The organism is Daejeonella sp., assembly GCF_017495225.1.
Lineage (GTDB): Bacteria > Bacteroidota > Bacteroidia > Sphingobacteriales > Sphingobacteriaceae > Daejeonella.
Window position 1 is genome coordinate 1 of record NZ_JAFEIG010000035.1, and the last position, 52,402, is coordinate 52,402.

The 52,402-nt window shown below is 36.0% G+C and carries 37 protein-coding genes and 1 tRNA gene; 16 read left to right on the plus strand and 22 right to left on the minus strand.

The annotated features are described in order from the left end of the window. The first annotated feature begins 302 nt into the window (after window positions 1-302). Complete coding sequence (locus tag QZ136_RS13045; RefSeq protein WP_291404324.1) at window positions 303-884, plus strand: transposase; 582 nt, start codon at window positions 303-305, stop codon at window positions 882-884. 185 nt (window positions 885-1,069) lie between these two features. Here QZ136_RS13045 and QZ136_RS13050 read toward each other — a convergent pair whose 3' ends face one another. The 8 genes from QZ136_RS13050 to QZ136_RS13085 all read right to left on the minus strand — a co-directional run bounded on the left by QZ136_RS13050 (window position 1,070) and on the right by QZ136_RS13085 (window position 8,343). Beyond that, entirely contained in the window at window positions 1,070-1,609 is a 540-nt protein-coding gene (locus tag QZ136_RS13050; RefSeq protein WP_291404326.1) for a YceI family protein, read from the minus strand. Between the two features lie 176 nt (window positions 1,610-1,785). Then, window positions 1,786-2,205: an OsmC family protein gene (locus QZ136_RS13055; protein WP_291404328.1), complete on the minus strand. Its 420-nt coding sequence runs from the start codon at window positions 2,203-2,205 to the stop codon at window positions 1,786-1,788. 30 nt (window positions 2,206-2,235) lie between these two features. Beyond that, the gene (locus QZ136_RS13060; RefSeq protein ID WP_291404330.1) at window positions 2,236-3,486 is read right to left on the minus strand and encodes a GTP-binding protein; all 1,251 of its coding nucleotides are present in this window, start codon (window positions 3,484-3,486) and stop codon (window positions 2,236-2,238) included. A gap of 1 nt (window position 3,487) precedes the next feature. Further along, complete coding sequence (gene cysD / locus QZ136_RS13065; RefSeq protein ID WP_291404332.1) at window positions 3,488-4,393, minus strand: sulfate adenylyltransferase subunit CysD; 906 nt, start codon at window positions 4,391-4,393, stop codon at window positions 3,488-3,490. A 42-nt stretch (window positions 4,394-4,435) separates the two neighbouring features. Further along, the gene (locus tag QZ136_RS13070; protein ID WP_291404334.1) at window positions 4,436-5,134 is read right to left on the minus strand and encodes a phosphoadenylyl-sulfate reductase; all 699 of its coding nucleotides are present in this window, start codon (window positions 5,132-5,134) and stop codon (window positions 4,436-4,438) included. Between the two features lie 5 nt (window positions 5,135-5,139). Then, a complete protein-coding gene (locus tag QZ136_RS13075) occupies window positions 5,140-6,306 on the minus strand; it encodes an aminotransferase class I/II-fold pyridoxal phosphate-dependent enzyme (RefSeq protein ID WP_291404336.1) in 1,167 nt (388 codons plus the stop codon). Window positions 6,307-6,534: 228 nt separating this feature from the next. Continuing rightward, window positions 6,535-6,978: an Rrf2 family transcriptional regulator gene (locus QZ136_RS13080; protein ID WP_291404338.1), complete on the minus strand. Its 444-nt coding sequence runs from the start codon at window positions 6,976-6,978 to the stop codon at window positions 6,535-6,537. Between the two features lie 87 nt (window positions 6,979-7,065). Beyond that, window positions 7,066-8,343, minus strand: a complete 1,278-nt coding sequence (locus tag QZ136_RS13085) for an MFS transporter (protein WP_291404340.1) — start codon at window positions 8,341-8,343, stop codon at window positions 7,066-7,068. Window positions 8,344-8,367: 24 nt separating this feature from the next. Here QZ136_RS13085 and QZ136_RS13090 point away from each other — a divergent pair, with 24 nt between their 5' ends. Continuing rightward, on the plus strand, window positions 8,368-9,597 hold the full coding sequence (locus QZ136_RS13090) for an SGNH/GDSL hydrolase family protein (RefSeq protein ID WP_291404343.1): 1,230 nt from the start codon (window positions 8,368-8,370) through the stop codon (window positions 9,595-9,597). A 32-nt stretch (window positions 9,598-9,629) separates the two neighbouring features. Here QZ136_RS13090 and uvrA read toward each other — a convergent pair whose 3' ends face one another. Beyond that, the gene (uvrA, locus tag QZ136_RS13095) at window positions 9,630-12,431 is read right to left on the minus strand and encodes an excinuclease ABC subunit UvrA (RefSeq protein WP_291404345.1); all 2,802 of its coding nucleotides are present in this window, start codon (window positions 12,429-12,431) and stop codon (window positions 9,630-9,632) included. A 233-nt stretch (window positions 12,432-12,664) separates the two neighbouring features. Here uvrA and QZ136_RS13100 point away from each other — a divergent pair, with 233 nt between their 5' ends. The 4 genes from QZ136_RS13100 (at window position 12,665) to recA (ending at window position 15,486) form a co-directional block, all read left to right on the plus strand. Then, entirely contained in the window at window positions 12,665-13,261 is a 597-nt protein-coding gene (locus QZ136_RS13100; protein WP_291404347.1) for a sigma-70 family RNA polymerase sigma factor, read from the plus strand. A 65-nt stretch (window positions 13,262-13,326) separates the two neighbouring features. Further along, window positions 13,327-13,518, plus strand: coding sequence for a hypothetical protein (locus QZ136_RS13105; protein WP_291404349.1), 192 nt, complete (start codon window positions 13,327-13,329; stop codon window positions 13,516-13,518). Window positions 13,519-13,592: 74 nt separating this feature from the next. Then, complete coding sequence (nth, locus tag QZ136_RS13110) at window positions 13,593-14,372, plus strand: endonuclease III (RefSeq protein ID WP_291404350.1); 780 nt, start codon at window positions 13,593-13,595, stop codon at window positions 14,370-14,372. 103 nt (window positions 14,373-14,475) lie between these two features. Next, a complete protein-coding gene (recA, locus tag QZ136_RS13115; RefSeq protein ID WP_291404352.1) occupies window positions 14,476-15,486 on the plus strand; it encodes a recombinase RecA in 1,011 nt (336 codons plus the stop codon). An 88-nt stretch (window positions 15,487-15,574) separates the two neighbouring features. Here recA and QZ136_RS13120 read toward each other — a convergent pair whose 3' ends face one another. From QZ136_RS13120 to tsaD, 3 genes are all read right to left on the minus strand, one after another. Next, window positions 15,575-16,879, minus strand: a complete 1,305-nt coding sequence (locus tag QZ136_RS13120) for an acetylxylan esterase (protein ID WP_291404354.1) — start codon at window positions 16,877-16,879, stop codon at window positions 15,575-15,577. Between the two features lie 174 nt (window positions 16,880-17,053). Next, on the minus strand, window positions 17,054-17,224 hold the full coding sequence (locus QZ136_RS13125; RefSeq protein ID WP_291404356.1) for a hypothetical protein: 171 nt from the start codon (window positions 17,222-17,224) through the stop codon (window positions 17,054-17,056). Window positions 17,225-17,275: 51 nt separating this feature from the next. After that, complete coding sequence (gene tsaD / locus QZ136_RS13130; protein ID WP_291404358.1) at window positions 17,276-18,274, minus strand: tRNA (adenosine(37)-N6)-threonylcarbamoyltransferase complex transferase subunit TsaD; 999 nt, start codon at window positions 18,272-18,274, stop codon at window positions 17,276-17,278. Between the two features lie 76 nt (window positions 18,275-18,350). Here tsaD and QZ136_RS13135 point away from each other — a divergent pair, with 76 nt between their 5' ends. Continuing rightward, window positions 18,351-22,814, plus strand: a complete 4,464-nt coding sequence (locus QZ136_RS13135; RefSeq protein WP_291404360.1) for a translocation/assembly module TamB domain-containing protein — start codon at window positions 18,351-18,353, stop codon at window positions 22,812-22,814. Window positions 22,815-22,819: 5 nt separating this feature from the next. On the opposite strand, the gene QZ136_RS13140 is transcribed toward QZ136_RS13135, so the two are convergent. From QZ136_RS13140 to QZ136_RS13150, 3 genes are all read right to left on the minus strand, one after another. After that, window positions 22,820-24,028, minus strand: coding sequence for a bifunctional 3,4-dihydroxy-2-butanone-4-phosphate synthase/GTP cyclohydrolase II (locus QZ136_RS13140; protein ID WP_291404395.1), 1,209 nt, complete (start codon window positions 24,026-24,028; stop codon window positions 22,820-22,822). 627 nt (window positions 24,029-24,655) lie between these two features. After that, complete coding sequence (locus QZ136_RS13145; RefSeq protein WP_291404361.1) at window positions 24,656-26,080, minus strand: LptF/LptG family permease; 1,425 nt, start codon at window positions 26,078-26,080, stop codon at window positions 24,656-24,658. 26 nt (window positions 26,081-26,106) lie between these two features. After that, window positions 26,107-26,487 carry an START-like domain-containing protein gene (locus QZ136_RS13150; protein ID WP_291404363.1) on the minus strand — a complete coding sequence of 127 codons (381 nt, stop codon included), beginning with the start codon at window positions 26,485-26,487 and terminating at the stop codon, window positions 26,107-26,109. Window positions 26,488-26,677: 190 nt separating this feature from the next. Here QZ136_RS13150 and QZ136_RS13155 point away from each other — a divergent pair. Beyond that, window positions 26,678-26,751, plus strand: a tRNA-Met gene (locus QZ136_RS13155). A 1,636-nt stretch (window positions 26,752-28,387) separates the two neighbouring features. On the opposite strand, the gene QZ136_RS13160 is transcribed toward QZ136_RS13155, so the two are convergent. Genes QZ136_RS13160 through QZ136_RS13170 form a run of 3 tightly spaced genes read right to left on the minus strand, consistent with a single transcriptional unit; the run spans window position 28,388 to window position 33,852 of the window. Beyond that, window positions 28,388-29,185: a DUF4397 domain-containing protein gene (locus tag QZ136_RS13160; RefSeq protein ID WP_291404366.1), complete on the minus strand. Its 798-nt coding sequence runs from the start codon at window positions 29,183-29,185 to the stop codon at window positions 28,388-28,390. Between the two features lie 21 nt (window positions 29,186-29,206). After that, window positions 29,207-30,757 carry a SusD/RagB family nutrient-binding outer membrane lipoprotein gene (locus tag QZ136_RS13165; protein WP_291404368.1) on the minus strand — a complete coding sequence of 517 codons (1,551 nt, stop codon included), beginning with the start codon at window positions 30,755-30,757 and terminating at the stop codon, window positions 29,207-29,209. 8 nt (window positions 30,758-30,765) lie between these two features. After that, the gene (locus tag QZ136_RS13170) at window positions 30,766-33,852 is read right to left on the minus strand and encodes a SusC/RagA family TonB-linked outer membrane protein (RefSeq protein ID WP_291404370.1); all 3,087 of its coding nucleotides are present in this window, start codon (window positions 33,850-33,852) and stop codon (window positions 30,766-30,768) included. Window positions 33,853-34,202: 350 nt separating this feature from the next. Here QZ136_RS13170 and QZ136_RS13175 point away from each other — a divergent pair, with 350 nt between their 5' ends. From QZ136_RS13175 to QZ136_RS13185, 3 genes are read left to right on the plus strand one after another with little or no spacing between them, the layout of a single operon-like run. Then, complete coding sequence (locus QZ136_RS13175; protein ID WP_291404372.1) at window positions 34,203-34,472, plus strand: hypothetical protein; 270 nt, start codon at window positions 34,203-34,205, stop codon at window positions 34,470-34,472. Continuing rightward, window positions 34,469-34,618: a hypothetical protein gene (locus QZ136_RS13180; RefSeq protein WP_291404374.1), complete on the plus strand. Its 150-nt coding sequence runs from the start codon at window positions 34,469-34,471 to the stop codon at window positions 34,616-34,618. Before QZ136_RS13175 ends, QZ136_RS13180 begins: the two co-directional genes overlap by 4 nt. Window positions 34,619-34,642: 24 nt before the next feature. Then, the gene (locus QZ136_RS13185; RefSeq protein WP_291404376.1) at window positions 34,643-34,813 is read left to right on the plus strand and encodes a hypothetical protein; all 171 of its coding nucleotides are present in this window, start codon (window positions 34,643-34,645) and stop codon (window positions 34,811-34,813) included. 15 nt (window positions 34,814-34,828) lie between these two features. On the opposite strand, the gene QZ136_RS13190 is transcribed toward QZ136_RS13185, so the two are convergent. From QZ136_RS13190 to QZ136_RS13200, 3 genes are all read right to left on the minus strand, one after another. Then, on the minus strand, window positions 34,829-35,029 hold the full coding sequence (locus QZ136_RS13190) for a hypothetical protein (protein WP_291404378.1): 201 nt from the start codon (window positions 35,027-35,029) through the stop codon (window positions 34,829-34,831). A gap of 366 nt (window positions 35,030-35,395) precedes the next feature. Further along, window positions 35,396-36,751, minus strand: a complete 1,356-nt coding sequence (locus QZ136_RS13195; protein ID WP_291404380.1) for a hypothetical protein — start codon at window positions 36,749-36,751, stop codon at window positions 35,396-35,398. 348 nt (window positions 36,752-37,099) lie between these two features. Continuing rightward, window positions 37,100-38,230, minus strand: a complete 1,131-nt coding sequence (locus QZ136_RS13200; RefSeq protein ID WP_291404382.1) for an AraC family transcriptional regulator — start codon at window positions 38,228-38,230, stop codon at window positions 37,100-37,102. 113 nt (window positions 38,231-38,343) lie between these two features. Here QZ136_RS13200 and QZ136_RS13205 point away from each other — a divergent pair, with 113 nt between their 5' ends. From QZ136_RS13205 to QZ136_RS13225, 5 genes are all read left to right on the plus strand, one after another. Further along, on the plus strand, window positions 38,344-39,222 hold the full coding sequence (locus QZ136_RS13205) for a phage tail protein (protein ID WP_291404383.1): 879 nt from the start codon (window positions 38,344-38,346) through the stop codon (window positions 39,220-39,222). 54 nt (window positions 39,223-39,276) lie between these two features. Continuing rightward, complete coding sequence (locus QZ136_RS13210; protein ID WP_291404385.1) at window positions 39,277-47,880, plus strand: LamG-like jellyroll fold domain-containing protein; 8,604 nt, start codon at window positions 39,277-39,279, stop codon at window positions 47,878-47,880. Between the two features lie 53 nt (window positions 47,881-47,933). Continuing rightward, window positions 47,934-48,851: a hypothetical protein gene (locus tag QZ136_RS13215; protein ID WP_291404387.1), complete on the plus strand. Its 918-nt coding sequence runs from the start codon at window positions 47,934-47,936 to the stop codon at window positions 48,849-48,851. Window positions 48,852-49,335: 484 nt separating this feature from the next. Continuing rightward, the gene (locus QZ136_RS13220) at window positions 49,336-50,013 is read left to right on the plus strand and encodes a transposase (protein WP_291404389.1); all 678 of its coding nucleotides are present in this window, start codon (window positions 49,336-49,338) and stop codon (window positions 50,011-50,013) included. Window positions 50,014-50,484: 471 nt separating this feature from the next. Further along, window positions 50,485-51,849 (plus strand): hypothetical protein, encoded by a 1,365-nt coding sequence (locus QZ136_RS13225; RefSeq protein ID WP_291404391.1) that lies wholly within the window; start codon window positions 50,485-50,487, stop codon window positions 51,847-51,849. Window positions 51,850-51,958: 109 nt separating this feature from the next. On the opposite strand, the gene QZ136_RS13230 is transcribed toward QZ136_RS13225, so the two are convergent. Beyond that, window positions 51,959-52,297, minus strand: a complete 339-nt coding sequence (locus tag QZ136_RS13230; RefSeq protein ID WP_291404393.1) for a hypothetical protein — start codon at window positions 52,295-52,297, stop codon at window positions 51,959-51,961. Window positions 52,298-52,402 lie beyond the last annotated feature (105 nt).

Genomic DNA, 52,402 nt, shown 5'->3' on the forward strand with positions numbered 1-52,402 from the left:
TCGAATTAAATATATTTGTTTTTTGAAGAGGACAGGTCGCGACCTGTCCCTACGGAATATTAATTGCAAATAATTTTATTTGATATCTATCGTAATCTAAACCAACAACATATTCGAATTAAATATATTTGTTTTTTGAAGAGGACAGGTCGCGACCTGTCCCTACGGCGCGAATGCATAACCGTTCCCTAAAAAATCTCCTCCGATCCCTAAAAAATCGAATTTTTCTAAAAATGTTTTTTCTACCTTTTCTTACATGCAAATGCACAAATACAAAAAGCATTACATGATTAAAATTTCCAATGATGAGATCTAGAAAAAGTAACAGGAAACAAAATTTCAATTATGCTAGTGAAGGGATTTATTTCATAACATCTTGCTGTAAAGGAAGAGTTCATCATTTTGGAGAAGTGATAAATGATGTGATGGACTTAAACGAATTTGGATTAATTGCTCAAAATCAAATTTTATGGTTAGAAAAACAGTATCCATATATTTCCTTACATAATTCCGTAGTTATGCCTAACCATGTACATATTTTATTTGAAATCGTCGTAGGGACAGGTCGCGACCTGTCCTCCAACACCGCAAAGAGGACAGGTCGCGACCTGTCAACTTCACCCATAAATAGGACAGGTCGCGACCTGTCCCTACCGAAAATAAAATCCGTTTCATCATTAATAGGAGCATTTAAAACCACCACATCAAAATCAATACATTTGGCAGGCAATTACTCTTTTTCGTGGCAAAGGTCATTTCATAATCGAATTGTTAATGATTCCAGAAAATATGATCTCATAAATAAATATATCACAGAAAATCCTAAACTCTGGAATCAAGATATTTTTAATAAGTTCACTAACCCTAATTATAAAGAAAATTAAATTTTCGTTATAGAGAAAGATTAAAAAAAACAATTAGCTTACTTTGACTAAAAACGGTCAAGGCTATTCAGGCATGCACAAACTGACAACTCTTAACTGACAACTCTCAACTGATAACTCTCAACTAATTTTTAACAAAAAAAGCCACCCTTTTCAGAGCAGCTTCATTTGAAATTTTATAGCTATTAAGCCTGTTTTGCAAGCTGAATATTCATACTTAATTTGATATCATCACCCACAACAATTGCTCCGGCTTCGGTGATACCATCCCAAGTTAATCCGAATTCTTTACGACTAATTTTACCTGTAACTTCAAAACCTGCCTTTTTATTTCCGTAAAAATCTGTTGCAACACCACCAAACTCAACGTCTAATTTAACTTGCTTGGTTACATTTTTAACGGTTAAATCGCCAGTTAAAGCGTAATCGTCACCATCCTTCTTAAATGAAGTTGATTTGAAAGAAATTTTTGGGAACTGCTCCGCATCAAAAAAGTCGGCCGACTTTAAATGCACATCTCTTTGCTCCTGATTTGTATCAATGCTGTTTACATCCATTGAAAATTGAATGGAAGCATCCTGAAAATCTGCTGTTGATGTTTCAAGCGCACCTTCAAAAGATTTAAAAGTTCCAGTAACCGTTGAAATAACTAAATGCTTCACCTTAAAGTGAACCTCCGAATGCATTGGGTCAATAAGCCAATTTGTTTTTACTGCTGATTCCATATTTTATATTTTTTAGTTAAATAATTCATTTCAAAATACAAAGATAGAAAAATAGATGTTTAAACATGTAATTTTAAGGTCATATCAGAATTGCTTAAAAACAAGCCTAAACAATAAAAAAGGGGCCTATAGCCCCTTTGAAATATCAAAAAAAATGATTATATTACTAGTTGCCTTTATTTTACGATATCAATCGTATAATTAATTTCTACTCCACCAGCAACAAGCATATCATGCACTGAACAGTATTTTTTAACTGCTAATTCGGCGGCACGTTCAGCTTTGGCGGGATCAATATCCCCCTTGAGGGTAAAAGTCATGTCAATTTTGGTAAACACTGGTGGCAACTCTTCTCTACGCTGCCCTTCCACACTTACAGAAAAATCTTTAAGATCTTGTTTTTGTTTTTTCAAAATAGATACCAAATCCAAGGCGCTACATGAAGCCAAAGCCATCAAAACCATTTCCATGGGTCTAACACCTAAGCCTTCGCCGCCCAGTTCAGGCGAGCCATCAATATGAACTTTTACGCTTGATGAAGGTGCCGATGCTTCAAAGTGCACTGCATCATTTACTCTCTTTAATTCTACTTTCACGATCTTCTATTTTTGCGCAATTTAAAGAATTTACTCAGCATTCGCACGAAACATCAAACTCCCAACAGTAAGATTTGTACGAGGATCAATCAAAATAGCCCCCCCATTCAATTTATTTTCCTGGTATAAATCAAAAGCGAGCGGCTCGGCAGTCCGGATGCTCACTCTCCCAATATCATTCAATTGGAAGCTATCCGCATCTACTTTCTCTAAGGTATTGATATTCACTCTATAAAGAATTTCGCGAATTTTACATTTAGTAAGCTTACTATTATGTTGTAAAAGGTACATGATTGAAGGGTCGAGCACTTTAGTATCCATCCAGCATAAATCGGCCTCAATAGATTGAGAAAGAATAGGTTCATGGGAAGAATTCACCAAAATATCACCCCTACCGATATCAATATTATCCTTTAAATGAATAGTTACAGATGAGCCAACTAACGCCACATCTTGCTCCTGCATATTGATTTCAATCTTGCTAATTTCAGATTTTATGCCCGAAGGAAGCACGGTAATTTTATCGTTAATTCGGAAACTTCCACTTAAAATCCTACCTGCATATCCGCGATAATCGTGCAGCTCATCCGTTTGAGGGCGAATAACCCACTGGACTGGCATTCTTGCTTGCGCAGATTTTTTATCCTCATTTACTTCGATGCTTTCCAAATGACCTAAAAGACTTTCCCCATCATACCAAGGCATGTTTTGGGATCTATTCACAATATTGTCGCCTTTCAAAGCACTAACAGGGATATAAGTCACCTCTTTAAGCTGTAATTTCTGAGCAATTTCGGCATAGGCTTCACGAATAGCATTGAAAGCATTTTCGCTATAATCAAGCATATCCATTTTATTGATACACACCACCACATGTTTTAGCTCTAACAAAGAAACTAGGAAAGAATGCCTAACAGTTTGCTCAACTACCCCATTGCGAGCATCTACCAAAATAATCGCCAAATCGGAGTTAGAAGCACCTGTAACCATGTTACGAGTGTATTGAATATGGCCTGGAGTATCCGCAATTATAAACTTTCGACGCTCCGTCTGAAAATATTTATAGGCTACATCAATGGTAATTCCTTGCTCCCGCTCAGCTTTTAGTCCGTCGGTTAAAATAGCCAAATCAATCGTTCCATCATCATTTTTACGATTCGACTGTTGTAAAGCTTCGAGTTGATCAGCAAGAATAGATTCGCTATCGTATAGCAAGCGACCAATCAAAGTGCTTTTGCCATCATCCACACTACCGGCAGTAAAAAATTTCAGTAAATCCATATTAAAAATAGCCTCCCTTCTTACGATCTTCCATGGCAGCTTCCGACACTTTATCATCCATACGGGCCCCTCTTTCACTAATTTTGGACCGTTTAATCTCTTCGATGATATCATCAATTTGATCCGCATCCGACTCTACAGCGGCTGTGCAGGTCATATCGCCTACCGTTCTAAAACGAACATTTTTACGTTCAATTTTATCTTCCGCATCCATATTCAAACAATCGGCAGCAGCCATTAACTGGCCATTCCTAGTAATCACATCTCTTTGATGTGCAAAATATATTGATGGTAATTCAATTTTCTCTCTACGGATATAATTCCAAACATCTAACTCCGTCCAATTGCTGATTGGGAAAACCCTAACATTTTCACCAGGGTGAATCTTACCATTGAAAATATTCCATAATTCTGGACGCTGACGTTTTGGATCCCATTGACCAAACTCATCGCGAACAGAAAAAATACGTTCTTTCGCCCTTGCCTTTTCCTCATCTCTACGAGCACCACCAATACATGCGTCAAACTTACCTTCAGCAATAGTATCAAGCAATGTAACCGTTTGCAAGGCGTTCCTGCTCGCATTCTTTCCTTTCTGCTCAATAACCTTACCTTGATCAATCGAGTCTTGTACATGGCCTACAATCAATTTTTCGCCTATACGAACAATCATCTCATCCCTAAAGCTGATGGTTTCAGGAAAATTATGCCCTGTATCAATATGTACCAAAGGAAATGGGAATTTACCCGGCCTAAAAGCCTTTTCTGCAAGTCTGACCAATGTAATCGAATCCTTCCCTCCCGAAAAAAGAAGAGCAGGCCTCTCAAACTGTCCGGCAACCTCGCGCAAAATAAAAATCGCTTCGGCCTCCAACTGGTCTAAATACGTAGTGTCTTGTTTATTCATATTTTCATTATTGATGCGAGCGCATCAGATTATCAATTTCACTTAAGAAGAATGTAAGCCACATTCCTTTTTATCCTGATCTTCCCACCACCAACGACCGGCTCTAAAATCTTCACCATCTTTCACTGCGCGAGTACAAGGTGCGCATCCAATGCTCGGGAATCCCTTGTCGTGCAATGGATTATAAGGAATATTATAGATTTTAATATAATCCTTAACCTGCTCCAAGGTCCAGTTAAAAATGGGATGAAATTTATGTAATCCATTTGCGGCATCCCATTCCACAGCATGCATGTCTTCACGGTTAGGCGACTGCTCAGCACGAATACCTGTAATCCACAACGAATTTCCTGCTAAAGCACGTTTGAGAGGTTCAATTTTTCTGATTCCACAGCATTCCTTTCTATTGGCTACCGATTCATAAAAACTAGATGGGCCCTTTTCAGAAACCATTTTTTCAACTTGCTCTGTATGAGGATAATAAGCTTCAATTGCTACGCCATAACGCTCAATTGTACGGTTCCAGACATAGTAAGTCTCTGGAAATAATCGCCCTGTTTCAAGCGTAAAAACTTTAATATCTAATTTATTAGTAAAAATGATGTGAGAAATCACCTGATCTTCCCAGCCAAAACTTGTTGAAAATATAACTTTCCCAGGAAAGCACTCCACCATTTTTCGAAGCGATTCTTCGATGCTTAATCCTGCTATTTCCGCTAATATTTCAACTGATTTATCCATTTTTACTATTTTGATTGATTAAGTGCATTTGTTAAATCATTTAGGATATCATCGATATCCTCTAATCCCACAGAGATACGAATGCTCCCAGGATAGATTCCTATTTGAGCACGTTCTACATCACTTAATTTAGAATGAGTGGTAGATGCTGGATGAGTAACAATCGACCTAGTATCACCTAAATTTGGAGACAAACGAATCATTTGCAGAGCATCCATAAATCGCTTAGCGCGATCAAAACCTCCCTTAACGATAAATGTAACTATCCCACCTCCCTGCTTCATCTGGCGCTTAGCCAATTCATATTGAGGATGCGAAGGTAAAAACGGATAGCGTACAAGTTCAACTTCTGAATGTTGCTCCAATGTTTCGGCCACTTTTAATGCATTTGAACAATGTCTGTCCATGCGTACCGAAAGTGTTTCAAGACTTTTGGAGATCGTCCATGCATTGAATGCCGACATTGCTGGGCCTGTATGCCTGATGAAAAACATAAGTTCCTTCATCAAATCTTTGCGACCAACCACCACTCCTCCTAGCACTCTACCTTGTCCGTCCATGTATTTTGTAGCCGAATGACTCACCAAATCGGCACCAAAATGAATAGGTTTTTGTAAATATGGGGTGGCAAAGCAATTATCAACGTTCAAAATAAAGTTGTGCTTTTTCTTTAGTTGTCCCAACCATTCTAAATCTACCAGCTCTAAACCAGGATTTGATGGCGTTTCTAGGAAAACCATTTTCGTTTCTGGGCGTAGCGCAGCTTCAAATTCCTCAGGCTTGGAGGCATCTACATAAGTAGTTGTGATTCCCCAGCGAGGCAATAAAACTGTAAAAAGTTGATGCGTAGATCCAAAAATGGAACGAAAGGCTACGATATGATCACCACTTCGCAATAAGCCGGCAATTGAAGCAAAAACTGCTGCCATTCCCGTAGAAAAAGCCAATCCTGCTTCAGCACCTTCAAAATCACGAACCTTTTCAATAAATTCGGTCGTGTTTGGGTTAGAATAGCGAGAATAAATATTGCCCTCAATCTCTTCCGCAAACATGGCTCTACCGTGTTCTGCATCATCAAATACAAAGCTAGATGTTAAATATAGAGGTACAGAATGCTCTCTATTTGATGAGCGAGCTACTTGAGTACGAATTAATTTGGATTGTTCTTTCATTTTTATTGAAGATTTTGAGCTAATTAAATAAAATTATCGCAATTAAGCCTAAAATCTTAAATATTGATGTTTCAGCTTCTTTATTTAGCACTATCAAATTAATATTTGATATTAATCATGTTTATTCTTCTCAATATAAAACGAATTGATATTGATGGATAATTAAATGCAATTACAAAAATAGAATAATGTATATAGATTTAGTAGACTTTATTTGAAAAAAAAGGTTTAAACCTTTAAATTATCTAATAAATGTCCTTCACGGCGGATTACATCAGCAATGCTAGTCTCACTTAAAATTTTCAAAGTGGCATTTCTAACTTCCAAAAACACATCACGAACGCCACATGTTGCTTCATTTGAGCATTCTTCACAGCGTTGATAAAAATTGAGACTTACACAAGGCAGAAGTGCTATGGGACCACCGGTAAGGCGTAAAACTTGAACAACAAAAATCTCTGCAGGATCTTTTACTAGTCCGTAGCCACCCCCAGCCCCTTTTTTACTATACAGCAGCCCCGCATTCCTCAGGTCCAACAATATTTGTTCTAGAAATTTTTTAGGAATATGTTCTTCCGAAGCAATTTTTTGGATCTGCATGGGTGCTTCACCAAAATTTTTACCCAAGATAACAAGGGCTTTTATTGCATATCGCGTCTTTTTTGAAAGCATATTCTATTTAGGATATTTCTTAGAACAAATTAACGGAAATTCTTTTTATAAATTAATGAATCGATTTTCGAGGAATTGAAATGCTCATTAAAGGGCATCCTTTAATACTTGTTCTTTTTGTCCTAAATCAGTCCTTTTAAGCAAATTACTGACACGAAGCAATAAAAAAATAGAGACTATAGAAAGGAAAACGATAATGTAGCCAAGGGTATCATAATTTTCTAGCGGACTAAATTTATCTTTTTGTACAACCACTAAGCCTCCAAATGCAGCTGCTAGTCCCCCAGCTATTTGCTGCAATGAAGCATTAATTCCCATAAATGCGCCACGATCTTGTTTTTCGGGAAGTGCTGAACTTAAAGCTACTGCTGGCACCATTCTACTCATAATTCCGATCATAAAACCTAGATTCATAACAATTACAATCCAAAAGGCTACGGGACCAAGATTAGTATAAATAATCACCACCACACTTAGAAAAATGGAGGCGATGCTAAAAATGGTAAACTTATCGAAACGATCACTAAGTTTCCCGATAATGGGCATAATAATTAGGGCAGTAATACCCGAAACCATGTATAAGATAGGCAATTGCTGGGCACTAACATGAAGGTTATTGATGGCAAAAGCACTTCCCCATGGCATCATCATAAATCCGCCAAGCGAAAGAAATGCTGTTGCTAAAAACCCGATTCTATACTTTTTTTGAGATAAAGTATGCCATAAATGGGCAACGGCATTACGTTCAGATTTAATGTGGAGATGTTCCCTTACAGGTTTAAGCTTAATTAATGTGAAAAAGCAAATAGTTATTGCCAAAACAACAATCATAAAAAACGGAGATTGCCAACCCCAATAATTAGCGATATATAAACTGATAGGAATTCCAAGAACCTGGCTAGCGCCAAATCCCATTTGAAGGTAACCGATTACCCTTCCTCTTTTTTCAATGATAAAAAGATCAGTAACAATAGCCATAGATATGGACCCGATTACCCCACCAAATATTCCGGTAAAAATTCTGGCGGCCAAAAGTTGGGGGTAGTTTTGGGCTAAGCCACAAAAAAGTGTTCCAGCGATGAAGCCTAGGTAAAAAAAGATTAATAATTTTTTGCGGTCAAAACGATCTGCAAAACCGGCCGTTAGCAATCCTGAAATCCCCGCACTAAAGGCATAAGCTGAAACAGATAACCCAAATTGAGTAGTGCTTAGTCCCATAGATTTCATCAACATATCCCCCAAAGGAGACATGACCATAAAGTCTAGAACAACGGTAAACTGTGTTAAAGCCAATATAACAACTACAAAAATTTCATAAGCCGAAAGCTTAAAAGTCTTTTGAGTTGATGCAATACTTAGGCCCATGGCATTATTAAAATTTCATAAAATATGGAGCAAGATACGCAAAAAAGGCTTTTTATCTCTCAAAAATCGCTTTCACAAGCAATAATTGATCAGTTCCGCATAATCTGTGCCGAATTAAAAAAATCAACTATATTTAATCAAAACAAAACCATGAATAAAATTCTACTTACTCTTCTTGTAATTTGCCTTAATTGCAACATTTTCGCACAAAATGTGAGCCTTAAGCAGGATAAAATTATTTATTATGGGAAAGAGCATTTTATCATTGAAGGAAGTGGCATCCCTGAACAGGAAAAGGAAAGCCCCTATGATAGGCTACCCCTTGCATCTAAAGAAAAAGTAAGAAAAGCGGTTTGGGATCTATCTAAAAATTCGGCGGGAATTACGATTAGATTTTTTTCTAACTCAAGCCAGATAAAGATTAAATGGGATCTTTTAAATGATACCCGAATGAACCACATGGCTGAAACAGGCATCAAGGGGGTAGATTTATACACACGCGTAAATGGAGAATGGAAATATGTAAATACTGGGAAACCAACTGGGAAAAACAATGAGGCTGGTCTGGTAAGTACCCTTTCGAAAGAAAATCGTGAGTTTAAAGTCTGGCTGCCTCTTTACGATGGTGTGACTAAATTGGAGATTGGAATTGACAGTCTGGCGAGCATAGAAAAGCCTATGGCTAGCAATAAATTGCCTATTGTTTTTTATGGGACAAGCATCACTCAAGGTGGATGTGCATCTCGTACGGGAATGGCCTATACGACAATTATTTCAAGGAAAATGGATGTAGATTGCATCAATTTAGGATTTAGTGGGAATGGGAAAATGGAAAGTGCTGTTGTAGATGTTATTGCTGGCATCAAGGCCTCATTTTACGTAATTGACTGTCTGCCAAACATGACTGTTGCTGAAGTGACTGAGCGTGTTGGGCCCCTTGCACAAAATTTGAGAGCAGGTAATGAAAATACACCCATTGTATTTGTAGAGAACATTGAATACTCTAAAATCTTTTATGAGGAGGCCACTAGAAAATTAATTCAAGATAAAAATGACGCTTTAAAAGCAGAATTTGAGAAACTGCAAAAATTGGGCATGAAAAACATACACTACATCTCTGCTAAAAATGCTATTGGCAATGATAATGAAGCTACTGTTGATGGTGTACACCTAACCGATTTAGGTTATATGCGCATGGCAGATCACTTAATAAAAGAATTCAACAAAAAGAATATACGAATAAAAACTGAATAAAACAAGAAAAAAGCGATTTATTCGCTCTTGAATTATTCAAATCGCTCTTTCAGGAAGTTTCCTGTAAAGGAGTTTTCTACTTTTATTAACTCTTCCGGCACACCTTCAAAAACAACATTACCACCATTATTTCCACCTCCGGGACCGATATCTATGATCCAGTCGGCACATTTGATAACATCCATATTATGTTCAATTACGATAATGGTATTCCCTTGTTCTATGAGAGCATCAAAAGATTTAAGCAATTTCTTGATATCGTGAAAATGAAGTCCCGTAGTTGGTTCATCAAAAATAAAGAGTGTTTTACTGCTATTATTGCCTTTTACTAAGAATGAAGCTAATTTAATCCTTTGCGCTTCACCACCAGAAAGCGTATTTGATGATTGTCCCAAATGAACATAACCTAAGCCCACATCAGCAAGAGGCTTTATTTTGGCTACAATTTTGGCTTCCGAATGGAAAAACTCGAGTGCCTCATCGATGGTCATATCAAGCACTTCAAACACGTTTTTATCCTTATAAGTTACATCCAGCACATGCTGTTTAAAGCGTTTTCCATCACATGCTTCACAAGGAAGGTAGATATCCGCCATAAATTGCATTTCAATTTTCACTTCACCTTCACCCTGACAAACATCACATCTTCCACCCTCCACATTGAATGAAAATGCCGAAGGTTTTAGTCCCGATGCTTTTGCTGCCCCTTGAGAAGCAAATAAATTACGAATTTCATCCCAGGCCTTCACATAAGTAACAGGATTAGAACGTGAAGATCGGCCAATTGGATTTTGATCTACAATTTCTACCTGCTCAATTTTATTAAAATCGCCATCAATAGAATCGTAAGCCCCTGTTTGCTCTCCCGAATAATTGCCAATTGCCTTTTGTACAGCAGGTTGCAAAATACGTTTTACCAAAGAAGTCTTACCCGAACCAGAAACCCCCGAAACTACAGTCAATACATTAAGAGGAAACTTAACATCCACATGTTGAAGATTATTTTCTCTTGCTCCCTTAATTTCGATAAAATCGCTCCATTTTCTACGAGTTGCTGGGATAGCGATAGATTGTTTTCCACTTAAATATTGGCCGGTAAGGCTCTCTTCAGATTTCAATATCTCGGAGAAAGTCCCCGTAAAGACTAAATTACCCCCATGAGTCCCCGCTTCAGGACCGATATCAATAATATGATCTGCAGCTTTCATGATTTCTTCCTCATGTTCAACCACAAGAACGGTATTTCCAACATTACGAAGCGACATCAAGACCTCAATAAGACGCTGGGTATCACGCGGGTGCAATCCAATGCTAGGTTCATCAAGCACATAAACCGATCCCACCAGCGAGCTCCCTAAAGAAGTTGCTAAATTAATACGTTGCGATTCACCACCAGAAAGCGTATTTGACAGCCTATTAAGAGTTAAATAGCTCAATCCCACATCATTTAAGAATTTGATGCGGTTTGTAATTTCCATAAGCAAGCGCTTAGAGATTTTCAATCTTACAGGATCAAGCTCTAGATTTGAGAAAAAATCCAATGCCTTATCAAGTGGCATAAGCACAATATCGGTAATCGAAAGATCCGCAATTTTGACGTTCGAAGCGTCCTGTCGGAGTCGGCTACCAAGGCATTCAGGGCAATTCGTTTTACCACGATATCTAGAAAGCATCACTCGGTATTGTATTTTATAGGTTTGAGCTTCTAACTCCTTAAAAAAATCATCTAACCCGCTGAAATATTGATTACCGGTCCACAGCAACTGCTTCTGCTCTGCTGTAAGCTGATTATAAGCGCGATGGATAGGGAAATCAAATTTCAAGGCATTTTTCACGAGACGATTAAGCCATTCGCCCATTTTTTCGCCCCTCCAAGGAGCAATGGCGCCATCAAAAACAGATTTACTTTTATCAGGAACCACTAGATCCTCATCGATACCCACAATACGGCCATAGCCTTCACATCGTTTACAAGCACCAAAAGGATTATTAAAACTAAAGAAATTGGGGGAAGGTTCTTCGAAGCGTATCCCATCAAGTTCAAAACGATCGCAAAAAAAATGTTTTTGACCGTTTACATCGAGATAGCAATCGCCACGACCTTCAAAAAAAGCTGTTTGTACAGAATCAGCTGTGCGGCTTAAAGTTTCCTCATCATCAGCCACAGAAACCCGATCAATTACAATTTGAATGGCAACATCATTGCCAGAGATAATATTTCCGCTCGATTGATCATCCAAGATATCTTCAATTTTGGATAGTTTATCGTTAATTAAAACACGGGTAAAGCCTTTTTGAAGCAAAACTGCAAGCTCTTCCTTTAGAGAACGGTCGTTATGAGGATGTAAGGGGCACGACACAGTTACTGAAGTACCCTCTTCAAGAGTAGCAATAAAGTTAATTAGGTCGGTAACGGTATCTTTTTTAACCTCCCTACCCGAAATAGGAGAAATAGTTTTCCCAATACGAGAGAACAGTAATTTTAGATAATCGTAAATCTCGGTGGAAGTACCAACTGTTGAACGAGGATTGCTTGTAATTACCTTTTGTTCAATGGCAATAGCGGGAGCAATACCTTTAATATAATCCACATCGGGCTTATTCATTCGGCCCATAAACTGACGGGCATAAGATGATAAACTTTCTACATATCGCCTCTGTCCTTCCGCATAAAGCGTATCAAAGGCTAAAGACGATTTTCCAGAACCAGACATTCCGGTAATGACTACGAGTTTATTTTTAGGAATAGCGACGTCAATATTCTTTAAATTATGAACCCTCGCACCTTTGATAATAATATATTTTTTTGGATCTCTTTCCGCTTCTTTATTCATTGTAGAACTTAACACTGCTTTTAACTCGTATATATTGGTAAACCCGATATTTCGAATTGCAAAAATACGGCTATAAGAGCTTAATATAGAATGATTTTGATTAAAATTTAATTTTGGCAAAATTTTTGCTTAAATCAAGTATTACACTATTTCATTTTACAATTAAAGGAGGAATTCTATCGAATAAACTATACTCAAACAGATTTAATTATCTACATCAACAAGAATTAATTATGAGTAATACTGATATTCGTTCGATAAGTGACCAAGATTTGGTACAGCAATACATTAATGGGCATGAAGCGAGTCTGGAGGAACTTATTCGCAGACATAAATCCAAAATATACACATCAATTTACCATTTAGTAAAGGATTCCTACTTAGCAGAGGATATTTTCCAAGATACATTTATAAAGGTTATCAATACCCTCAAAACTTCAAAGTATAATGAAGAGGGTAAATTTTTGCCCTGGGTGATACGTATTTCGCATAATCTTGTAATAGATCACTTCAGAAAAGAAAAGCGCAAGCCGATGGTAGCCAATGTGGAGGGTTTTGATATTTTCGACGTGATCAAGGTGCATGATGAAAGCACTGAAGATCGTATGATAAGAGAGCAAAACCACAAAGATTTAAGGGTATTAATACATTTACTTCCTTCGGAGCAGAAAGAAGTATTAATTATGCGCCATTTTGGGGAACTAAGTTTCAAAGAAATTTCGGATATCACGGGTGTAAGCATCAACACAGCATTGGGCAGAATGCGCTATGCCTTAAATAATTTAAGGAAAATGATGCAAACAAAGGAATTGGCATTAAAGAATATTTAAAAAATATATTTTCTCGGTAAAACATTCCTATCTTAAATGCGTTTTAATTAAAAATAAGATTGCGTATGATAGAAATTACTACTCCAGAAACGAACTCTTTACAAGAGACAAAATCAGATATTGACCCTAATTTGGAGGAACTTAATGCTGAGGATCAGTCTTTTTATTCATCCATTGTGCCCGATTTAAATGCGATGCTTGAGGATCCTAATCCAGAAATTATCAATAAAATAGTAAATTACTCCAAATCAGTATAAAAATCAGAAAGGCCAAATAAAAATTTGGTCTTTTTTGTGAGAATGTTTGATGTTTAGAGGACTATATTTGTACTGTGTTAAGAAAAGACAGATATAAAGCCTTTGTTGAATATTTCGCTTCCCATCAGCCAGAAGCGGAGACCGAATTACATTATGAGAACCCCTATCAGTTATTGGTAGCAGTAATATTATCAGCACAATGTACCGATAAAAGAATCAATCAAGTTACACCTAAACTATTTGAGCGTTTTCCAACACCCGAGAGTCTGGCTCAATCCAATTCTGAGGAAGTCTTTGGATATATAAGGAGCGTTAGTTACCCTAATAATAAGGCAAAGCATTTGGTTGGGATGGCCGAAAAGCTGGTACATAATTTTGGCAGTGAAGTGCCATCATCAATTGAAGACCTTCAAACTTTACCAGGCGTAGGCCGAAAAACAGCCAATGTAATTGCATCGGTGATATTTAGCGCTCCAGCAATGGCTGTTGATACGCATGTATTTAGAGTTTCTAATCGCATTGGATTAACAAGAAATGCTAAAACACCACTTGCAGTAGAAAAGCAATTGGTAGAATTTCTTCCCAAGGAAAAAATACACATTGCCCATCATTGGCTTATTTTACATGGCAGGTACGTCTGTTTAGCTCGTAGTCCGAAGTGTACAATATGCCCATTATCAAGCATTTGCAAATATTTTGCCCAAAGTCAGACCGAGGGTGCACTAAAAAAAGCGGAGGCTTTAGAATTAAAAAAGAAGCGCGAATTAAAAAAGAAGCAAGCGGCAAAGAAGACGGGCAGTATTTTGAAGAAAATGGCTGCAAAAGAAAAAAACAAGAATAAAATAATCAATTAATCAATATATTGAAAACCGTTTACTAAAAATATTAACACATTTTGATAAAATTTTTAGCATTTATAAAATAAATTTTTATTTTTGAGGACGATAAACTAAAAAAATGAGCAACGCAGATAAATTAAAAGCTTTACAGCTTACGCTGGATAAACTTGAAAAATCATACGGAAAAGGCACCGTTATGAAGTTAGGCGATAATGCAGTGGAGGCGATTGAGTCTATTTCAACCGGTTCCATAAGTCTTGATATTGCATTGGGTATTGGCGGACTACCAAAGGGTCGTGTTATTGAAATTTACGGTCCGGAATCTTCCGGTAAAACTACACTTGCCATCCATGCGATAGCTGAAGCACAGAAAAAAGGTGGTATTGCGGCATTTATTGATGCGGAACATGCTTTTGATAAGTTTTATGCTAGTAAACTGGGTGTTGACATTGAAAACTTATTGATTTCACAACCGGATAATGGTGAACAGGCATTAGAAATTGCTGACAATTTGATACGTTCAGGTGCTATTGACATCATCGTAATCGACTCTGTTGCTGCTTTAGTACCAAAAGCTGAGATTGAGGGTGAGATGGGTGATTCAAAAATGGGTTTACATGCTCGTTTAATGTCGCAAGCCTTACGTAAATTAACGGGCACAATTTCAAAGACTGGATGTTGCTGTATTTTCATCAACCAGTTACGTGATAAGATTGGTGTGATGTTTGGCAGTCCTGAAACAACAACAGGTGGTAATGCCCTTAAATTTTATGCTTCTGTACGTTTAGATATACGTCGTATTTCACAAATTAAAGATACCGACGAAGTTTCAGGAAACAGAGCGAAGGTTAAAGTTGTGAAAAACAAATTGGCTCCACCTTTCCGAATTGCTGAGTTTGACATTATGTTCGGACAAGGGATTTCGAAGGCGGGGGAGATTATCGACCTAGGTGTTGACTTTGAAATTATTAAAAAAGCAGGCTCATGGTTTAGCTATGGCGATACAAAATTAGGTCAGGGGCGTGATGCTGTAAAGCAATTATTGCTCGATAACCCAGATTTGATGGATGAGCTTGAAGCAAAAATCAAGGACACTGTAACAGCTGACAAGCTTGAAGAAAAGGAATAGTCTTTCAAAAATTAAAGGCAATTCTTAAAATATTTTCACTAAGCCCGCATTATTAATGCGGGCTTTTTTTATGCAAAAAGGTAAAAGCTTAATTTACTTTCAACTGCTTATGGAGCCAGCTTTCCATATTTTCACGCTGCTCGGGATAAAGCCAATGACCAGTTTCCTGAGCTATGAACAGTGTTTTTGGTGCTGAAATAACGTTGTAAGCGGCATACATGGATGTAGGCGGACAAGTTTCATCGTTAAATCCCCAGCTATACATTCCTGGCACTTTCAACAATTTGGCAAAATTTACCACATCATAATAGGCGCTAGTTTTAATCTTATCAGCTGTACTAGTTTGCGTAGCATTTCCCTTATTAAATAAATGTGGCCAACCGCCAGCACGACCAATCATAAAACCAGTCAAATCACTTAAGGCTGGATAATAAGCGCCTAAAAACTTAACCCGAGAGTCAAGAGCTGCGGTAATGATGGATAAGGCACCACCCTGACTGCCACCTGTTACACCCAAAGTAGAACCATCGTACTGTGCAAGTGAAGTTAGGAAATCGTTAGCGCGAATGCAGCCCATATAAACCCTTTTATAATAATAACGATCACGGTCGTCGAGATTGGAGGATTGATATCCAGACAATGCACCGGCCGCTAGATTAGCATAAACGTTAGGATCCATGGTTACTGGCACACCATGAATACCAATTTCTAAGGTGATTACACCTTTCTCGGCAGTGGCAACATCCCCATTATAGGGTCTTACACCAGCGCCTGGGACTCTAAGCAATGCTGGATACTTCCCTTCCTTTTTAGGGACACATAGAATTCCGTAGATCCTGCTCCCAAGGCGAAAATTTTGAAAACTAACATGATAAACATTCACTTTTTCTGTGGAGCGTTCAGGCAATAAGGTCATACGTGAATCCATAGGGATTTTGGCCAATTCAGCTTTAGATTCATCCCAAAATTGTGTAAAATCTGAAGGAATAGTTTCTGCAGCAGGTTTAATTTTATCTGGGTTAAAGCCAACAGTAGCCAAACCCTTATAGGTTTTACCATTAACTTCGGCGGATACAGTACAACGATAAAAACCTGGAGTGGTCATAGTACCACCACTGATAGTATGCTGGCCATCCTCAAGTTCAAGAGCACCAGAGACTTCACTAGCCATTCTTTCAGGTCCCAGTTCATATTTTACCTTCACGTTTTTCAGGGGGTTACCATACTGGAGAACTGAGACTTTAAATTTGACTTTTTCACCAATATTGTATTGCCAATTTGCATGATCTGGGGCAATTATAAGCTTTACATTTTGCTCAACAGGCTGAGTATAAGCTTGCAAGGAACAAACAAAAAACAAGATGACAAATACTAAAGATTTGATTTTTTCCATTTAATAAAAGGTTATACAAGAAATAAGGAAAGCAAAAGACAATTAAGTCCTTCCCAATTTCTGTAGGTTAAAAATTATTAAATGTTAAATTCGACAATAAAGGACTTTAAAGCAAATTTATTTTAGAGCACAAAAAGAATTGAGCCAAATTAAATTTAAGAAATTTAGGGTCAATTATTTACCCTTGGTCATAAAGTACATGAACCAAACACCCACAATCACAATAAAAGCGAGAATATATAGACCTATTTTGCCTTTGCGTTTATCTTGACGCATTACCCAAATCAATAAACCTATTAAAGGAATTAAGAAAACTAAATAGAAAATAAGACTTACTGCGCTCATAATATGTATTTGTAAAGCTTCTTTTTATAATTTTAGAGAAGCATAAAAAAATTAAAACTTCATTCGGGCCATTGGAGCAACATCTTGTCCAACAAAATCCTTATTTAGAAATTTATAGTATCCTGCTATTGCAATCATTGCTGCATTATCAGTACAATATTCAAATTTAGGTATAAAAACGTTCCAATTTAACTCTTCTGCTACTTGATTAAGTGAAGTTCTAAGTCCAGAATTAGCCGAAACCCCACCTGCAATAGCAATATTATTAATATCAAATTGTATTGCTGCTTTTTTAAGTTTATTAAGCAAAATAGAAATAATACGTTCTTGAACAGATGCACACACATCTGCTAGATTATTTTGTAAGAAATCGGGATCTTCTTTCACCTTATCTCTCACGAAATACATAATTGATGTTTTTAATCCGCTAAAACTAAAATCAAGCCCGGGAATCTGTGGCTCAGGAAACTTAAATGCAAATTTATTACCCTCCTTAGCATACTTATCGATTAGTGGTCCGCCAGGATAAGGCAGGCCAAGCAATTTAGCTGTTTTATCAAAAGCTTCGCCGGCAGCATCATCTGTTGTTTGTCCCACAACCTCCATATCAAAATAATCCCTTACTAAAACAATTTGTGTATGCCCACCAGAAACAGTTAGGCATATAAATGGGAATGAAGGCTTATTATCAATAAAATGAGCTAAAATATGCGCCTGCATGTGATTTACCTCAATAAGTGGCAGGTTATTTGCTAATGCAAAGGCTTTAGAAAATGAGGTTCCTACAATTAATGAACCTAATAATCCTGGTCCGCGTGTAAAAGCAACCGCATCAATATCATTTTTGTGTATTTTTGCATCAGCAATTGCCTGATGAACGGCAGGAATTATGTTTTGTTGATGAACCCTTGAGGCCAATTCGGGAATTACACCACCATATTTTTGATGGATAGCCTGATTAGCGATAATATTAGAGCAGATTTTACCATCAATACAGATGGATGCTGAAGTATCGTCACAAGAAGACTCAATGCCTAGGATAATTGCCAAAACTATAAATTAAGATTGTTTAAAATTATTTAAATACAAATTTATCAAAAAAGGACTAAAAATAGCATTTTGGGTGATGACAACATTTTTATTGTTGCTCATTGGCTTGTTTATTTCACTACAATTTAAGCCTGTACAAACATATTTGGCAAAAAAAGCAGCTGAAAAGCTTTCACGCGACTGGAAGACCAAGGTTTATGTAGGAGCATTGCACGTTAAATCTTTTAAAGCTGTTGAGCTAGACTCACTGTATGTGGAGGATTTGTCGAAGGATACCCTCCTATTCTCACCGAAGTTTAAGCTAGAGCTGAATTATATTCCATTCGACCTTCAAAAAATTTCTGTCAAATCGGTGCAAATGGATAATGGGAAGTTCTATTTAAAGCAGTTTAAAGATAATAGCACGAACCTTACATTTATTATAAACTATTTTAAGCCTGCAAAAAAAGGAACAGGCAAGAAAGGGAAATCCCTCGATTTGGTTTTAGACAAGATTGTTTTGAACAATATTTCCTTCAAATACAAGAATTACAATAATTTGAATGCAATAAATGGTGTAAACTTTGATGATATCTATTTAAGTAATTTTAGCACAATCATCACTGGCCTTGACACCAAAAATCATCTCGCTAAAATGAGTGTGAAAAACATGACTTTCAGAGAAAAAAGCGGCTTTTATTTAAAAAATCTGACAAGCAATGCAACAATAGACAGCAATCAAATGGAGTTCAAGGATTTAATTCTTGAAACCAAAAACAGTAAAATAAGCGATTATTTCCTGATGAAGTATTCGAGTTTTAAGGACTTCAATAAGTTCAACAGTAAGGTGTTCATGGAGTCAAATTTCAAGAATTCGAAGTTAAATAGTTCGGATATTGCATTTTTCTCACCTAATTTGGCAAAATCTACTGTTCTACTTCAATTCAATGGAAAAGTTTCGGGATATGTCAATAATTTGAAGGCAAAAGACTTAATTATTCAAAGCGGACAAGCAACTTATGTAAAAGGAGATTTTTCGATAAAAGGCCTGCCCAAGATTAAGGAAACCTTAATGGATTTGAATTTTGAGCAGATATCTACCAATAAAAAAGACCTTGATTTCATCATTTCCAGAGCAAGGGGGAATAAAAAGTCGCTCATACCTGAATTTGCAACCAAACTAGGAACCATCAATTACCAAGGTCGTTTTACAGGATTTATCAATGATTTTATATCATTCGGAGAATTTAAAACGAAGCTTGGGCGCTTAGCTAGTGATATCAACATGACATTTGGGAAAGATAATGTTCCAAGCTATGAAGGAACATTGAAAGCAATTGATTTCAACGTGGGCGAATTGGCAGGTTTAACAAAATTAGGAAGAACAAGTCTTAGTGCTAAGATAAGCGGTAAAGGATTTAATATCAACACCTTACAAGAAAACATACAGAGTAAAGTTCAATATTTCGAGTATAATAGTTACCGATACAGCAATATTGATTTGGATGGAAAATTCATCAATAAAATTTTTACGGGATTAGTAAAAGTAAAAGACAGCAATATAGATCTGGATTTTAATGGGAAAATAGACTTAAATCCTAAAAACCCGATATACAATTTCACTGCTTTGATTGGGGCTGCAAACCTTCAAAAATTAAATTTCACGAAGGATACCATTCAGTTGGATGCGGAGTTGGTTACGAATTTTTCTGGGACTAATTTAGACAATATTGAAGGTTTTGTTTCGGCCAACAGAATTCAAATAAGTAATCCCATAAATTCATTTATTGTTGATTCTGTAAATTTAAGAGCAGAAGGCATCGGGACAAACCGTTCATTAAGCATTGGTTCAGACATTTTGGATGCGAGCATTAAAGGGCAGTACGACTTAAAAACATTCCCTTCATACTTTAAATCGGTAATAAGCAAGTATATTCCTTCATCGGGATTAAACTTTATAAAACCTGGGCAGCAAGATTTCACATTTAGCTTAAATATTAAGTATTTCGCCCCTATAAGCATGCTTTTCATTCCGGATTTAAAAATTCCGGAGCAAGCAAGTTTTACAGGAAAGTTTGTCTCAAGCAAAAATATTGCAACCTTAAATGGATACATCAAGTTAATCCAATTCAATAAAATAAAGATCAATGATTTAATTATCGATGAGGGCACAACAGACGAAGCGCTAAACCTATTTATTAGCTCCGAAAGGATTGACATTACTGATAGTTTGTACATCAAGAATGTGAACATTGCCAATATTCTGAGAAATGACAGTCTGAACCTCAACGTAAAACTATCCGACAAAAGTGCGATTAACCAGCTGGATTTGAACTCGTTAGTAGAGTTTAAAGCGGAGGGTGAAGAAAGAATTAAGCTGAGCGTTTTACCATCTGACATTTTGATTAACAACGAAATTTGGAAAATCCAAGAAAAAGTAAGTTTCAGTTTTGATGAAGGTAGAGGGGAGGATGAAGACTTCAATTTATTCCGTCGGACAAAAATTTCGGGATTTGAGTTGTTTAAAGACAATCAAATGCTAACTATAGATGGGATAATTTCCGAAAAACCTGAAGATGAGCTATTTATAGGATTTAACAAATTTAAGCTCGCATCTATAAACCCATTGAGTAAACCATTAGGTATTACTTTGGGGGGAATTTTGAATGGAAAGGCCACTTTATCTTCACTAAAATCGACCCCAAAACTAGAAGCAGGAATAAGAATAGATAGCCTTAATTACAATAATTTAGCGATTGGTGATCTAAACATGACTGCTGGAGTAGATAATTCCACAAATCTGATCAATGTTAAAGTGGATATTGTTGATAAGGGTAGAAAAAATCTAGAAATAGATGGTACTTATAATGCCAACCCTGATCAAAACAGTCTGGATATGAAGGTAATGATGAACAACAATGAAGTTGTTATTTTTCAACCCTTGTTGAAGCACTTGATATCTAATATGAAAGGACAGGTCTCTGCAGATTTAAGCGTTACTGGTAAACTTAATAATCCGCAAATAAATGGTAGCCTCTCTTTGATTAATGCAGGAATGACGGTTAATTACCTGAAAACACCTTATAGGATTAATGATCAAGTTGAGGTGGAGAACAGTGTCATAAAACTAAAAAATCTGAAAATAAAGGACATTAAAAATAATGAGGCCATTGCTAATGGAACGGTTGATATGGCAAATCCTAATAATCCAGAAATCCATATAGACATTAGGGCAAACAAGTTTATGGCCTTGAATACCACATCCAAAGACAATCCGCTTTATTATGGCGTTGCTTATGGAACAGGGCTTTTCAGTTTTAACGGACCAACAAACGATATGCGCATAGATATAAATGCGAAAACTGAGGCTGGAACTGTTTTCAACATCCCACTAAACTCATCTGCCACGGTTAGTAAAAATGATTTTATCACTTTTGTGTCTTCAGATACCAGTTTAAATAAACCAAAGGAAACCTCATTCAAAGGGCTGACGATGGATTTCAATCTGCAGGTAGATGAGAATTCGGAAGTGAATATTTTTACTGATTTGGGTAGATTATCAGGAAGAGGAGAATCGGAATTAAGTTTAAATATTACCTCACTCGGCGATTTTGAGATGTATGGTGATTACCTCATCAGCAGCGGTAAATTTCAGTTTACGGCACAAGATTTCATCAATAAAGTATTTAAGATTAGCGAGGGTGGTTCCATCCGCTGGACGGGCGATCCTGTGGAGGCCACAATCAATTTAAAAGCATTGTATGAGGTAAGAACAGCCATAGCGCCACTTTATTTAGCGGCAGGGCGAGCAAGTGAAGACAATCAAAAGGTTGCTAGTGAGGCGGTAATGAATCTAAGCGGACCATTAATGACTCCCAATATTTCTTTTGATATTAATTTTCCAGCAAATGCTTATATTAAGGATGAGCTTCAATCCTACCTGAGTGATGTAAACAATACCAATCAACAGGCTTTGAGTTTAATTGTAAGACGTTCTTTTGCGGGCAGTGCAGATCAGAGCAATGGCATTGGAGGACTCGCCACATCTACGGTTATTAGTGCAGGATCGGAATTGTTTTTCAATCAGTTAAACACCATACTTTCCCAATCATTAAATTTAAATTTTGTGGATTTAAATATTAGGTCCCTAAATGAGGCTGGAGCATCATTCCGCTTCTTAAAAGACCGTTTAATATTAACTGGTGGATTTACTAACAGACTAAATAGCACGAGTACATTTTCAGATTTTTCGGTGATAGGAGGCAATTCACTTATTGCACGCGATGTAGAGGCAATTTACCTTTTAAAGAAAAATGGCGATTGGGTTCTTCGTGCATCAAATAAATTAAATAATAGGAGTTTTTTAAGTAATCTGTCAACTAGTAACGAATATGTTAGTGCTATTGGCCTAGTTTACCGTAAAGATTTCGACAGTTTCAAGGAGCTCTTGGGTATTTTAGTTGGGGAAAAGCGAAAAGAAGAGCGTAGCAAAGAAAAGAAAAAGGCTCTTCAGGACATTAATGCGATTAAACCAGAAGAGCCAGAAATTAAAAAAGATTAAGCCTGTTAAATATTTTTCATGATGGTATGCCCCATCTTATCGCGCTTAGTTTTTAGATAAAGTTCATTATGGATATTCGATTGGATTTCAATTGGAACATTATCAACAACCTCTAAACCATATCCAATTAATCCGGAGCGTTTTGTTGGATTATTAGACATCAATCTCATTTTTTTGATGCCTAAGCTCCTAAGAATTTGTGCACCAATTCCATAATCGCGTTGATCCATTGGGAATCCCAATTGCAGATTGGCATCTACTGTATCTAGGCCATTTTCTTGAAGGTTATAGGCATGCAGCTTATTAATTAAGCCGATCCCACGACCTTCCTGATTCATATAAATTATTACACCCTTACCCTCTTTTTCGATCATTTCCATGGCTTTGTGAAGTTGGGGTCCGCAATCGCAGCGGCAGGAGCCAAAAATATCGCCTGTGATGCATGAGCTATGTACCCTCACTAAAACAGGCTCATCCTCTTCCCAGCTACCTTTAATTAGGGCCAAATGCTGATCACCAGTAGTAATTTGAGAATAGGCTACCATTTCAAAATCACCCCATTGCGTAGGTAATTTCACAGAAACCTCTTTTTTGATAAGCGATTCTGTTTTTAAGCGATAGGAAATTAAATCCTTAATACTAACTATTTTAAGATTGAATTGCTTGGCGATGATTAAAAGATCGGGTAAGCGAGCCATTTCGCCATCTTCCTTTAGTATTTCTACTAATACACCCGCAGGTTCAAGTCCCGCTAAAGTTGCCAAATCCACTGCTGCTTCGGTATGCCCTGCTCTGCGGAGTACGCCACCTTGTTTGGCGATTAATGGGAAGATATGACCTGGGCGTCCGAGTTCTTCGGGACTAGTTTTAGGGTCGATTAGGGCTAAAATAGTTTTTGAGCGATCAGAGGCTGATATACCGGTAGTACAACCATGACCGATAAGGTCAACCGATACTGTAAAATTAGTCTCGTATGCTGCGGTGTTATTGCCAACCATCAAATCGAGACGGAGGTCTTTACAACGTTCATCTGTTAGAGGCGCGCAGATTAAACCACGGCCATGAGTAGCCATAAAATTTATAATTTCTGGAGTAGCATTAGAAGCTGCTGTTAAGAAATCACCCTCATTTTCTCTGTCCTCATCATCAACAACAATAATAACTTTACCTTCTTTGATATCGTTTATTGCTTCTTCAATCGTGTTAAACATAATTTTGGCCTGTTTTGCAGGTTCTTTCAGATGATAGAAATGTTTAAATCTGAAAAAACGAGCGCTGTAAATAGGGCGCAAATTTACGCATTTTTTTGCATCAAAGATTTCATTTGCCTGTAAATAGGTCAGTGGTTTGCAATTTATTTTTTTAGATGTGAGAGGGGAGATATGAGATTTGAGATGTGAGATTTGAGATTTGAGTAAAAAATGAACGCTAGAGGACTGGTACGGTGACAAGACCAACCGGAGGAGCGATAAATAGTACGTAGTACTTAGTAGGTAGTATTTAGAAATGAGCTAGTTAGAAATGAGTTTTTAAAAAATTCAGGAAAGGCAAGTCCTTCAAGTACCTTAATTTCTTAATGTTTTTAAAATGAACCATTAAGGGATTATTTAGAAAATTCTGCGTCTTTACGAGGCTTTAATTTGTGTGTCTCGCAGAGACGGAAATGCGCAAAGAAATGGGTTCATAAAAAAAGAAAGCGGCAGTTAGGTTGGCTGTTACGGACAACACCGATCAGAGGACCGAATACAATTTACCCTGTGATCCAACTGTAGCCCCATCTCATATCTCATATCTCATATCTCACATCTAATATCTAATATCTAATATCTAATATCTACCCTCTACCCTTCCTTTTTCACAAAAAGCTGTTTAAACCAGCGTTTATAGAAATCGAGGTCGAATAGAGCTGAATCGACGGTTGCTTTATAGGTAAGAAAGACTCCTAGCGGACTTAAAGTAAAGATGGCCATCCACATGCCTAAAAATGGGGTTAGACTCCCCTCTTTGGCAGATTTTTCACCTATAGTTGAGATAATGTGAAAGACGAGGAAAAACATGACCGACATCACAACTGGTAGGCCTAGTCCCCCTTTACGAATAATAGCTCCCAGTGGCGCACCAATAAAAAAGAGCACCAGACAAGAAATTGCTAGTGTGAATTTTCTATTTAGTTCGACTAAGAAACCTCTCATTCGGGCTTCATTATCGTTGATAAACAATTCCTTTCTACTTAGAACCTCTTTGATAGACCCTACCTGCTCTTTAGCAGTTTGTAAAGACGCAATCTTCTTATCGGTAGGGATTAGGTCCAATACATTTTTATATTTTTTCAAGAATACTGTAGGAGCTTTGGGATTAAGGGAATCTGTGCGGTAGGTACGCGCAAGCATACTAAGATCGCGGTAGGTTGATCTCAAATTACTATCCCCTTTCATGGCAAAAGAATCTTTATAAAATTTAAGCTGCTTTATGTTAAGCATGGCATAATTCGATTTAAATAGATCTTCGTCTGTACGTTTTAACTGAAAACCAGACAAATCGAAACGTTGTTCAGTTTCCTTAAACTGGGTCCGCATGAGTCTTTGCCTAGGATTATAGGTCCCACTGGTGCCTGCTGTCTCCTCATAGCGTTTCCCATCTTTCAGCTTTAAAACTAAGAGTTGATTATCATCTGTGATAAACATCTGACCTTGTTTGGCCATCAATACATTGACATTCCCATTGATTGTATTTCGTTCATAAATGAGCACATCGTGTAAAGTTTGATCGGGATCTTTTTTCTTTACACGGATAGCATAACCTGGGATACTATTATTAAAAATACCCTCTTTGATTAGGAAGGCAGCTTTTTGATTACGAACATCATATAAAAGGGAGCCCATTTTTAAATTGGCAACGGGAAGCATATAATCCGAAAAGAGGAAGGCGGCTATGCTCAGCATGCTTACACCAACAATTAGGGGCATCATGGCCCTTTGCAGGGAAATTCCAGCCGATTTAATGGCTACTAGCTCATAGTTCTCGCCAAGGCTTCCGAAAGTCATGATGGAAGAAAGAAGTATAGCTAGAGGTAATGCCATAGCCACATTGGTTGCTGAGGCATACATCAGCAATTCCAATATTACGTACCACTCAAAGCCCTTTCCTATTAGATCATCGATGTATTTAAATAAAAATAACATCAATAAAACGAACATGACAATGAAAAAGGTAACGATAAAAGGCCTTATAAAGGCCTTAAATACTAACAAGTGTACTTTCTTCACATTGCAAAAATAGAGAAAATTTATCTCTATGCTCCTAAAACACTAATCAAATATTGAATTTGATTATCCCAAATGAGTTTACGATCTTGGATTGCATCTTCAGTAGCGAAATCTGTAATTGCTAGGGCCACATCATTGGTAAGCTCATCTTGAACGATTTCCATTTCAAAGTAGCAGTGTGGTTCATCATCAAGCCATTTAAATTTGACCAATTTATTTTCTTTGATTGAAAGTAATTTCGCTTTTTGCTCTTCACCATCCCAGGTAAAGGTGTACACTTGGTCTCTATAAGTTACATCATCAGCAAACCATTGCGACAGACCATTGGGTTCATTTAAAAAACCAAACAATATTTTGGGAGATGATTTAATCTCATACTCTACGTTAAACTTTATCTTTTCAGCCATTTCTTTATTATTTATATCGCTTGGCGATTTTTTTTCATCTTTTTTCTAAAGAAAAGTAAATTACTCTATATTTGCAACAGTTTTACGAAGCTTGTTATTATAAATCTTCATAAAGAATCTTTTTTCTTTAGATTTTTTTGATTTTCTCTAAGATAAATCATTACAAAGAGTAAAATATAACCATACCCTTGGCGGGGTAGCTCAGATGGTTAGAGCGCAGGATTCATAACCCTGAGGTCGGCAGTTCGATCCTGCTCCCCGCTACACTGATAATCAAGACTTTACGAGAAATCGTAGAGTCTTTTTTGTTTGTGTCACCCTGATGCGTCAGCCTGTGATTAGTATTGGGGGTATTTTTGCTCCAAATACTTTAACTGTCATAGCCGCTTGTTCTACCGCAGAGAGCACTTTTGGGTCTAAGTAAAATTCTTCTAACACTTCCATTGTTGAGTGAGATGTGAGAACACCTGTTTAAATCCCCATCGGCTGATTAATCAATTAATATATGTTTTACGGAGATTTTTGAAACTATCTAGCTCGTTTTCATTTATCAATTCTATTTCTATCGCTAGTTTTTTGTTTATTTTATTCTTCCACATTCGAAAAAACAATTAATTATAGTCTTTAAATCTTCCCAAATTATTTGGGATGCAGCAACTAAACCGGAACCTTAGCTAATGTTTAAGCCCAGACCAATAATTATAGGTCTATTCAAAATGATAAACTATAAATCTGACAAAAATCCGCAACTATTTTTTATGGTGATCGAGGCAAGGATAGAATAATGTAATTGTAAAGCATCTTAAAAGCAATAAATAAAAATATTGATAGTATTGGCCATAATTATACTAATTCAGCAGTAACGAATATGATGAGAAATTTGATGCTGCAGAATTGCCCCTTTCGTGAATGGTAATCAGTTTTTTTTTGCAGCGGCAGAATATTTATATCTAAACATATTACAATGAACCTACTCCCAAAATCAGAAATCTCTTTCGAGCTAACAGAAGAAGAATTAATTAAAACGAAGCGTAGACCGAAAAGTGAATATAGCCAGTGGTTACAATTTAAGTAGGCAGTACATAAGATTGATACGCTGTTGAGTACCGAGAAATACATCGTAATTAGAAAACATTAAGAGTTCTGGATCTACTGGCCTGTTTGTGAATTGTGATTGGCTTTAAATTCGACATTTAAAGGGGGGATAATATTATATATCCATTGTACCGTCATCTCGACAAAAGGAGAGAGCTGTTACTGTAAATAATCAGTAATCCAACAGATTAAGGTTCGCTGAGCAACCGTGATTCTCGTCGCTGTGTTGCGTTCGAAAAGACGGTTTTTTGAATTAGATTTCTCCTCCTTAACGAAGTATGTGAACAGGTACACTCACTCGAAAGAACGATAGCAGTATAAAAAAATATTGAAAAATTTAGGCAGAAAACGTGTTTCGGATATTTTTTGAAAAAAAGATTCGTTTACAGTCTATTCCCATTTACATCTTCTAATGCTTTTAGAATAGTAAATTCGGTATAATTTTGATCTCTATTTAGCAATTGCATTAATTACTGAATCAATTAATTTTCTTGACCAGGCACAAACCAAAGCGTTGCATTAGCTAAATGTCGATATTTTCTTAAAAATTTAATTTTAACTCTTTCTGCTATTAATGGAAAGCTCGCCATAGTGCATTGATAGGCTAAAAAAGTATAACATAAAAAGATAAAAACAATTGGCTCTGTTTTAACTGGCTATACAATGTTTGATCGTGCAATTGGTTATTCCTGTAAGAGCATTCGCAAAGGTTGGAGTGACGAAGATGATGAGCATCATTTAATTAAAACAAAAAGCCCCAAGTTGTTTTACAACTTGGGGCTTAATTTATCACAATTAACTATTCTTAATAAAACGTAGTATAGAAAGTTGCAGAGAAAGGAAATGAAGTATTTCCCAATATTCCTCTAGTATAAACTGTATAAGCTCTCCCTTTTGGAAAAGTTAACGTTGTACCTGCCGTAATTTGAGGAACACCAGTAGTAGAATTATTGAAAAATAATTTAACTGAAGCAGTGCTCCCACCTACACCAGCTGTACCAGGTATCTCAACAAACTCTGAAGCAGTACCAAAAGCTACATTAGAAATTAATTTAGTTCCTGTAGCAGAATCTTTCACTAAGTCATAGCTTGGCCCACCGTTATAAAAGTTAACCAAACGAACAAAAACTTTTGAAGTATCTAAAGCAGGTGATTTATCTTCCAACACCAATATTGATGGAATAGTTTTATCCACACCATAAGTGCCACCAGTAATAACGGTATAGTATTTACCAGGAGCTGTAGTAATTAGCTTGTCTAATACTTTCAAGCCTGGATCTACAGTAGCTTTAGGCAAAGTTTTAGCTGTTAACTGATGGTTCCCTGGGGAAGTTACCGCATAGCCTAAATCTGGAAATAGCCCATTGTAAGCAAAACCTGCTGTTTCTAAGCCAGTTGATGATAAAGCAGATGTAAACTTAGGTCCATCCATATAGTAATTAATTACAGGGCTAGACGGTGTTAAATTTAAAATCTTGACATAAGAATACTTCGGATCACCAGGTGCTACCTTTTCATATTCGGTAGTTTCTACTAGCGTTCCTTTTTCGCAAGCTGTAAATAGCGTTGCACAAGCCGCGATTATATATAATAATTTTTTCATGTTTATTTAATTTTATAAAGATTAAGGCTCAGTAAACCACATTTTATAGGTATGATAATCAACTTTATCAGCACCAATTTTCTTAAGTGCATCTACATTCCAAAGGTATTCTGAATTGTATCTTGGACGCGTACGTTGTGCTGGCTTACCACCATTATCTGCAAAGAAAGATGTTGGAAAGAAAAATGCATTTACATAAGGATTATTGCCTTTTGAATCTCCAACATTGTAATTGTATTTACGTAAATCGTTCCAAGTTTCTACAAAACCATAACCGTAAAGCGCTAAATATTTTTGCAACATAATGTCTGCTAACGTTAATGAAGCAGCAGTTTTTTTCACTGCGTCACTTGCCAAATAGGCAGCTTTTGCGGCTGGTGTAATTGCCGGACCTACCGAGCTTACAAAATCTATACTTGCACCAATACCAGCTTGATAAGCAGTTAATGCTAAATCAGGATTTCCTGATCTAAAAGCAGCCTCTGCCTTAATGAATTGCATCTCAGCGAAGGTCATTATTGGAAACCCTGCATTGTCTTTAAAAATGTATTTACCTTGTCCAGCACCCGGATTTGCACTCGCTAAAGAGCCCCAAGGATTAGGAATTTGATTTTTTAAAGCAACAGTACCTGGATCAGAAGAGCCTGGATTGGTTCCTCTGAACGTCCCATCAACAGATGCGGTTATCATATTATTTCTACGTGGGTCGATTACACTTCCCGGTGTACCTGTTAGGTAAGTTCCATCTAATAAACCAACAATTAACCTAGTTTGACGGTATGAACCTAAATTAGCTCTTAATGGGCCAAAAAAGTTACCATTTACAGCAGTTGTTCCATCATTAGGGACAATAAAGTTATCTGCATTACTTGCTAAGGCTTTATCTACATATTCGATTACTTTAGTTGGGTTATAGCTAGCTTTATTAATTAGGTTATTGGCATTTCTAGCCAATAAACCGTAATTAAATTTAATCCATTTACTCGCATCACCTTTGTAAGCTAAATCATACGCAAGCATTTTACCTTGAGATCCTTTACCGTCGGTTCTTTGGAAGTTTTTAATAGACTCATTAGCTAACCTTACTACTTCGGCATAAACCTCTTCCTGCGAATCGTAGTCAAATACAAAACGATTTGGTTCGAAAGCTTGTTTTAAGATTATTTCACCATGGTAATCTGTAGCCACTTGCCAGCCCCAAGCTCTAAGACTTTGTGCTAAACCAACATAGTTCCATTCTTCTCTTTTCTGGCTATCTTCTATAATCAAGGATAAATTTGCACCCAAACCATAATAAGTTGTTCTCCAAATTTCACCTAAGCCATCACTACCTACAAGCCAACCATGCGTTTCACCAACATTTACATTACCGCCAAAATACTGTATGGTACCACCTAAATATCTTGCATCAAACTGTATCCCACGTTCCATTTGCGCAAATAGTGGTGGTGTTAGTGTTTTACTTTCTGGATTTTGCGGCGTAGCCGGGTCAGTATTTACATCGAAATACTTTTTACATCCAGAAAATGTAATTGCAACCGCAATTAAAACTAAATATATTTTTTTCATCATTTTAATAATTAAAATCCAACATTAACACCAAACGAAAACGTTCTTGGCAATCCGAAAGAGCCAAAATCTATACCAGTACCACCAGTACCACCAGAAGCAGCACTTAAGCCATTAACCGATGGATCTACACCTTTATAATTAGAGATTAACAATAAATCTGTTCCAGTAGCAAATACGCCAGCGCTTTTAAACACTTTGCTTGCACCAAATAAGGTTTTAGGTAAATTATATCTTAAAGTAACCTCTTTTAATCTAACCCAATTGATATCTCTTTCAATGAAATCATTTACATTATAAAAAGTAGAATAATAAGAAGTTGTGATATAAGGAATTACCACTACATTATTTGGCGTAGGGGTATCAGTATTCTCTAATCCATCTCTCATTACCCCTTTTATAATACGTGGTTGTTCACGATCTAAACTTAGTTTAGACATTCCACGAGCATATAAATAAGCTTCTGTAGCATTATAAATATCGCCACCTTTACGAATATCCATTAAGAAACTTAAGTTAAAGTTTTTTAATGTGAAACTGTTGTTAATACCTAATCCAAAATCTGGAGCAGCATCACCCATTGGTGTAAAATTAGTATCCTTAATTGGCATACCATTTACTGGGTTAATTAAAGTCTCACCTTTATTATTTCTTAAATAATCTGTTCCTGCTAGTGCCGAAACCGAATTGCCTGCAAAATATTGCTTTCTAACATTATCAGCTAACCAACTATCAGAAACGTAGAAAGTAGTTTGACCTCCAGGTAAAGATTTGATTTCTCCTCGTTGTCTGCTTAAATTAGCTTGAATATCCCAAGAAAAATTCTTCTTTAAAATTGGAGTTCCTTTAACGGTTAATTCAAAGCCTCTATTTTCAATTACACCACTGTTAATGTAAGCTAAAATCGAACCTGTTGCATAACTTAAACGCGGTGCAGTAATTTGTCCATCACTTTTAGTATTGAAATAAGAGAAACTCGTTGATAATCTATCTCTCAAGAATACTAAATCCATACCTAAGTCTATAGTAGTAGTAAATTCTGCCCTTAAATCTGGATTACCTAATGTTACATCGTTTGCGAAACCACCACCTGTTGTAGTTTGTGCAATTAACTTAGTTTTCTTAATGTAAGCAGTTCTGGCATCTTTACCACCTTGACCCCAAGATGCTCTAAATTTACCTTCTGTTAACCAACTTAATTTTTTAAACATTGGTAATTCTGTAAATACAAAACTTAATGCAGTTGCTGGATAAAAGAAACTAACATCACCAGGGCTTAAAGTAGACGAATAATCTTGACGACCTGTTAATGTTAGATATAGCATATCAGCATAGCCTAATTCTGCTTGTCCGAATGCACCCATTTTACGTTTGTAAATATCTGTAAATTGTACTCTTTGCGTAGTTGGATCTGTATTGTTTAAACTGAAAAATCCAGATTGATAAAATCTAGTACCAAATTGAGCAGTAGTTTGATCTCTATCATCACTTACGTCATAACCAACAGTTAATCTAGGTGAGAATTTTCCGAAAGTTTTCTTAGCAGTTACAATTAAATTACCATTGTAAAGTATTTTGTTTTCAGAAAAGGTATTCATACCTCCTCCTACATAGGAACTACCAGAACCAGTGGCTCCAAAAGATTGAGCATCATACCCACTTAAACCTTGCATGGTATAAATATCCATACCCGCTTTTAAGCCAATATTTAACCATTTTAAAGGTTTGTAATCAATACCATAATTACCAATTACACGAGAAACTTTATCAGAGTTAGGGTTGTTTTCCATTGCCCAAAGTGGGTTATCTAACTCTGCACTATTAGAACCTGTAATCGTTCTTCTACCACCAGTTTCAGTATATCTGTTTCTAATGTCATCAATTACAGGCCAAGTTAACACACTTAGCATTGGACTTGAAGCTCCTTTAAATGTTTTATTAGTGTTAGAAGAAATAACATTAAAAGATGCATTCATACTCACCTTATCACTAATTTTAGATACACCAGTTAATTTCGCATTGATGCTTTTAAAATCTGTCCCATCAATTACACCATTTTGATCAGTATAGCTAACGCTACTTCTTACAGAAAGCGCATCAGTACCACCAGCAACTGATACGTTGTGTCTTTGTGTGAAACCAGTTTTATAAAAAGCACCTAAGTTGTCATAACGTTGAAATCTATCTGGATATTTAGCGCCAAAATATGTTCTAGTACGAACTTCTTCGTCAAAAATACCTCCAGCACCACCACCATATACAGTTTGTACCTCAGGAAAGCGGTAAGCATTGTCTAATTTAAATACATTATTATATGCTACAGTAGCTTTACCAGCTTTAGCTCTTTTAGTGGTAATTACAACCGCACCAGAAGCACCTTGAGTACCATATAAAGCTGCAGCTTCTGGTCCTTTTAGAATTGTCAACGATTCAATATCTTCAGGATTAATATCCATTCCTCTATTACCATAATCATTTTGACGGTTGTAAGTACCTTGACCAACTAAATTATACTCACTAAAAGTATTGTTAGAAATAGGTAAACCATCAATTACAAATAAAGGCTGATTATCTCCATCTAATGAAACAGCACCACGAATGATGATGGAAGATGAAGCTCCAGGAGTACCATTTGTAGGTGTAATGGTTACACCAGCTACACGACCTTGTAAAGCATTGATAAAGTTTTCTCTCTGACTACCCGCAATATCGGCACCAGAGGTAGTTTGAGCCTCATATCCTAGAGATCTCTTAGATCGTTCTATACCTTGAGCCGTAACTACGACCTCACTTAAAGACTGTGCATTTTCTGTAAGTGCAACATTAATCACAGCAAGCGTACCTACAGTCACCTCTTTAGTATTCATTCCTAAGAATATGAATTGAAGAACATCCCCCTTGTTAGCTTTAATTGCATACATACCGCCTATGTCCACTTGAGTAGCAATAGTTGTTCCTTTAATTTTGACAGTAGTTCCTGGAATGGGCAATCCATCTTCTGCCGATGTTACCTTGCCGGTAACTGCAATTTGCTGCGCCATAACTTGTATAGCTAACAAAAATGTGCCCAAAAATAGCATGAGTAATTTTTTTTTCATAAACGCCAGTTTGGTTAAAAATTTAAGTTTTGTTTTGTTAATATTTGGTTTTGTTAATTAAGCAAGAATACGCAAAATAAAAATTAAAAATGATAAATGTTTTTCAGGCTCAAAAGAAATTCATCAACTTTATTCTTAAATATTTTGGATTTATTTTACAAAAACCCGTAAAAAACCCACATTTTAATTTTATAACTTAATATTTAAAATTGCGGTATAAATGTTAAAGAAAGACATGACTTTGTGATGCGACAAATCAACCTACACAATAAGGGAGCTTACCTCTGATTTAGTTCAATTACTAAATGATTCTGAAGATACGATTAGACGCGATTTACTGGAGATGTCTGATGATAACCTATTATTTAAGGTACATGGCGGTGCATTATCCAAATCATACCTTTCTACTTTTGATGACAGTACAGTTTATGCCAATAAAGCTAAAATTAAAATTGCAAAAAACTATCCCTTTAATTAAGGATGGAATGGTTATTTTAACTGGGGCTGGAACTACAATCATAGAATTTGTTAAACAACTACCTGAAAATTTGCAATCTACATTTTTTACCATTAGTCCTTTAGTAGCCGTTGAACTTTCTAAGTACCCTATGATTGATTGAAACTAATTGATGGTTTATTCTCTAAAAACTCTCAAATTACTCATAGCGGTCATGTCATTAATCAACTTTCTGGAATAAATGCAGACTTATGTTTGTTTGGGACAAGTGCGCTATATGCTAAAGATGGCTTAACAGAAAAAGATTAGGAAATTAATCAGTTAAAAAAGAAAATGTTAAACTCTACTAAAAAATCTGCCGTATTTTGTATCTCTGAGAAGCTTAACATCTCTTTAGGACTAAAAGTTGCAGCATTAGAAAACATAAATTTATTTGTCACAGAATTAGAACCTGCAAAAGAAATGTTATTACAATATCAAATTAAAGGATTAAAAATAATTTAATAATAAATATGTGAGTCAAGTTAATAGTGGTAAATAGATATTAAATGTAAAATGATGTAACTTTTTAAAAATACCACAACCTTTACCGCTCCGTTCGCTACACCATACCACTTTAATGGCAAGATTAAAACTATAAGAAGAAAGGAGGTTCGAAAAACTTCCAGTTACAGTTTTTAAAAATCCAAAATAGGCATCAATAAGTGTTTCCCATCGCATTGCTAATAATATTAAATTAATTGATGGCGATTATTAGGAATTTGAAATATAACACACTATTAAAAATTTACTTTATAAGTTATATTTAATAATATATATTGTTGTTATACTAAGCTTAAAAAAACATTTACGTTAAATCGTGAGTGGTTTTTTTGTGAGGTTTTCGGTAGAGACACACGGCCGTTTGAAATTACATTATTCAATAATTAATTGGGTAAATTAATGTGAATGGTACTTCGGAGACACACCACCCTGTGTAATTACAAAAACATAATCAATTAAAAATCAGGCCATTTTATTCATCAAAATCCATATCAACATTCATTTCGGGTTTGAAAACGGTAGGCAGTAATTTATCAAAGAATTTTAAAGCAAGGTAATCAATGCTTGTTTCACCTCGTCTTTTAAACGATATAAAGTAAGACGCTTATCCTCTTCAAACTGGAAACGTTCTATGGCATCATGAACCTGGAAATATAAAAGCAGCTTCATGTTAAGATTGTTTAAAAACTTGGTGCGTATTCGTCGTTGGTTTTCTGGCGTTTTTGTTTCTAATTTCAAAATTTCATTAATCTGCAGTACAGAAATAAACTTCGCAGCTTGTTCCCCCGCTTCTGCTTCAATTAATTTCTTAAGTAACATATGCTCTAAGAGCCCAAAATGATGCCCGTTTTTAACAATAGTAGCCGAATGTTGTTGAGGTTTTTTAAAGCGGAAATAAGCCACTGCTCCCAAACCAATCAGACTCAAGCCTGCAACGAGGTAGCCATAAAGTGTATAATTGACATCATCATAAAATTTACCAATATACTTAGCTTCTTTGAGCAATGCCTTTTTCGACAATTTTACCTGTGTCTTTTGATTCTCCCAATAACTAAAAATAGAATCACCTACGGTATAAAAACTTTTTAAGTGAAAGTATTTAGGGTTAGCTACAACTGAAACTTCATTTTTTATAGGATCAATGATATACATTTTATCAGGTAGCATTTGAATAAAATGTGCGCCATCCCAATACACAATTCTAACGGATTTGAAAGGCAGTAAAGAATTTATTTCTCCAAGTTCTGTCCATTTAAGGGATTTAAAATCAAAAGCATAAAGCCTATCACTAATAACTCTATTGAATTTTTTTAAACCTAACTCTATTTCTGAAGCGCCTGAATAAAAGGTATCATTTTGTTTAGCATAACCTTGGTATCCTTCCGAAAATGACTCTGGTCCAAAATTTTCTGTCCGAATGTTTTGCCATTCTTGATTCGTTTGATCATAATAAGTCAAAACCCTACTATAGCTCCAAAATCCATATCCACCAAAATTATATAAGGTATCATTTCTCACAAATTGTGGGGCATTAAAATTATAACCCTTAGAATAAGTTTTGTCTAAACGAGTTAGCAGTTTTTTAGCTTGATCAAATTGGTACACCTTCCCTGTGCCAGCTACTGTAAATAAAATACTGTCGAGTTTACTTGAATAAAAAAACTGGCTCGAAAATTTCTGCGGTAAATCTTCTATTACATTGGAATCAATAGTAAAAGTCCCAATAACATTCCATATTCCAGCTTGTTCCTCGCGAAAATAGGTTTTACTATCTACATCAATTCGATCTCTCGAATGTGTTTTGGGATTCATCCATTCGAAATAACGGTTTTGCGCTTTCGCAGAGTCAAAAAACAATAAAAATATGCTGACAGTGAATATTGCGTAAATACATTTCATAGATGAATATTCATAAAAATTAAAATTATGAAATTATCTTAAAAAATTTAATGAAAATGTGTAATAACACGTTAGACACACGATTAAATAATAATGTTTTTGGACTTTAAATATTCCTTGTAGGTTTAAATATCAACATCCATTGTGTTTGTTTACACAAGACACACGGCCGTGTGTCTCCTTGATAATAAATAATTAACCTGAATCACGGTGAGGAGACACACGGCCGTGTGTCTCTACGATATTAAATAATTGATCTGAATGATGGTGAGGAGACACACGACGGTGTGTCTACGATATTATATAATTGAGCTGAATGACGGTATAGAGACACACGGCCGTGTGTCTCTAAGCGGTGTATTTACCACTATCCGCATTAGCAAGCACATAATCACTCACCGAAACCCCCATAAATTTCTTGAAATTCTTAGAGAAGGTAAATCGAGAATTAAATAAACATTTATTCCCCAGTGAGTCTATGGTGAACTTATCAAGGTATCCCTCATTTATGAGTGAAACTGCATAATTGATCTTTACCAAATTACTAAAATCATTCATTGAATAATGACAGTAATATTTGAAAATAAAATCTACATGGCTCCTCGGTATTTTAAGTTCTTTAGATATAAAATTTGGCGTAAGCGTATTTTTTGAAAGAATAGAATTTGACTTTTGGAGTTTTTTAATATTTAGAATAATGCCATCTATTTTAGTCGCAAGATTATTATTTAACACAGTATCTCGTTCTTCTACTGACTTTAAAGGCTTAATGCTCCATATTAAAAACTCCTGGGCTTCATTGAGCTGAATGTTTTTCAACAAACTCTGTTCCCCGAAAATGATGACAGGATTTTTAAAAATATAGACTAGTGCAACTAACCAAAGCAAAGATGAATAACGATAAAAATCATTGAGATTCATTCCCGAATCAGCGCCACTAAATAAGAAATAATTAGAAAATGCCACCAATAAAAATGTAATAAAAAACATCAGGATTGTCCATGTTCTAATTGTTTTATAGCTTGTTTTTTCAAGTAGAGATCGTTTCTTTATTTTTACTAATCCGAGAACCAAATATAAAACTGCAGTAAAGTAAGCAATAGAAAATATCAGAAAAAAATAATAGCTAACAGTATATTGGATAGAAAAAACATCAATTAAAACAAGTATGGCTGGAAGAATAAAATGGACTAATTCTTTTTTAAGATTAACACTTGATTTTATAAGTCTGCGGAAAAATAAATAATAAACTGGTACAATAAAGAAGGCAGCAATAAGCTTGATTTTTAAAGGACTATAGGTTACATCTAGAAGGCCTAGAACTTCCATTCCATTGAGGAAACGCTGCAATCCAGCAAGAAATAATATGATAATTAGGTACACATTTATTTTCCGATCAGAATTCTGATTAAACAGCATCAACAACACCACAAAGAGGCTTAAAAAACCGACCAATAAAGATAGGATGCTCAAAAACATGTGTCAAATAGTGGAAATATGTATCGAATATACGAATAAAATTGCGCTTATTTTTTAATAATGTACCTATGTACTCTAATACATCTCTACATCTAAACTTTAATTTGAAAAACATGAAAAAATTACTACTTTTTTTAATGGTTGCTTTAGGGCTTTTAAGCAATTTAAGCGTTCATGCACAAACCACTGTTTTATCTTCAGGTATGTCTATTCAAGGCATTGCCCGTGATATCAACAATGAAGCTTTAGCTAATATCGACCAATTAGATATGGCCTTTACAGTTTATTATTTAACAAGCAGCACTCCTACCACCATATTAACCAGAACAGCAACGGTAAAAACAGATAATTTCGGAGTATTTTCTTATGTTCTGACTATAGATCAGGCACAGTACAATCTCATAAGTACTAAATCTGCATACTTAAAAGTTTCACAGGGAAGTGTTGTGTTTTCTGATGAGAAATTACAAGCCGTTCCTTATGCTATATATGCACAAAATGGAGTACCAACAGGGTCAATAATGCCTTATATAGGCACTACTGCACCAGCCGGGTGGTTGATGTGTGATGGTACTGCAATCCCCTCTGGAACATTTAGTGATGATTTGAAAGCTTTATTAGGTACGACTACCACTCCTGACCTAAGAGCTATGTTTTTACGTGGTGCTGGCACAGGAAACTCAAAAACAGGACCTACTGTAAAGCAAGTACAACAGGATTCTTTTAAAACGCATTTTCATGGGGTAAATATTAACACAAATGCCGATGGAGGCCATTCTCATACAACTACTTTTTATAATGATGATTATAATAATAGTGGAAATGGAACTCCCAGTGGCACAGGCTTAATACGTGATGGAGGAGCTGGTTATACAAGACCAACAAGTGCAGTAGGAGATCATAGCCATAATGTCAATGGAAATTCGGCCTCTACTGGGGATACAGAAACCCGCCCTATTAACTATGGTGTAAACTATATCATAAAGTTATAATCGAAAAATATTTATTGCCCAATACCTTTTTCATCCTACCCAAGCCCCAATACAATGAAAAACATTCTTGTACTATGCCTTTTATTTTTAGGCTGTTATAGCACGTTAATTGCCCAAGAAAAATCAGGCGTTAAATCTGCAATCGGTGCCGCATCCTCTAAAAAAGAGAATTTGGGGCTTACCCTTACCAAACCAGTAAATGGAGTAAGTAAAACTTTTACCATCTCTAGTATGAGTATGCAGGTAGGAATGCCCTACATGGGATTAAAAAGAGGAAGTACAGACGCAAGTGCATCTACACAGAATTATATCAAGGATTTGGGTTTCCCCTGGGGGATACGGTATCTATACAATACCTTTTCGGAGGATGCATTTACCGTTTCCAAAGGTTATTATAGTGATAGAATTGAGATAAACTGGGATATAAAAAAGAATCAAAATAAAATAATAAGTCTTACGGTTTACCGTACTGAAGACATTAGTAGCGAAAAGCCTAACTGGGGAAAAGCGTTAAAAACATTAGCTGGAGATGTGGGAACTTTTTCTGATACCAATGTAGAGGGTGGAAAACTATATCGTTATAAAATTTTTGCTAAAGGAGTTGAGGCAGATGGCATAGAACTCCTTTATTCGAACTTTATTACTGGAATTGGCTATAGAAATCCAACAGGTGTAATCACTGGAAATATAGCCTATACGGGGGGTAATCCGGTTAAAGATGTGTTAATTACCGCTAACCCAACAGGAAGTTCATTACGTTTTGGAAGCTCCTTAAAAGTACCTGCTGGCGGTTATATTTCAGTCCCTAAATTAAATAAAAGTCTTAAAGACTCCATAACTTTACAAGCATGGGTAAGACCAGAGAATCAATTATCTTCTTGGAATGATCAATTGGTTATTTACAAGTTAGAAAATGATGCAAGTCAGCCATTAACTTATTCATTAGCCACCGGCATGCAAAATGAAAGATATATTCAAATGTTATTGGGTAATGAATATGTAACTGTTTTTGGGTATTATCCAAATGGCGAAATCGATAATAAGGGAGATGATATTTTAGTCCCTATTGAGAACATGGGTACATCATTCACCCATTTTAGTGTGGTAATAAGGGATAACAGACCTGCTGAATTTTATATTAATGGGCGCTTAATTAATGCTGCTTACCGAGATAAAATGACTAGCATACAGGCCAAAAAAGGCCTGCCACCCGTTAGAGTGGATATTACTAGCGGAACTGTTAGGCTAAATACATCTACTTCTGGACAATCTCTAAACTGGTCGAATTTCAAAATGGGTGGAAGAACCACTGCTTTTTTAGATGAATTTAGGGTGTGGGAGACAGCTTTAAGTCCCGCACAAATTCAACGCGATTTTCGTCGTTATTTGAAGGGAAATGAAGCATATTTGAACACCTACATAAAAGCTAACGAAAAAACAGGTGATTTTGCCTACGATTTAGCGCATACTGGCTTCAACTTTCACGGCAATAATGCTAAATTGAGTAATTCGCCCATAGTACCTACTTGGGCTAATAATGAAGACGATATCAATAACATCCCTACCAGTAGTCAATTGGGGATTTTGGGTGTAACGGATGAATTTGGAAATTATGTAATTGCATCTGTTCCCTATAGTGGTAATGGCGATTCTTTTACCATTGTTCCCTCTTTAGGAAAGCATGAATTTAATCCGAAGCAGGAATTGGCATTTTTGGGTTCAGGATCTACGGTGGTTAATAATGTAGATTTTATAGACAAATCTTCTTTTGTTTTTAAAGGACTTGTAGTTTATGATAGCAGAGGGGTTTTCCCACAAACATCTGATGCGCCAATAACTGGTGATATCAAAGAAAATGAGGCTTATAATGCCTATACTGTAGGCAATCTTAAATATCAAAAAGGCGAGTATTGGGCTGAGAAAAATGCTGCAGGCACGATTCTTAGTCTGCGAAGATATGCCCCCATACCTGTACCAGGAGTTTCAGTAAACATAGATAATGTACCAGCAATTGATGCCAATAATGTTCCTATTGTTACCGATATTAATGGAAGGTTTACGATAGAAGTACCTATTGGACAACATGCTATAAGCATCGGTAAAAGTGGTCATACCTTTGATTTGGAAGGCCGATATCCTGCTCGAATTAGATCGATAGTCAATAGGGACACAACCTATACCAATACCTATCAAGACTTTTTTGAAGATCGCGATGAGCCCATCACATTTATTGACACGACCAAAGTGATAGTTATTGGGCGTGTTGTTGGTGGTAACAAGCAGTCTGAACAGACACTTGGTTTTGGATATGACGGGACAAAAAAACATGAATACAGAGATGGAGGTGATGTTGAAAGAGAAGTTATTTACACCTCCGACAATAACATTGGTAAAGCAAGAATAACCCTTGGTCACATGCCTACTGGAGCCACAAGTGTTACACCCGAATACAAAACCAGTTTTGAAACAAATAATCAAACAGGAGAATATCGTGTCAAATTATTACCTCTAAATTATACTTTGTCTCAAAATGATTTAACATTTATTAGCGGAATAAGACCCGACAATAAACCGCTACTAAGTGAAGATAGAGCAATCAATTTTAGCACGATTAAACCCTTGCAATATCCAACATTTACTCAAGGAAGCACCACAATTACAGGCAATCCCTACCAGGAGATTCTTAAATTCACACATTTAGCTACACCAATTTATAGGGTACTAAGCCAAAGCTCAGATTCGCAAATAACTGCAGATGGACAAACATATACCATAGCAGAAGATCAAGAGACGCCAATCTATAGCCAATTTGGTCTATATACCATTGAAATACAAGGCCAAGAACGTTATGCTAATTACGACAATAGTATTACCAATCCTGTAATTAGCACTGTTCCTGTAGAAGGAGGTGAAATTATTGCAACTAATAATTTAGCTTTAGAAAATAGTGTGAAAACAGAGGTTTCGTCAGAAGACCCAAGCATCCTAATTTATTCTTTTAAAGGCGGAATACCGAATACTGATGCCAATGCGGGATATAAACGAACAATTGATTTAAAATATAGAGCCAATGGAATTGAAACTCAATTAGAAAATTATAATTCTGAGGGGATTTTATTGGGAGGTGCTGCAGATGGCACACAAACTTTCGTAACTGCTGGCCCTGAAATACCTGATTTTGTTTTGCGTGACCCTCCTGGTTCAGAGAGCTCTGCAAGCATTGAAAAAGGAAGTTCATTTAGCTTTACCAAAGAAAGTTCATTGAGTGCGAACAATAATACGGAGGCAAATGTTGCTCTCTCAATTGGTACAACCATAACCGTTGTTGCAGTGGTTGTTAAAGAATCAGAAATCACAAATGATATAAGCCAAGGCATTAGCATGTCTCAATCGTCAAGCGATGGAAAAAGCGTAACCAATACTTATACTTTTAATCAAACCATTTCTACAAGTGACGACCCAGATTGGATTGGCAGTGATGCCGATTTATATATCGGAACCTCTGCAAATCAGTTTTATGGAACCTATAACAATTTGGTTGCATCAACAACGAGTAATAGCTCCCAGCCAATTAAAGTGGTACGCCCAAGTGGATCAAACGTATCAAATGTTTATCCAATAGTTAATCAAGCCTTGTATTTTAGTGATGCTCCAGAAAAAACATTATTTGTTTATTCCCAACGCAACATATTAGAAGAGCTAATTCCTAAGTATTTGGAATTTATCAGACAAATAGATGCAGGAACATTAATAGAAAATAGAGATGGCGTACTCTCAAGAAACGCTTATCAATCATCAGTTAACCTCTGGAGAAAGGTAATTTTAAATAATGAACTGTCGAAATATCAAGCTCTTAATGACAGAGATAAGCTTAAATCATCCTTAGATTCAATTATTGAAAGTCTTAAGGACCCCAAAACCAATACCTTGTCAAACTCAGCCAAAGAACTTAAGAATTTATTGAATGCTACTTTTTCTGAAAATATATCCTTTGATGCTGGCGTGGGAGAATTTACAAAAGGCAATCAGATAGAACGTTTAACTGCTAATTCCATCACCTATACCGTAGATGTTAACAGCACTATTGGTTATAAATATGGGACCAAAGAAAATCAAACAGGTATTGAAATAAATGGTACTACAAGCATTGGAACTGGCTTGGAATCGTCGGAGGAAGACTCAAGCGATGAAACAACAAATATTTCTTATACACTTAAAGATAGCGATACAGGCAATTTACTAAGCGTGGATGTTATTAATGCTTTTGATGGCAATGGTCCGATTTTTATCACCAAAGGTGGCGAAACTTCTTGCCCTAATGAAGGAGCTGAGCTCTCTAATTTCTACAACCCAACTCACCCAAATGCAACTAATCCACAAGCATTAATTGAAAATCTTGAAGATAATCAACGTGTACCCCTATCCATCGCAACAAGCGCATTAGAAAGACCCGAAATAACCGTGACAGCTGCTGATGTTTCAGGTATTTTCGAAGGCAGAAATGCCGAATTTGTACTCAGACTACGAAATACAAGTAATATTAATAAAGACGCAACATTCAAACTTAGCGTGGATCAAAGCACTAATCCTGATAATGCCTTGATCAATATTGAGCCCAATGGAACCCTAATTAATGTGCCAGCAGGGCAAACAGTTTTGTACACCATGACCTTAAAAAAGGTAAAACAAGATCAGTTTGATTATGAAAACATTCGTGTGGTACTTGAGTCAACTTGTGATGGGAATGCAGTAGACGACGTATTGGTATCTGCTAGTTTCGTGCCTGCGTGCTCTCCAGTTACAATTATGACTCCATCAAACAATTGGTTGCTCAATAGAAATACGGCCGACCTTGATAGTCTTAAAACTAAACCTGTTAACATCAAATTGGGTGGCTTTAATGCTAATTTCGCCAATTTTGAGAAAATAAATTTAGAATATCGATTAAAAGGTACGCCAAACTGGACTGGATTAAAAACATATTTTAAGAATCAGCAGGATTTTGATGCTGCACGAAGAGGCGGAAATAATGATATTGAGCTAATTAATGGCACTGAATTAAACTATGCTTGGGACATTGCTGCTAAAGGTTTGGCTAATGGAGTTTATGAACTGAGAGCTCGTTCAAGTTGTTATAACCAAACAGCTTACGAATCGGAAATAGTAGAAGGTAAGGTAGATCTTACATCTCCTGTGCTTTTTGGAACACCAACACCAACAAGCGGCATCTTAAATTTAGGAGACGATATTAAATTGCGATTTAATGAACCCGTTAAAACCAATAGCACCGTAAGCAGATTTGAATTTAAAGTACAAAAAAACCAATTGCCGGTAAATCATGAAGTCTCGCTAGCGTTTAACGGCTCAACCAATACCGCAACTATAGCTAAGCCAGCTATCTCTACCGGTGATTTCACCATTGAGTTCTGGTTAAAGAATACTAGTCCAGCAGGTACTTCAACCCTACTTAGCCAAGCTAACGGAATTAAAATTGAACTGATAGATAATGATTTAAGCTATACTATTGGCGGACAAAATATCAGGACAACAATAGCAAATGATACCACATTTAATTACTATGCTCTTTCTTATGATGCGACAGCCAAAAGACTAAGCATTTTTGAAAATAGCTCCGAAAGGCGGAGCATAACAACCCCAACTTTGAATTTCACCAATGAAAACCCAATCATAATCGGTGGAAATACCTTCAAGGGAAATCTGCATGATTTGAGATTTTGGCGAAAATATATTACCAGAGAACAAGCCGTTATAAATATGAATACCCTGTTTAATGGCAATGAATTAGGTCTGAAGGGATTCTGGCCAATGAATGAAGGTAACGGAATTGTTGCACATGATTTAGCAAGATTTAAACATCTAGCTCTAGCAGGCACCAATTGGGATATTTTCCCCAAAGGTACTGCCTACAACTTTGACGGCACCAATTATTTAAAACTCGATTCTGTATCTAGAGTAATTATCTCCAAAGAAATGGATGCGACAGTTTCCTTCTGGATGAAAAGTGGCCAAACTAATACAGGAACCTTATTATCAAATGGTTTTGATAGCAATTACGATTTGACAGAAGGGAATGGATACCGTAATAAATGGTCAATCAATTTAAATTCTGCTGGAAGTATTGAGCTAAAAGCTGAAACAAGAACGTTTTCTTTTGGTAGCAGCAGAGTAAACGACGATAGTTGGCATCATATTGCCATGAGTTTGTCTAGAAATGGTTCCGTTAGAATGTATATAGATGGGAATGAAACCGCTTCATACCCAAGTACTGATCTCGGAGGATTTAGTGGCACTGTTATTAATATAGGTGCACAATTAACTAAAACTGAAGCAAACACTTTCCCATTAACCAATAATTTCAACGGACAAATAGACGAACTTTGTATTTGGAATATGGCCAGAAGTGGCGCACAAATTAAGTCGGACCGCTATTTTGAAGTAGATTTTAGTAGCACAGGCTTACTTCTTTACTCAAACTTCAACAAACCTGAAGTAAGCATCACTGATGGGCCAAAATACTATTATCCAAAAAATGCATTTGAAAAAATAAGCACCTATGCTAAACTAAATAAGCCAATTTCCTATACGGATATCACACCTGGTATTAAACCTTTCAGACCTACAGAATCTCTTGTTGTTGAGGCAGTTATAAATGTAGATGAGATAATATTATTACCTCAAATTACCGATTGGGCAAGTGTAGAAGGCAAAGTTGCTGATATCGTTGTGGCTAACCTAAATGATATGGCAGATAATAGGCAATTATCTCCAATTACTTGGCAAGCTTTCATCAACAAAAACCCAACAAAATGGTTCGTAGATGGGCATGACGATATTGTTAACCTGATGAAGAGATCAAATGAGAATTTAACTTTTGAAATCACGCTAATTAACCAAGGCGGACTACCACAACCTTATTCTATTGATGTGCCTACCTGGTTAACACTCTCTTCAAGATCAGGTACTATCGCACCAAATACAAGCCTTATCTTGAAAGCAACAGTTGATAATAATTTGGCAATAGGAAATTACAATGCCATTTTATCGCTAAGCACCAATTATAACTATAATAATAAAATTCAGCTGGATTTGAGAGTATTAGAGAAAGAGCCTATCTTAAACCTAGACCCGAGTAAGTTTAGCGAATCCATGAACGTAATCGCCAAAATCAAGCTAAATGGTTTATTTACTGACGATATTTATGATAAAGTAGTAGCAATCGTTAATGGTGAAGTTCGTGGAATGGCCAACCTTATGTTCGATCAAAGTTTTAACGAATACTTTGTGTTTTTAACCATTTACAGCAATTCCATTGGCACAGAAAATGTGATGTTTTATATTTGGGATGCCTCAGATGGTAAATTAAAAGAGGCTACGCTAAATGGTAATTTCAGTATTCCATTTGTGCAAGACGATATTATTGGCACTTATACCACTCCAGCCACATTCGTAAATACCGCAGTAACTGGGCAGCAAATCTCCTTCAATCAAGGTTGGACTTGGACCTCCTTTAATGTTACTGATGTTAGATTTGGCAATTTGAATGCCCTTACAAAAACGCTTTCTTTAAATACATCAGATTTAATACAATCCAATTCACCTGCCCGATTTGATGCCTATCAATACAATGCACTCGATACTGCCAGCAATGGTTGGTTTGGAAGCATTTCTGATAATGGCGGCATTTCTACCAATAAAATGTATAAAATCAAATTATCAAAAGAGCAAAAACTAAATATCAAGGGTGTACCGGTCGACCTAAACACGTGGTCTATCAATTTAAATCAAAATTGGAATTGGCTTCCATACGTAGTCTCAAAAAATATCCCTATTGGAGATGCTTTAGCAAACTACAAAGCAAGTGATGGCGACCTCATTAAATCGCAATCAGAATTCGCAATTTACAGTCCTACAGTTGGATGGAAAGGCTCATTAAGCTACCTAAAAGTTGGCGAAGGCTATATGGTGAAAACAAATACCGCTCAAAGCTTTAGCTATCCAGAGTATCTAAACCGATTAAATGCAAAAACAACTGCTTCTAAAGGGCTCTTTAAAGACGATATAAAAATCAGCAATTTAAAGGATGAAAAAATTGCACGTCCAAATGATTTCGCCAAATTTCCAAGTACCATGAGTGCCATTGTGAAAATTCCTCAAGGATACCAAGATCTAGCTTTTTACAATGAATCAGGGCAGTTAAGAGGGATCAGCAAAACACAAAACATACAAGGTGAAGAGCTCGCTTTCATTACTATTTTCGGTGATAAATCTGAAAACCTCATCGCACATATAGGCTTTGGAAGTGGTGCCAAAATCACCAATAAAATGATAAACTTTGCACCAGATGCCATCTTGGGAAGCATTTTAAATCCAATTGTGATTGAATTCCCAGAAGATGAGGTTAGTGTTTTCCCGAATCCTTTCGACAAAGATTTCGAAATTATTTTCAAGGGCTATGATGTGGGAGATGCCACCATTACAGTTTACAGCATGTTCCGTCAAAAAATATCTGAAAGCACCTTCAAGGTGATGGATGAAGATAGGCGTGTAAAAATACAAACTGATGTGCTTCCTGGAGTTTACATCTTACAAATCCAGTTTGGAGATAAGCTAATCACTAAAAAATTAATAAAAAATTAATGCTCATTTATTCAATTTTAAAAATGACGATTAAAGATAAAACCGCTTTTTACATGAAAAAAATCGCAGTCTCTTTTATACTCTTAGTGATTTCGGCCCAAAGCTCATTTGCACAAAGCCCCAATTGGAATGTAAATGAAAATGATTATCAATACACCATGACTTTTATAGCCAAATTAAATGTAGATGGCAAACAATTAATTAATAGCAAGGATAAAGTGGCGGCATTTGTTGGGAATGTTTGCCGTGGTGTAAGCGGCATTACCTATGTTGCTAGCAAGAAGAATTATTATGCCTACCTCACCGTATTTTCTAATAAGCAAGGAGAAAGCATTACATTCAAATTATATGATAGTGCCAATAATAAAACCGTTTCGGTAAGCAAACCGATCATATTTGTGATGAATGAACACAAAGGTGATCTGTTCCAATCCTATAGCATTGCTGAACCTTCACTCAATAGTGCTGCCGAAATACTATCCTTTGGTTTTATGAACACCCCGAGTTTATCATCAATTATTAGCAATGGTTTAGTCAAGGTAAATATTTCAGAGAGCTATTCATTGTCAAACCTTAAACCCGTTTTCACCCTTAGTAAAGGAGCTAGTCTTTTTGAAAATAGAATCATTCTGAATTCGGGCGATCTATTCAAAAATTTTGTAAGTCCAGTCAGTTACGAGGTGCTATCCGAAGATGAATCAACTCTAAAGAATTATAAAGTTGAGGTAAGTAAGTCGGCAGACCCCACCCTATTTTACAAGAAAGATGCCGTTTGCTATGCCCCCGGAGCCATAAAAGTGATGTCAAAACGCGAGGGAAGCGAGGTGCAAATCACGAGCAATGGAAAAACAATAGCGAGCAAAAAAATTATTAATGGGGAAGCATTATTCTCCAATTTGAGTGCCGGCTCCTACATTGCTACAATTGGTAGCGAATGGAAGTTGATCAATATTTTAATGAAAGAAAAATAATTAAAACAGACTGAACATGAATTACAAATTCAAATTATTTATCGGTTTAATAATTCTATTTTTGTTTTTGGGATGCAAAAAGAAATCAACCTGCAAAGATGTAGTCCAAGGTGATTTTGAACTCGTAGAGACACACGGCCGTGTGTCTCCTCTTCCCACCATCAATAAAATGAAATCGTAGAGACACACGGCCGTGTGTCTCCTCCCCCCATCGATAAAATGATGATTTATGAGACACACGACCGTGTGTCTCTACCGAACCAAATAAATGATAAATTTATGAGACACACGACCGTGTGTCTCTACCAAACCCGAACCAAATAAATGATAAATTTATGAGACACACGACCGTGTGTCTCTACCGAACCAAATAAATAACCATATTAGAGACACACGACCGTGTGTCTCTACCGCATTTAATTTCCATTTTCGATAATTTATTTTATTTATATTTAATAAAATAAATCAAAGGATTAAATAGAAATTGAATAAATTCAAAAATAAATATAGAATAGCATCACACCGAAAACCTGATTGGGACTATTCGGCAGATGCTTTTTATTTTTTGACCCTTGTTACACAAAACAGGGAATGTAATCTAGCAGAAATTATAAATATCGGTGATAAGGCATGTGTAAATCTATTAAGTTTCGGCGAAATCGTTGAACAGGAATGGTTTAAATCATTTGACATTAGAAAAGAATTAATGTCACACGAATTTGTAATCATGCCTAATCATTTACATGGCATTGTTGAAATCAGTAGAGACACACGGCCGTGTGTCTCCATTAACAATCAAACAAGTAGAGACACACGGCCGTGTGTCTCTACACCAAATAAAATAAACGATAACGTTGGAGACACACGGCCGTGTGTCTCTACGATACCCATTAAACGAAATCCACCAATACGATTACCAAAATCCATATCATCATTCATCGCGGGTTTTAAATCGGCCGTAAATACGAAAATCAATGATTTTATTGATAAACATAATTTATCCATTCCAAAATACAATAGAAAAAACCATTTTTTCCAACCCAATTATCACGACCACATCATTAGAAATCAGTTTGAATATGATAATATTTCAAATTACATAAAAAATAATCCAGACAAATGGATTGAAGATAAATTTTATAAATCAAAACCGCCGTCGTAGAGACACACGGCCGTGTGTCTCCTTCCCCCCACCAATAAAATGATAATTCATGAGACACACGACCGTGTGTCTCTACCGTATCAAATAAATGATGATTTATGAGACACACGACCGTGTGTCTCTACTGAATCAATGAAATGATGATTTATGAGACACACGACCGTGTGTCTCTACGGGTTTCCATAATCAAAAACCATGTTTAGACCTTATTTTGAAATAAATACCTGAAAAAATATCGCTTTTAAATTATCAAATATCCCCTATTTGACAATACATTTCTACATGGAGATTTATTTGAACATGATTTCAAAGACCTTTTTTGATTTAATTGATATTTTTAACAACAAATTTATTATTAGGCAATAAGATCGTAAAGTCATTAAAAATTATTCCCCTCTTTCATGTTAGATGTTATGAGGGAATCGCGAATAAGATTTAATTGACAAAGGCTATATTTGAATAGATTTACCTATGAAAAAACGTTACGCGATATTCTTCACTATCCTTAGTCTTTCAACATTTGCCTTTGGGCAAGTGCACAAAGGTTTTCAATGGATTAGTCCTGACCATTCTTTATTCAAAATTGACATAAATTCAGGGATTTTAAGTCAAGATGCCCCAAACAAACTAAAATTAGAACTCGGCAAAATCCAAGATTGGGAATCCATAAAATCAGAGCTGCCTGGCGATTTCGGAGTAAATGCCTTTTACCAAGCCGATTCTTTACTTATCACTATCCCAGGGACGGGGCAGATCTACAGTTTAGATCTACCTAATTTAAAGCTTAATCGCCTTGACCAGACCTTTTTTAGAGGATACAATTTTAATGCAAGCCAGTTTTTTAGAAAGGATACTCTTTTTTCTATCGGTGGTGAAGGTTTTTGGTTAAAACATAGTATCATCACTTATTATAATCCGCAAACATCTGAATGGGCATTTTACAAATTACAAAAAGATAATAAACACCCAAGTAAAAATAAGTTTAGTGGCTATTCAAAAGAGCAAGACGCATTTTTTTCATCTTTTCTAGAAGTGGATGAGAACTTAAAAAACAATAAGGTACCCTTTAGAGTATACTCGTTTAAAAACGATAGCTGGGAAGAAAAGGGATTTTTAAGTAACCCAATAATTGATTTTGCCAAAAATAATTATCGGACAATCTGGACGGGTAAATATTTATTTTTAATCTTTGACAATAGCGATTCCAAATATTACATCGCCGAGCCATTTGAAAATGTGCTTTTTGAGCATAAATCAACAAATGATCAATTTTACTTGAACAATTCCGAGCTTTACTTTCGAAATGGAAAAATCTTCTCCAGAAGCATGGCAAGTCCCGGAAAAATAGATAAATTATATTTCGATAGCCTTTCTGTTGACTCATTGGTAAATCAATCTAGCATAATAGGTCAGGTTTATGGATACAACGACTTTAGAAACAGAAACATTGGAATCGCTTTAACAACACTTTTAATGCTTACTGCGAGCTTCCTATACTATCGTAAAAGAAAGAATCTTAAGATGGAAGATTATACCCTGACAGAGGTAGAATTATTGGTAGTAAAAAAATTCATTAATCAAACTATCGGGATAAAAATAAGTAGCATTGAGCTCAATAATTTATTGGAAATAAGCACCAAAACTTACGATAATCAAAGACAAATAAGGTATCGTATTATCGGCGCAATTAATCAGAAATTACGTAGGGATTTAGACTCCAAAGATCTGATTTTTAGATCCTCCAATATTGAGGATAAACGTATGATGGACTACTATATCAACCCTGATATAAAAGCCAAGGATTTAGAAAAATTAATGAAAAGCTTGAATTTATAAAACAAATAAACCCTCGCTCAGAGGGTTTATACATATAATATACGAAATATAATCGAGAAATCAAAATTAAATCGAAGCTCTCATTAATTAAGAATAATTTGAACACATTTTATTGTTTCATGTCACATTGAACAGACAACCAGCCTGTAAAATCTTTATCCTTATCCACAATAAACTCTTGAGATAAGTGTATTTCACCTTTTAAAGAAATAGTCAACTTCACTCGCTCATCTTTTACCAAATTAGGCGAATGAGCAAAAAACTTAAAAGAAAGATCTTCAAAATCATCGCTAAAACTGAGAACTTCCCTTGACCATGTATTATCAAAAAAACGAACAATTTTTACATTACCATGCTCATCTTTATAGGATACTTGTGCAACCGTTTTATAGGTCAATTCTACTTTAAGCAAAAAGACGCTTATCTCCTTGGTGTCCTTTTTGCTCATAAAACTAAATTTCTTCCAAAACATAAGCGTCTTTCTTATTAATATCAATAATTTTTATTTCACCAATATCACTACCCTTCTATTAGCCGCTCTACCTGATTCAGT

Coding starts and splice junctions, on each gene's coding strand:
- QZ136_RS13045 (WP_291404324.1), top strand. CDS start 303: ATGATGAGATCTAGAAAAAGTAACAGGAAACAAAATTTCAATTATGCT.
- QZ136_RS13050 (WP_291404326.1), bottom strand. CDS start 1,609: ATGGAATCAGCAGTAAAAACAAATTGGCTTATTGACCCAATGCATTCG.
- QZ136_RS13060 (WP_291404330.1), bottom strand. CDS start 3,486: ATGGATTTACTGAAATTTTTTACTGCCGGTAGTGTGGATGATGGCAAA.
- cysD (WP_291404332.1), bottom strand. CDS start 4,393: ATGAATAAACAAGACACTACGTATTTAGACCAGTTGGAGGCCGAAGCG.
- QZ136_RS13070 (WP_291404334.1), bottom strand. CDS start 5,134: ATGGATAAATCAGTTGAAATATTAGCGGAAATAGCAGGATTAAGCATC.
- QZ136_RS13075 (WP_291404336.1), bottom strand. CDS start 6,306: ATGAAAGAACAATCCAAATTAATTCGTACTCAAGTAGCTCGCTCATCA.
- QZ136_RS13080 (WP_291404338.1), bottom strand. CDS start 6,978: ATGCTTTCAAAAAAGACGCGATATGCAATAAAAGCCCTTGTTATCTTG.
- QZ136_RS13085 (WP_291404340.1), bottom strand. CDS start 8,343: ATGGGCCTAAGTATTGCATCAACTCAAAAGACTTTTAAGCTTTCGGCT.
- QZ136_RS13090 (WP_291404343.1), top strand. CDS start 8,368: ATGGAGCAAGATACGCAAAAAAGGCTTTTTATCTCTCAAAAATCGCTT.
- uvrA (WP_291404345.1), bottom strand. CDS start 12,431: ATGAATAAAGAAGCGGAAAGAGATCCAAAAAAATATATTATTATCAAA.
- QZ136_RS13100 (WP_291404347.1), top strand. CDS start 12,665: ATGAGTAATACTGATATTCGTTCGATAAGTGACCAAGATTTGGTACAG.
- QZ136_RS13105 (WP_291404349.1), top strand. CDS start 13,327: ATGATAGAAATTACTACTCCAGAAACGAACTCTTTACAAGAGACAAAA.
- recA (WP_291404352.1), top strand. CDS start 14,476: ATGAGCAACGCAGATAAATTAAAAGCTTTACAGCTTACGCTGGATAAA.
- QZ136_RS13120 (WP_291404354.1), bottom strand. CDS start 16,879: ATGGAAAAAATCAAATCTTTAGTATTTGTCATCTTGTTTTTTGTTTGT.
- QZ136_RS13125 (WP_291404356.1), bottom strand. CDS start 17,224: ATGAGCGCAGTAAGTCTTATTTTCTATTTAGTTTTCTTAATTCCTTTA.
- QZ136_RS13135 (WP_291404360.1), top strand. CDS start 18,351: ATGACAACATTTTTATTGTTGCTCATTGGCTTGTTTATTTCACTACAA.
- QZ136_RS13150 (WP_291404363.1), bottom strand. CDS start 26,487: ATGGCTGAAAAGATAAAGTTTAACGTAGAGTATGAGATTAAATCATCT.
- QZ136_RS13160 (WP_291404366.1), bottom strand. CDS start 29,185: ATGAAAAAATTATTATATATAATCGCGGCTTGTGCAACGCTATTTACA.
- QZ136_RS13165 (WP_291404368.1), bottom strand. CDS start 30,757: ATGATGAAAAAAATATATTTAGTTTTAATTGCGGTTGCAATTACATTT.
- QZ136_RS13170 (WP_291404370.1), bottom strand. CDS start 33,852: ATGAAAAAAAAATTACTCATGCTATTTTTGGGCACATTTTTGTTAGCT.
- QZ136_RS13175 (WP_291404372.1), top strand. CDS start 34,203: ATGATAACCTATTATTTAAGGTACATGGCGGTGCATTATCCAAATCAT.
- QZ136_RS13185 (WP_291404376.1), top strand. CDS start 34,643: ATGTTAAACTCTACTAAAAAATCTGCCGTATTTTGTATCTCTGAGAAG.
- QZ136_RS13190 (WP_291404378.1), bottom strand. CDS start 35,029: ATGCGATGGGAAACACTTATTGATGCCTATTTTGGATTTTTAAAAACT.
- QZ136_RS13195 (WP_291404380.1), bottom strand. CDS start 36,751: ATGAAATGTATTTACGCAATATTCACTGTCAGCATATTTTTATTGTTT.
- QZ136_RS13200 (WP_291404382.1), bottom strand. CDS start 38,230: ATGTTTTTGAGCATCCTATCTTTATTGGTCGGTTTTTTAAGCCTCTTT.
- QZ136_RS13205 (WP_291404383.1), top strand. CDS start 38,344: ATGAAAAAATTACTACTTTTTTTAATGGTTGCTTTAGGGCTTTTAAGC.
- QZ136_RS13210 (WP_291404385.1), top strand. CDS start 39,277: ATGAAAAACATTCTTGTACTATGCCTTTTATTTTTAGGCTGTTATAGC.
- QZ136_RS13215 (WP_291404387.1), top strand. CDS start 47,934: ATGAAAAAAATCGCAGTCTCTTTTATACTCTTAGTGATTTCGGCCCAA.
- QZ136_RS13225 (WP_291404391.1), top strand. CDS start 50,485: ATGAAAAAACGTTACGCGATATTCTTCACTATCCTTAGTCTTTCAACA.
- QZ136_RS13230 (WP_291404393.1), bottom strand. CDS start 52,297: ATGAGCAAAAAGGACACCAAGGAGATAAGCGTCTTTTTGCTTAAAGTA.